The following is a 41,581-nucleotide window of genomic DNA, read 5'->3' as shown; positions in this document are numbered from 1 at the left end:
TACTATAGATTTATTTATTTTCATTTTAGCATCCTCCTTTCTTTTTCGGGGCATTCCCTTTTATTACACTTTTTGTTACACCACCAGGTATATTCATATTTCTAATATCCTGACCTAAATCGCCAGGATTACGTCCTTTAAAATTCACAATAACTGCATTATAGGAACCAGTAGTCTTTGGTAATTTTAACCCTCCCTTTTCTGCAGCACCTATTGCAAAGTCACTACAATTATAATTATTTAAGTCATATGTTTTAGAGTAATCATTAATATAATTAATAATACTTGATAATTTGTCTGCATCAATTCCTATAGAAATACTTACATGGTATAATGTATTACTATTGTCATGTAATTCGCTTTTTTGAGAAGAAATCAGTGATGCATTAGGACTATCAGGGTAAAATCCAATAAGTCTTTGTATTGTACCTTGCTGAATGCCTATAAAGGTATGCCCAACACTATTCGCTCCAATTTTATCTCTGGTGTTTTCGTTTGGTTGTTGAACATACACAGTCAAAACAGCAGGTTTCGTTTTGTCAAAACATTTGGTTTCTTCTTTAGGATCAATTTTTTCTCCTTCTATCTCAATGACTAGTATGGTTGCTTGTGTTCCTCCTCCACTACTTGCTCCACTGCCACCACGAGGAGAGGTATAACCACCAGGAGTTGTTCCGCCAATGATAGGAGAACGAGGCGCAAAAACTGCTTTTGGACTTGGATCAGATTTTGGTTTTGGTTTTACGATAATCACTTCATTTAACTTTATTCCCGGGAGCAAATCAATAACAATTGTTCTTAATTGAATTGGGTTACCGCCACCAGGACTATCATTGCAACTACCGTCAAAACAAGGATTAAGAGAGGGCGCTTTGTAAGTAGCCTTATCTTCTCTGTCCAACACTTCCACAATCCCGTCTTCCACAGCGTAATTGTTCTTAAATTGGGCTGCTTTTACAAAACCTTTCTTGAGATCCCAGACGCTGATATATCCGTTAAAATTTCCGCCCTCCATAGACTGGTCCTCTTGTGGAGCCGCTTTGTCGGGATAGATTTCAACCACTGAGGCCTTATAACTGCCATCGGGTAATTTATAGAGGTACAAGCACTGTTGCCAGATTTCTGACTGGTTTATTTTTAATTCTTTTATCGGGACCACAATCGTTTCAGTCCCGTCTTCAGCTTGTTTCACGATCGCCCCGGACCACTCGTAATTGAGATTCTGGAGGTAAACATAATTATCACCTTTTCCTTCATATTCTTTAAACCATTCTTTGGCAGAAGACACTGTTGTGCTCCCCGCAGCTACCACTTCGTCATCCTGCTGGCATCCTGTAAAAAATGCAGCAATCAGCACAGCCGTAATTACAGCTGCTGCTGTCTTAAAATTTTCTTTCATCCTGTAATTCTTTTAGGTTATTATTTTTTTTGATCTTTACTGAACAAAAAACACCCTGTTAAGCTGCTGCAGCTAAGGCTTAAAAAGATGTTCTTTTTATAAAGTAAAACAATATTTTTGTAGTCCGGAAAACCGATTTATAACTGTAGGGTTTCAATTGATATTTGTAGTTAAATAATACGATAAGACCTCAATCCGGATAGAATTTTAATAAAAAAAGTGCCAAACTGTTTTCTGTGCCTTACCTTTTTTTCCGATCCGCGAATTGTTTTAATACTTTAGAAATGCTTTCAGAAAGTAAAGTATTTTTATACAAGCTGTTTTGCTTCTTTTTTTTTAAAGTTGCACAAAATTAAAATGAAAATAATTTTCATGAGACTTTCTTTCGCACCACTTTTTTGCTCTTATGGACTGATTTACATAAATAAGATACTCTGAATAAAGTTTCAAAAAAAATGCGCAAAAGTCTATACCAGACCTTTGCGCATTCTAAAAAACATCTATTTTTAAAGCTTTATCCCTAACCTAATTTTATAAAAGCCTAAGCTTTATAAAGCATACTCGCAGCTCCCAATAAAGCAGCTGCTTCGTTATCTGTAGAAACATAAACCGTTACTTCACTTGCGGCTTCTTTAATTTTTTTATTGAAAACAGGCAGAAAAAATTCACTTGCGTTGGCAATTTTTCCTCCAATAATAAAACGATCTGCACCAAATTTTTCCAGCCACGGAATTACAATTTCGGCCAAATCCGCACCCATTTCTTCAAATACTTTTATAGCAATTGTATCCCCTTCTACAGCAAGGTTGTAAAGTTCCAGTCCGTTAGCAAGAGTTGTTCCGCTCAAAGCCTTAAAATGTGATAAAAGACCTCTCGCTGAAACATAATCTTCTGCTATGCTGTTTTTATAGGGAAGGTTGTAAATTTCTCCATCTGGCGGTACGCTACTTCCCGAAGTAACCGAAACTCCTTTATCGATAAAACAGGCACCCAATCCGGTACCCAAAGTGATTGCCATTACTTTCCGGGACAAATTCTCTTTTTCTTTAAAAACTTCGCCTTTGCCAAAACAAACGGCATCATTTTCAAAAAGTACCGAAAAATCGTTGGAAAGCTTCAGGTGCTCCAAAAGTAAATCCCGAATATTCAATCCATAAAAATGTTCGTACTTAGACTGGTCTTTGATCCAGCAAATACCCTTTTGATAGTCAAACGGACCGGGCATGCATACCGCCAAACCTGTCGTTGCTGTAACTTTAGAATTTTCTACGGCCGTAGCAATCGCTTTTTTCCAGATAGTCATTACCTGATCAACCGGTAAATTAGAATCGAAAGATTCTTTGTAGATCGAGAAGTCCATAACTTTCATCTCTTTTATATTGATCACTGCCGCAGTAATGTGTGTCCCTCCTATATCTAGCCCTATGGCGTATGGTATATTCATTTTTCCTTATTTAACTTGCTTATTCTAGATATTCTTATCTTTTAAAATCTGAGGGTAGTTGATACTGGTGTGAACGATCATTTCGCCAAATAAGGTGTTGGCCCAGGCAAACCATTTTCGGGTAAACCTGGTTACATCATCTTTATGAAAGGATTCGTGCATGAATCCCGTATCCGCATTGGTTTTGATTAAATTGCTGATGCAGGCTTTTATTTCTTTTTCATCTACACTGGTAATGGCTCTCAGAACAATACTCATTGGCCAGATGGTGTCAACTCCTGTATGTGGCCCTCCGACACCTTCGCCGGCTTTTCCTTTGTAGAAAAAAGGATTGTTTTCGGAAAGTACTACTTTACGGGTATTGAGGTATAAAGGGTCATTTGGAGCAATTGCGCCTAAATACGGTAATGACAATAAAGAAGGTACATTGGCATCGTCCATCATGTGGAAACTGCCGTAGCCGTTTACTTCAAAAGCAATGATTTTTCCGAATTTCGGGTGGTCTATGATTCCGTTTTCTTTTAATCCTTTTTGTACCTGTTCTCTTAATTCTCTGGCTTTAGCGACCAGATCATTGTCTTTTAAGGCCGGTAAGGAGAATATTTCAATCAGATACCCCAATACTTCGATCGCAAACATATTACTCGGAATCAGATAGCCAAACAGCGTACTGTCATCACTGGGCCTGAAAGTCGAAACAATTAGTCCGCATGGTTTTACCGGATAACCGTAACCTCCCAGAGGCACTCCGTCTGTTGCCCAGGCAGTCTGACGCTGAAACGTATAAGGCCCTCCTTTTCCATCCAGTCTTTGCTGTTCCTTAAAAGTCTGCAATACGAGCAGCATGGCTTTTTTCCATTGTTCATCAAACAAACTGATATCTCCGGTTTCTTTCCAATAACCGTGTGCCAGTCGGACCGGGTAGCACAAACTGTCAATTTCCCATTTTCTTTCGTGTATTCCGGGCTGCATTTTGGTCAGGTCATGCTTCCATTCGCTTTCTTTGGTGAAATCTTTATAAAAGGCATTCGCATACGGATCCAGGAGTATACATTTTGCCTGACGGTTTATTACGCCTTTGACCAGTTCAGCCAATTTAGCATCTTCTTTTACAAACGGAATGTAAGGCCAGATTTGTGCTGTACTGTCACGAAGCCACATGGCATCTATATCTCCCGTAATGACATAGGTATCGGGTTTACCGTCGATAATTTCAAAATCAACTGTAGTATCCAGTGTATTGGGAAAACAGTTTTCGAACAACCAGGCTAGTTCCGGATTTGCAATTTGCTTTTTGATGCGTACAATAGCAGCTTCTACGGCCTGACTTGTAAATTTTCTTTCGGCCAGCGGAGGTCTTTTGCTTATAAAATCTTTTAAAGGAAACGGAAAAGTATCCGAATTAAAACCGAAAGCATTGCTTTGAATGGCCAATAGTCCTGCTGAAAAAATGCCTGTGTTTTTTATAAATTTTCTACGTGATTGCATAAAAGTTTATTTTGAAGTTGAATAAGAATACGGATACGCTTCTGCTGCTGTACCTCTTTGTAAATTAGGGGAACTGGTCATATCAAAATTTAATTCGCCACCTTCTAACACATCAAAATGATTGATGTAATTTTTGTTGTGCTTCGAATTATTCCATTTTAATTCATTGACATATCTGTTGGTTTCTGAATTATCGGGAGCATTGATAATGAGCTGTTTTCCGTTTTCCAACTGTAGGATTGTTTTCTTAAATAAGGGCGCGCCCAGCACATATTCATCGGTTGCGGGACAAACGGGATAGAATCCCATGGCCGAGAAAATATACCAGGCCGAAGTTTGACCGTTGTCTTCATCACCGCAATATCCGTCCGGAGTTGGTTTGTACAGACGGTTCATTACTTCTCTTGACCAGTATTGCGTTTTCCAGGGTTCACCTGCGTAATTGTATAAATAAATCATGTGCTGAATCGGCTGATTGCCGTGTGCATATTGTCCCATGTTCATGATTTGCATTTCGCGGATTTCATGAATAACGGATCCATAATAACTATCATCAAAAACCGGAGGTGTGGTGAATACAGCATCTAATTTGGCTGTGAAGGCCTTTTCGCCTCCCATGAGATCAATTAACCCGTGAACATCATGAAAAACACTCCAGCTGTAATGCCAGCTGTTACCTTCGGTAAAAGCATCTCCCCATTTAAACGGATTAAAATTGGCCGGAAAACTTCCGTTTTTGTTCCTTCCGCTCATGAGTCCGATAGCCGGATTGTACAGGTTTTTGTAGTTCATCATTCGTTTTTCGAACAGCTTGATTTCTTTATTGGGACGGTTCAGTGCTTTGGCTAATTTCCAGATCGTAAAATCATCATAAGCATATTCTAAGGTTCGTGCGGCATTTTCGTTTATACCTGCATCATAAGGAACATAGCCTAAGGTATTGTAATAATTCACTCCTTTTCGGCCCACCGCATCCATAGGTCCCTCGGTATTGGCACCATGCAGCAGGGCTTCGTATAAGGTATTGATATCATAACCTCTTAATCCTTTCATATAGGCATCTGAAACTACGGAAGCTGAATTATTGCCGACCATGACATTTCTAAAGCCGGGACTGGACCATTCCGGTAAAAAACCGCCTTCTTTGTAATCATTTACCAATCCTTCCTGCATTTCTTTGTTGATCGAAGGATAGACCAAATTCAATAAAGGGTATAAAGCACGGAAAGTATCCCAAAAACCGGTTCCTGCAAACATATAGCCTGGAAGCACTTTTCCGTTGTACGGGCTATAATGCACTATTTTTCCTTCTGCATCTATTTCGTATTGCTTTTGCGGAAAACAAACTGTGCGGTACAAACAGGAATAAAAGGTTTTTAACTGCTCTTCATTTGTATCTTCTACCGTTATTTTTCCTAAAACTTTGTTCCACTCTTTTTTGGATTCTGCTACGGTTTCGTCAAAAGTAGCCGCTCCCAATTCGTTCTTTAAATTTAATTCTGCCTGCGCTGCACTGATAAAAGAAGAAGCTACTTTTATGTTTACTTTTTCTCCTTTTTTGGTTTTAAAACCCACTACTGCCCCTACGTGAGTGCCGGTGAATTCTAATTTATCTTTTTCTAAAGTCTTTTCATTCCAGGTCGAATGGGTCAAAAATGGCTTATCGAACTGCAATACAAAATAGTTTTTGAAATTCTCCGGAACTCCTCCGCTATTGCGTGTGGTATAGCCAATAATTTTATTTTCGGACGGAATAATTTTGATATAAGATCCTTTATTGAAGGCATCAATTACAATAGAAGATTTTTCATTATCCGGAAATGTAATCTGAAAATGTGCCGCTCTTTCTGTGGTGGTAATTTCTGTTGTCACATCATAATCTGCAAGATAAACGCTGTAAAAATACGGTTTTGAAACCTCTGCTTTATGGCTGAACCAGCTGGCACGATCGTCTTCTGTAAAAGCGAGTTTACCCGTAACCGGCATAATCGAAAACTGACCGTAATCGTTCATCCACGGTGACGGCTGATGGGTTTGTTTGAATCCCCTGATTTTTTCTGCGGTATAGGTATACGCCCATCCGTCGCCCATTTTTCCGGTTTGCGGTGTCCAGAAATTCATTCCCCAGGGCCTGCAAATTGCCGGGTAGGTATTTCCGTTCGAAAGATTGGGCAGCGATTGTGTTCCCATAAGCGGATTTACATATTCTACCGGATCTAAAGTTTTAACCTGCGCGTTTAGAAAAACACAATATTGTAGTAATGCTAAAAAAATTAAACTCTTTATTTTCATGTTTTATTAATTATGAGTTGTGTGTTATGAGTTGTTAGTTGTTAGTTGTTAGTTGTTAGTTGTTAGTTGTTAGTTGTGAAATGTGAAATGTAAACTGTGACTGAAAACTGTAACTGTGACTAAAAACTGAGACTGAAAACTCCCTAAAGCGGCCTGTCTTCCTTCTTCACTCCAAAAGTCAAAGAAGGTTTGCTGCCCATATACAACTTCAATTCTCCTCCTTTTGCAATCATCTCGTGTGTGATATAGGATTTTGTATAGGGTTTGCCGTTGTATTCTGCTTTTTGAATATAGATATTTGTTTTACTGTTATCGATTGCTTTCACTGTAAAAGAAATCCCTTCTTTATGATGGATTACGGCCGTATTGACTAACGGACTTCCCAAAACATAAATTCCATTTGCCGGATTAACCGAATAGAATCCCATGGAAGAGAGCACATACCAGGCAGACATTTGCCCTAAGTCCTCATTACCACACAATCCGTCGGGTTTTGTGGTGTAAAATTTATCATCGATTTCACGAATTAGTTTTGCTGTTTTCCAGGGCTGTCCGGCGTACGCATATAAGTATGGAATATGGTGATTGGGCTCATTTCCTTGTGCATATTGTCCGATCAGGCCACTGATATCAGGGGAAACTTCTTCGCCTTCTACTTTGTCGGTTATCAGGAAAAGGGAATCCAATTTGGCTAAAAACGTATCCTCGCTTCCAAATAGATCAATTAATCCATAGGGATCCTGAGGTACGAGCCAGGTGTACTGCCAGGCATTTCCTTCTACATAATCATCTTTACGGTGCGCCGAAGAAAGCGGGTTGAAAGGTGTTCTCCATTTTCCATCAGTTAACTTACCTCGCATAAAAGTGGTTTCTTTATCGAAATAGAGCTTATATAAATTCGCTCTTTTGGTAAAATAAACATAATCTTCCGTTTTGTTTAAGGCTTTTGCCATTTGGGCCACGCAGTAATCATCGATGGCGTATTCCAGGGCATTTCCAACGGATTCGAGCATTTTATCAGCCGGAATGTAGGCTAATTGCTGAACATAATCCATTCCGTCGCGGGTCTGCATGGCTGTTTTTCGGATCGCTTCGTAGGCAAGTGTCGTGTCGTAATCTCTGTATCCTTTGAGGTAGGCATCTGCAATAACTGCAATGGAATGATTTCCATTCATGGTATTGGTCTCGTTCCCCATCAAATGCCAGACCGGTAATCTGCCTTGTTGCTGGTAAATCGCCAGAAATGATTTGACAATATCGTTAATTTTATCGGGTTGTGTAATGGTGTACAAAGGATGTAAACCTCTGTAGGTATCCCAAAGTGAAAAAGTGGTATAATTGGTAAAATCAGCTTTCTCATAGACCTTTTTGTCGGTTCCTCTGTAATCTCCGTTAGCATCGTTAAAAATGGAAGGCGCAAACATCGTATGATACAAGGAAGTATAAAAAACCTTCATTGTTTTGTCGTCTGCTTTTATCTGAATTTTGTTGAGTTCTTTATTCCATTTTGACCTGGCTTCTTTTACGGTTTGATCAAAATCCCAACCCGGAATTTCTGCTTTTATGTTGGCAGCGGCATTTTCGGAACTAACAGGAGAGATTCCGACTTTTACCAGAACATGTTTGTTTTTTAAAGCTTTAAAATCTAAAACGGCTTTCATTCTGACACCTTCTCCTTCACTGCGTTTTAGAGGGGCAATACTGTCATATAAGGCAATAGCGGCAATGGGTTCTGAGAATTCCATCGTAAAATAAATGCGCTGATCAGTTGCCCAGCCTGCCGAATACCGATAACCGGCAATTGTCGTTTCGTTTATTTTTTTTATGAATGTTTTTACGGGTTTGTCCCATCCTATTCCATCAGCAAGGTCTAGTAAAACATGAGCATCATTCGCAGAATCGAAAGTGTATTTATGAAAACCGACTCTTTCACTTGCTGTTAATTCGGCTTTGATTTTATACTTGTCTAACACAACGCTGTAGTAACCGGGCTGGCTTATTTCGTTTTGATGTGAAAAGTAAGAGCCGTAACCGTTTGCCATATCTTCTTTAGTTCCTTTGGTAAGGGCCACTTTTCCGGATACGGGCAGTAAAAGGATATCGTTTAAATCCCCGATTCCCGTACCGCTCAAATGGGTATGTGTAAAACCTAAAATAGTGTTGCTGGCATAATTATACCCGCTGCACCAGTCCCAGCCTTCAAAAACATTTACAGGCCCAAGCTGTACCGCTCCGAAAGGAACATTAGCGCCCACAAATACATGACCATGACCCGCAGATCCGATAAATGGATTTACATATTGGGTGTAATCTACACTTTTCTGTTTTGCTTTCTTTTCCTGTGAAATTACCGGACTGGCCAAAAACAGGTTTAAAGCTAAAATTCCGCTAAAGGCTATTTTGTTATATTTTGTAAACATATTTTAATTTTTAATTGACTTGTTTGGATCGGTCACGGATGACGCGGGTTGAACGGGTTTTACACGGATTATTTTTCTTTGAACATAAAAAAATTAACCGCAAAGGTCGCAAGGTGTTACGCTAAGATCGCAAAGTTATTTTCTTTGAACCTCTGTCCCTTTGAACCTTTGCCCCTTTGCCCCTCTGAACCTTAGTACCTAAGCAACTTAGAACCTCAGTACCTCTTAAGAACCTCATATAGCGAATAAACTCTAACCTCCGGCTTTGTTAATTTTCCTTCAAAAGAAATTATCTTTTCTTCTCCTGCTTTTAAATCGATATAATTATCACTCCATTTTCCGGTATATCCTTTTATCGAAATATAAACATATTTTGCAGGTTTTAAGGCCTTTAAAATTACTTTATTTCCTTTTAACTTCCAGCTTATTTCCGGATCTTCCAATTGTAAATCCTTTGGACGGGTTAGATCCATTTCTGGCGTTATATCGTCTCTGTAAGCTTCCCGCATGGCATACCAGGCGGCTTTGGGCTGTCGGTTGTCGTAATCGGTGACACTCCAGCTGGCTACGGGCCAGCAATCGTTAAGCTGCCAGACCAAGGTTCCCATAGTATAGGGCGCTTTGGAACGATGAATACCTATTATGTTTTTAAGGGCGTAATATTGTAAACACTGTGTCAGGTACGTATAATCCTCCAGGTTCATCTTTTTTATTTTTACGGAGTCTATAAAATACCGGTTTAAATAGGATTCTAATTTCAAAAAACCTTTACCTGCTTTCTGATGGGCCTGCAAAACATCAGAGTACAAATACCGGTCTTCCGGCAAGGTAAATTTTTCGATAGACGAATAATTGGGAAGAGACTGCATTCCGTATTCGCTCACGAAACGTCCGGTTTTTTTCTGCGTCACTTCTATGTCTTCCAGTCCCCACCACGTTCCCCAGTAATGACTGTCTCCTTGTTTGACACTTTCTTTTTGAGACCAGTGAAACAAAGGCGAAGAACTAATATAGGGGCGCTTGCCATCAACTTCATTGACCCATTTTGGAATACTGTCCTGAAATAAACGCACATAATCCTTCCACAATCGGGTGGAATCCTGTTTTGACATTTTCATGCTTTTTTGCCAGCCCCAGTTTTTAAAGGCTTCGTCGGCTTCGTTATTGCCACACCATAAAACAATACTCGGATGATGGCGTAGTCGTTTCACCTGATATTTGACTTCTTCCCTAACGTTTTCAAAAAAAGCTTTGTCTCCGGGAACCATCGTACCGGCAAACATAAAGTCCTGCCAGACATTGATTCCGTATTTATCGCATAAATCATAAAAATAATCCTCTTCATAAATTCCGCCGCCCCAGACGCGAAGCATATTCATATTGGCGTCTTTTGCCAAAGCAATTACCTTTTCGTATTCTTTTTTGGTCACTCTGGACAGAAAAGCGTCGGAAGGAATATAGTTTGCTCCTTTCATGTATACAGGTTTGCCGTCAATCTTAAAATAAAAGGATCTGCCCAGACTGTCCGGTTGCTGTACCAATTCTATCTTACGGTTCAGCACATAAGGCTGTTCTGTCTCTTTTGTATCGTAGGCTTCTAATCTGGGGGTTTTCCAAATTCCGCAGGTGGTAAATTTTGGCCCCCAGTCCCATCCGAAATGATATTGTGCTTTGCGGACATAAGCCCTTGGGTTATCCGGAATGACAAAAGGCAGGTCTTTTTTGGCCAGTGAATCGACCACATTTTGAGCGGACTGAAATACGATAACCAAATCATTGTTGCCTGATTTTAGTATTTTTTTGACATCTGCCCGCCATTGACGAAACATATTGTCTGTTTTTAAAATCTGCTGCTTATTGAGATAAACTGTGGCATAAGTATCCAGTCCGTCAAAAACCAATTCTGTGTTTTTCTTTTTTAGCGTTGCCGCCGATACCTGAAAAGTGGTTTTATATTCCCAGTTTTTACGTTCGATCCATGCTAATTTCTTTTCATTGTCTCTGTAAAACGGATCCGGAATTGCTTTGTTGCGTAATAAATCGGTATGTATTTCTCCGGGAACGGCAGCTGGAAACCATTTTTGTGTTTTCTCTTCACGGTAATTCCAGCCCTTCTTCAAATCTATACGCTGTGCAATCGCTACAGAGGAAAGATTTACAAGACCAAAACAGATTAACGTAAAAAAGTTTTTTTTATAATTCATTTTACTTAGTATAAAATAGGAATGCCTAAGTTTTAATTTTTTAAAAAAGCCAATGTATTTTAATTCCTGGCAGTAGAAGAAGGAATAAAGCGCTACACCATTATTCCTTCTCTTTAGGTTACGTGTTTACGAATAACTAACAAAATATTCAGAAATCATTTCCTTTTACTGCGCATAATTCTATGGGAATGTCTGCCTCAATTTAGTATTTATCAGTTTCTTTTACATCTGACTTTGTCATAAAATTAAAAAGCGAACTTCTATTGTTTGATTTATTTATATCAAATTGAAAAAATCCCTTCTTTTTCAGCAAAAGCTATTTTTAGCTGTTGCGAAAAAAAAGACATTATAATCTTCTAGTAAACCAATACAATGCGGGTTCTTTTTGATCCTTATTAACAGAAAGATTAAAAATAAGCCGGGTAACAGGAGATTACCCGACTTATTTTAACTAACCAACCAAATTAATTATTTTACAATTTGTCCCACCAGATTCTGGTTGTCATCAAATCTAATCCCTGACGCTGTATTGCCGCTTTGTAATTGGCTTCGTTGGTGATCAACTCGGACTGATCGTAAATCAATCTTCTGGGAATAGTTCCTTTGGTTTCTCCCGTAGGATCATTCACCGGAACTAATACCGGATAACCTGTTCTTCTGTATTCAGAAAAAGCTTCAAAACCATTAAACAGCAATACAATCCATTTTTGAGTTATAATTTGTTCTATTTTCTGAGCCTCTGTTCCGGCCGATTTAAACGGATAAGTAGTAATATATGTGTTGTATTCCGCTGTAGTCACTGCAGGCACTTTGTCTCCGAAAATAGTCAGCACTTCCATCGCTGCTTTAACGCCATCTTCATAATGTTTCTGCGCTGTTCCGCCAACATTCCATCCTCTCACTACTGCTTCCGCCAGTATAAATTCTATTTCAGCGTAAGACATGATTAAAGTTGGGGCATCTAAACGCAATACCGTAGAAGTATTTGGGTCTGAGAAAAGCTTTTTGTCTCCTCCCGGAAATTCTTTGGCATCATTTGGTAAACCCTGCTGGCTTGCCGGATTGTTGTTTCCTGTTGCTTCCAGTTTGGCATAGATTCTTAAACGCGGATCGTTGGTGTTTTTCAATAAATCGATAAAAGTTTTACTGAATTTAATATTCGATTCCCCACCATTCAGGTCATTTCTAACCCATGAAGAGGTAATCGGATTTGTTTTCACTCCTGCAGGACCTGCATCATGTTTTAGTACAAGACTGTCATCATTGGATGTAAAAACTCCTTTTGCAACTGCTTTTTCCACATACTCTTTTGCTTTCGCAGGGTTTACTTTAGACAAACGCATTGCTACTCTCAACATTAGGGAGTTGGCCAGTTTTTTCCATCTTGTAACATCACTCTGATAATACAAATCGGCATTTCCGACAAAAGCTTTGTTGGCATCTAATGCTGTTCCGGCTTCATCCAGTTCTTTTAAAAGGTCATTGTAAATCGCTTCCTGTGTATCATATTTTGGGGCAAAAATATTTCCGTTATATCCTTTTCCGGCTTCGAAATAAGGAACTTCACCATACGTATCTGTCAGCTTCTGAAACAGAAATACTTTCATAATTCTAAGGGCCTGAACCATATTAGAATTTTCCGGTGCGTCCGGTGTTACCGATAATAACTGAAAAATCTGATTCAGTCCTTTCCCGTATGTTTCTCCAAACAAAGCACCTGAATATTCTGAAGAATAGGTGTATTTTGATCCGCCGCCTAAGGAAGCGAAGTGCTGTACATATTGCGCGGCGTAAATATTATTTCCTCTTGTATTCGAAAAATCCTGTCCGTCCACATAGATTTCAGCAAGCGTAAACATCGATTTTAAAGCCGGATCTGTTAAGGCATTTGGGTTTGTATTCAGTTCCTCAAACCCTTTATCGCAGGAGGCCAATGTCAGCACCCCAACCATTGCGGCACAAAATATTTTTATATATTTATTTTTCATCTTTTTTACTATTAGAATTTAACATTAAGCGTTACACCGTAGTTTCTGGTCAATGGCATAGAGGCTCTTTCCATACCCTGAGCATTGCTATTAGAGTAGTTTGATTCCGGATCAATGTTTGGAACTTTGTCATAAATCGTCCATAAATTATGAGCTGAAAAAGCTAAACTAATAGATTGAAATGGTGTTTTCTGGATATAGGTTTTTGGGAAATTGTAGCTAAAAGAAATTGCTCTTAACTTCACAAAATCAGCATCGTATACGAAGTTTGAGGTTACGTCACTGTAACTTCTCCAGTAGTTATAAGCAGAAACTGTTTGATTTACAGGATTTCCGTTCACATCAGTACCGCTTACTGCTACTCCGCCTTCACGACCCGGAAGTGTAATTTCAGATAATCCGTAACGGGTTCCTAACTGGTTGGTTGCCGAATAGATTTCACCTCCGAATTTAGCATCTACAAAAACGGAAAGCGTGAAATTTTTATAAGAGAAATCATTTGAAAGTCCCATTGAAGTTGGTGCAACACCTTGTCCTGCAATAATTAAATTTCCTCTCAGGAATCTTCCGTTGGTATCTAATACGATATTTCCGTTTGCATCTCTTAAATAATCGTAGGCTTTAATTACGCCGAAAGGCTGTCCTTTTTCTAAAACTACAGAAGCTCTTGCGTCTCTGTTTCCTTCTAGTGATTTGGTATTGATTTTATCAGAAAGGCTAAGTACTTCACTTTGATTGTAAGCGAAATTATAACCTACACTCCAGGAAAAACTTGGTGTTTTTACTGCTTTTACATTGACTGCAAATTCAACCCCTTTGTTCAGGATTTCCCCCACATTGATTTTAGTGGTTCTGTAACCTGAAGCCTGAGAAATATCAGCATCTGCAATATCTTTAGTTGTTTTCTTGCTGTAAAAAGTCAAATCTGTACTTAATCGGTTATTGAAAAATGTATTTTCAAAACCAAACTCGATGGTACTTACATTATAAGGCCTTAAATTTCTATTGTTAACGGTATCCCCATTTACACCTAAAATAGGCTGTCCCTGTGAATCTGTCTGCCCGTCCGGTGTGGTATACGTCAGCATTAAAGCATACGCTTCCTGCAATCCGCCTCCTACGTTACCCCATCCTGCCCTGATCTTACCATAAGACATCCACTCCGGTAATTTAATCACTTCAGAATAAATAAAACTGGTACTTACCGATGGATAAAAAATGCTGTTGTCTTTAGGATCTAAAGTAGAAAACCAGTCTTCACGACCTGTTAAACTTAAAAATAAGAAATCTTTATAGGCTAAATCAGCAGAATAAAAAAGAGAGTTTACTTCGCGTTCCGAAAATAATTTCTCTGTTTTGTCCGGTTGTGTATTTCCATAGAAATATTTGAACGGCACAATAAAATTATTTCCTTTCATTTTAATACCATTATATCGGTTATCCTGGCGGTTTGCTCCGATAAAAGCATCCAGTGAAAGATTTTTAGCGATATCACTTTTGTATCCTAAGTAACCCGAAGCATTAAATTCAGAACGGTTCTCAATTCTGTCTTCAATAGATCCTCCAATATTGTAATTGATTCCGGTTGGTTCAATCTCTGTATATTCATAATTAATATCATCAATACCCAGCACCGCTTTTGCGTAGATCTTATCTGTAATGTTATAGGTAACTTTTGCAGAACCTATAAAACGTTTTCTAAGATCCGTGTTTAACGTCTGATCTGTTGCAAAGTACGGATTTGTATGGTATACATTTGCTCCCAGATAATCTTCTTCTCCACCATTGGCATCGTACGGATTGCGTAACCATCTGATGTCGGTACCCGGCGTCATAAAAGTAGTCGGGAAAGAAGGATTTCGCGGAGAGTCATTCAGGTAAGGTCTGTTTTTACTTTTTTCCGAGATATATTGTGCGTTACTCTCAATACTGATCTTTTTGTTTGGAGTTGCGTTCAAACTCAGTGTAATGTTATTTCTTCCGAAATTTGTTCCCGGCAAAATAGACTCATCTTTTGTATTTCCGAAAGACAATCTGAAGTTTGTCGTTTCATTTCCGCCCGAAATTGCCAAAGTATTACTGAAAGAATGCCCTGTTCTGTAGAAATTTTCAACGTTATCTTTTCCATATGCTTTGTAAGGCTTTGTCGTTCCGTCTAAGGCAATCGAATTTGTTCCGTCGTATTTATCTCCCCATGCAAAATAGTACGAATCCCTTAATTCCTGTAAATTCGTAAATCTTGTTGGAACTCCGTTAGCATCCGGTGCTCCTGCACCATACTGATCCTGCCAGTGCAAAAGGCTTGCCGGTGTATTAAAAGTAGAGTTGGTACTAAAATCTACTCCGATTCCTGTTCCGTTTTTACCTTTTTTGGTGGTGATTAAGATCACACCATTTGATCCTCTGTACCCGTAAAGAGCTGAGGCGGCACTACCTTTTAATACTGACATTGAGGCAATATCATCGGGATTGAAAGAAGACATACCGTCACCTTTATCGGCTCCTCCGTACATTCCTGCATTTCCCTGTTGGGTGTTATCAATCGGAATACCGTCTACCACATACAAAGGCTGGTTTAGTCCTGAAGCTGAAGTGGCTCCACGAATTACCACACGGCTTGAACCGGACGGTCCTGTCACCGGTGCAGAAACGTTAACCCCTGCTATTTTACCCTGAAGGGCATTTCCTAAGTTAATTTCTTTGTTCTTTGTCAGGTCATCTCCTTTCAGTTCTCCAACTGCGTAACCTAAACTTTTTCTTTGTTTCTTAACTCCAAATGAAGTTACGACAACATCTTTTAATTCCTGTGCATTTTCTGTTAATACCACTGAAACTCTGTTTTCAGTTGCCTGAAGCACCACTGATTTTGATACAAAACCTATAGAAGTTACATTTAACGTAACCTTTCCTTCCGGAACATTCATCTTAAATCGACCTTCGGCGTCTGTAATTGCGCTAAATGGTTTTCCCTGAACCTCGATTGATGCAGCAACAATTCCCTTGTTCTCTGCATCTGCCACTATGCCTGTTATTAATCGGTTTTGTGCAACAGCTCCTAAGCTGCTAAACAATACCATTCCTAACACTGCTAAAATTCGTTTCATAAGCAATTTTTTTTTGGTTTATTTGTTTTGATTTGTGTTTGTTTTTAATCTGTTTGTTTTAATATTAATAAAAATTCGAACTCAGTTTCAATAAAAAAAAGTAGTTATATAATGATAAAAAAATATCATTTTATAGGTTTTTACTACATAAAAAATAGTTTCCAAAATCAGTTATCCGGCAGCTTAAGCTGTTTTGTTTACTAAAACGATTTAGTAAAATGGGTAAAAAAAACCGCGTTTAATTGATTTTTTATTTTTTTTAATTTTGAAACAGGCAATGCATCTAAACCGATTCCCTGACAATCAATGTGCCTTTCTTAAGCACTTTTTCGATTTTGAAAGCTTCAAAATCTGTCATCTGACTCATTAGTAACTGAATAGATTTAATGGCAATATCTTCTATAGGCTGTGCAATCACGGAAATTGTTGGTGTATGCAATTTGAAACTGTCATGATCATCAAAGCTGATTACCGAAATATCTTCCGGTATTTTGTACCCCATACTTCTAAAAGCCTGTAAACCTGCCAATCCCATATAATTGGCTAAAAATAAAACAGCATCAATTCCCGGATTCGCTTTAAAAAAACCTATTAGTGAATCAATCCTGCTTTGCTCATTTGCATGATAATCCAGATAAAGCGCCAGTGATTTATCATAAATGCCTCCTTCTTTTAAGGCATCTGTATATCCTTTCTCTCTCAGTTTCATCTGAATCATTTGAGATTTATTATTGACTACCGCTATATTTTTGCATCCTTTCTCCATTAAAAACTTAGTAGCCGAATAGGAACCTTCGTAGTTATCCATCACTACATGGCTTACTTTCTGATGTGCAAAATAACGGTCAATCAAAACTACGGGTCTTTGCAATTTTAACAGAAGATCAATAGTTTTTTCTAAATTTTTAGTGGGCGTGATAATAAACCCTTCTACGTTGGCCTGCAAAAGACTGTGAACCAATTCTTCAGAACGTGCATCATCATCTCCTGTACTGCAATAGAAAACCCTGTAATCAATATTTTTGGCTTCGTCTTCTATTACTCTTGCTAAATCTGCAAAGAACTGGTTGGAGATATCTTCTACGATAAGACCGATAGATCTCGTTTTTCCGGTTCTCAGACTACTGGCAATCATACTTGGCCGGTAATGAAGCTTTTCAGCCACTTCCTTTACCTTTTTTATGACAGCCGGGCTAATTGCCATCTTTTCCCCTTTCCCGTTAATCACAAAAGAAACTGTAGATATCGAAACTTGGGCCTCGGTAGCAATATCTTTAATCGTGATTCTTTTCATTAAGTGGTTATGGTATTAAATGGATAATTAATAGTTGAACAAATATATATAAAAGTGATTTACAAAATCGTTTTAGTAAAATATTTTTTCAATAAATCATTATTTTAATGCTAATTTAAAACATAATACTCAGTAATTATGATATTTTAACCCATAATCATCATTTTTATTTTTAAGGAAAATTCACCGTATTAAAGCCTGTTTTTCAGCTGAAATACCAATAAAATAAAAAATAGTCATCCTGACTATATAATTTATTGATAGATTAGTGAAATCATTTTTAAATTTATTGCACGTGATGATTTGTACTATTTAAAATTTGCACATAACTTCTTACTTAAAAACGTTTTTGTTACTTCAATACAATCTTTTAATCATAAAAAAAGACGATCAAAGACCGTCTTTTTTTTATGCATTGCGAAAATTTATCACAAATGTTTCTTTCCTGATTTTCTAAATTATACTTTTCTCTTTTGACTTTGCCAGTTGATTTACTCTCCACATCAGCAGTACCGAACAGCTTGTAATAACGGCAATAACATATCCCAGGACATCATAATTTTCCAAAGGAGAAGTTTTGGTTTGCTGATGCACGATGAAACCCGCACATACCGCTGCAATGCCGCCCGCGATTTGCTGTAATGAAGAAGTTATCGACATATAAGCACCACGATCTTTCATTTCGGGAATAGCTGTATTCAGGGTTGTAGCAGGAATCATACGACTCATAATCCCCATGAACAATACCATATTGATTGCTACCACTTCCCATAATGGAATAGGATTAAGATTGGTATAAATTAAAATCATAATTACCGAAATCAGTGATCCAACGGCAAAGAGCCTAAATTTATTGACTTTGTCACTTAACTTCCCCACCAAAGGCATTATAAACAGCACCGAAAGTCCCGTAAAGAAAAATACCATTGGTAATTGAAGCTGACTGATGTGAATATTATTGACCAGAAAAGCACTTCCGAAAGGCTGTAGCATAAAACCACCTACAGAAAGAAATGCAATTGCCGCAAAGCCAATTTGATAGTTTTTATTATTCAGCGTATGCCAAAGGTGTTGAAAAGGGTTCTTGTCGGATTGCAGTTCCAAATGTTTTGTTACGGGTTGCAGCTGCGTAATAATAGCAATCAGAATCAATATTCCTAAAACCGCAATCATAATAAAAGCAGCATGCCATCCCCAGTTATTGGCACAATACAATCCCAGTGGAATTCCTAAAATCTGGCTTGTTGCGTAGGCCATTTGTATCGATCCCATCACTCGTCCTCTTTGCTGAATTACAAATAAATCCGTTACAATAGCAAGTGAAACCGACCCGATAACACCGCCAAAAAGGCCAGTAAAAATCCTTGCAAAAAGCAGCATCTGGTAATTCGAAGCAAATGCACAAAAAAGAGTACCAATAATAAATCCGGTATAAAAGAAAATGAGCAGTTTTTTCCTGTCGAATTTATCAGCAAAACCTGCTGCAAGTAATCCTGAAATTCCGGCGCTAAAAGCATAAGCGGAAACGGTAAATCCAAATTTGGCCGTCGTCATGTCCAGTGTTTTCATTAAGATATCACCCAAAGGGGAAATTATGACAAAATCGAGTATCACTGTAAATTGCAAAAGCGCCAGAATAGTAATAATAATGATCTGTTTTAAAGAAAAAGCAGTAGCTACTGCAGTATTTTTTTCCATTTTAATCGTTTATTTTTAAATCAGTTCCTGGCATTTATGGCCAAATTCACGGATAAGAGTAATAATTTGCTTTGGCTGAAGCGTTTCTGAAACGATACGTAATACACAATCAATATCGTCATGATCAATGCTCCATTGTTGTATATCCTTGTGATCGTTCAGCTTTTGATACATCGGGCAGCCGGTATCTATTTTTCCAATATTTGTTTTAAATACGTGTATTGTGTTTAAATCTGTCTCCATATCTTTTCATGGTTTTAAAGCTTTTATGGTTGCCTGAAAAGCTTCTTTCATTATTTTATCGGTAAGAACAAACGGTTTCCCTCCCATACTCTTACCATCGGTATGAAAGTTTAATAAAGTATACAATGGCCCGTAAGCAACGGCCCAAAAAGCTTCAAATGTCATTGGCGAAATTTCCTTTTTATGCAGAGCGTTATCGATAAACTGTTTCATAATCATCCTGAAATCCGAAAATTTGGTGGTAGAATTCAATATTATTTCTCCATGAGGAGAGTGTTTGATAATTTCAAAAAAAGCGACTTGCTTCGGATATTTCATGGTAAAGCCAGCCCTGTTTACCCATTGTATCCATAATCCTTCTTCAAATGACATTTCAGGCGAGAAATTTTTAATGGTACTTGAAAAAAACTCAAGAGCGACGGTTGCCCCTATTTTTTGGATTAAATCATCTTTGTCTTTATAATAAATGTATAATGTCCCAACCGAAATATTACATGCTTTGGCAAGTTTATTCATACTGAAACCCTGAAATCCATCCTGTACGATTTGATCTATTGCGTTGGCAATAACCAGATTTTCTTTATCAATATCTCTTACTCTCATGACATCTTTTTAGCAAAGATAGAATAATAAATGAATGAACATTCTTTTATTTATTATTTTTTTTGAAAAGGGAATATTAATTTTTTTTTAAGTGAATTTTGTAAAAACAATATCCAGATTTAAAGTACGTTTTAGTGTTTATTAACTTTTAAATAAGGCAGAAAAAGCCGACTTATCAGTATTTAACAAATTTTCTACTTTAATCTGTAGTACTTATATTATAATTTCGTTTATTTGCCCGCAAATTAAAATTAAACACTCCTTATTTAACCCTTAACTGACAGACATAGCCCAAACAACATAAAAAGAAAAGTCCCCCTTTTTTAACATTCAAATTTAACAACAATGAAACCTACTCTTTTCAAAAGCCTGTGCTCCCTAGGCTTGTTATTCTTAACCGTTATTCTGCAGACCAGTTGCAGTGATACTGATTCAGGCAATTATACCGCCAACTATTTACCTCAGATTGATGCAACAAAACTTTCGGCAGCAAACCATCCGATGACCCTGTTTGAAGACGATGAAGATCCAGCCAGAATGTATGATAAAAAAGACCGCTGGTTTCGTGTCAATCAGCCCGTACAGGTCATCCAAAAAGGAAAAGACTCTGTACAGCTATCTCTTTACTCGCCGGTTGGTCTTAAGGATGTAAAAATCTATGCGAAATTACCCAACTACGACAAACGTTTTGTACTATACCACTTTACCCAGATTCCGGCTTTTCACCGGTCAGTCCATCAGATTCCATTGGTTTCTGAAAAAAATGATTATCAATTGGAAGACGGAAAAACAGTCACCATAGATAAAATAGAGGGTTTTTCGTCCGGCGGAATCGAATTTTCAGTAGAATCCTCCGATCCTTTATTTGCGAAATTCAAGAAAATCAAATCTTCGCAATTGGTTCAGTTTCATGACGGCTATCATATTGAAGAATATGGCAAATACCTGCCTATGAATCCTGTATTGGCGAAAGAAGCCATTACAATGATTATCAATTATTCCTACGCTTTAAGCCATCCTATTTATTATCAGACACATAATAATTTTGACCTTTATAAAAAAGAACAGGCCGCTGCTGCCGGAACTGCTGTAATAGGAGCCACAGACTGGCATGGTAATACTGCGGATGCCAATGGCCAGTATGATTATTTTACAAAAGCCGAGATTGAAAAACGATACTGGGACTATGTGGACGGAAGAACGCTTTACATGGCCATGGTAGGCGGTGATGCTGCCTGGGGAGGCGGACCACTGGCTTCTCAGTATGAATCTAATTATGTAAGCGGACACTGGAGAGGGGAAATGTCACTCTGGTCACATGAATACTCCCATCATACGGGGTATAACCACGACAGTAATTTTGCCAATAGCGGTGAAGGCGGCGGACAACAGGAAATGCTGACGCAGTTTTATAAATATTTGATTTACATCAACGACCTTCCTTTTATTGATCCGGATATTTTAAAAACGTACAGCAAAACAAAATATCTAACCGGAACTTATAGCAAACCGGTTTTTAAAATTGATCCGAAAAACACATTTTTAGTAAAATACAAAGGAGAAGGAAAATGGAATTAAAAAGACTTTACACACTGCCTAAAGTACTTTTGGTACTACTTCTGATACTTACAGGCTGCAACGATAATGATGATGCAAATAATGCCACAGACGATAAATATTACTATTATCCCACAGATGAAGCATCCATAACCGCTGCACAAATTGGAGACGGGAAAGGTACGCTTGACCCGAGAGGAATAACCATTGCCAATGATAAATTATATGTCTGCAGTGGAAATGTCCTTGAAATTTTTGATGCCAAAACGTTGAAACATCTAAAATCTGTAACGGCCTTTTCTAAAGGGGCAACTAACATCGATTTTACCAATCTTTCTTCTGTTTGCGTAGATAATAAAAGAATCTATCTCGGAAGTGTCGATTCGCGCCTTTTTGTATTAGATGAAACGACCAATTTAGGAATCAGTACTGTGGGTAACGGGCAATGGTGGAATACTTTTGTACACGTTTTTGGTGTTGCGGTAAAAGACGGGTTGGTTTTCGTTAAGGAAAAAAATACGACTATTAAAGTTTTTGAAACCTCCCAAATTACGGAAACCAGTAAATGGGACCTGGCCCCGATTGCCAAATTAAATACCTTAAACGGATATGATGAATTTTATTCCCTGCAGGTCGACGGTGGAAATCTGGTGGTTGCGGGACGAAATGCCAAAGCCTATCTGTATTATGATATCGCTTCGATTCGTGCCAATGCTGCGGCTTCACTCACCACTCCAATTGATCCAGTAACCAAACCGTTTCCAGATGCTAAACCTCTTGCTGTTTCGATTAACAGCGACTGGGCCATCACTTCTGAAAATGTGGGTGCTGTCAATTTTTTACGATTCTATCCGAAAGAAGAGTTTTTGAACAAAACCTACGCTGCCAGGATTAATGCGAATGACATAATGGGCGAAAACCCTTTTGGAACTATTCTGGGTATTGCGCAATTAGAAGACCGTATCTTCGTCGCTGATAATACCAATAAAAAAATACGGTTATTAAGGCTGAAGAAAGCCGCGATTAGCGAACAAAAATAAAGATAAAAGCTGCTTCCTGAATAATCCCGGAAGCAGCTTTTTTACTTTAAAAGACATTTTCAAAAACAAAATTGACGTTTTAAAAATGACACAAATATTTTTTTAGAATAAAGTATCCGGATCAGTCAGACTGGATAATTTTTCTTTTAAACCGGAACTTAGCAGTGTCAGTCCAAATTGGTAGGAAGCATTCATCCAGCCAAATCCTTCTTCTGTTATGTAGTTAAATTCGGTTCCGACATTTCCGTACTCGGCAAAAATTTTATGTGAACTGATAGACAAATCAAATTTCTCCGGAATCGTTCCGTTGTAATCCACCGCATTTCGGGTAATAAGCCACAACCAGCGATAAATCATTTCCTGTGCTTCGTCCTGAAAATTATAATTTAACAAGCCTTTCCACAATAGTATCTGATGCGGCGCCCAGCCAAACGGATAATCCCATTGTCTGGTTGGTGCATGTTCACTAACAGCTGCGATAGACGATGGAGTACTTCCGGCAATTCCGCCTTTCATTTTAAATTTGGACAATGTTTTTTGAACCAAAATAGCGGCTTGCTCCTCCGTACAGATTTTTGCCCATAACGGATAAAATGTTGTGGCGGCCTCAAAATAATGCTGTTCTTCGAGTTCAAAATTATAATCGAGATAAAGACCGTTGGCTTCGTTCCAGCACAATTTGTTGATTTTTTCCTTTCTTTCCGCTGCTTTTTTATGCCAGTAATCACTGGAATACACCGTGTTTTCATTGTACTGAAACTGGTCATTAAAAACCGTTTCAATCAGAAAAGCAATATCGGTTTCATATTTATAAAGCAGGCTGTTGATCGCCACTGTATTCAAATCGGCACAAATACCTACCAATCTGTTTGTTGTATCGTGGCCGCTTTCGCGCATGCTTCTGTCATGTGTAAAATAATGATCCAGATCAGCATCCAGAATTTCTCTTTCGAGGTATTTTTTCTCAAATTCCCGGGTTGATAGCCCATATTTTGGCGCATATTTTTCCAGTATATCATCAAAATGTCCTTCTTCTACCTCAAACGGAAGCCCGATTCCTTCGGCCCTGTAGCGGTTTAACCCATTCGGAGTAAGTCTTTTCCCCTGCTCCATCCAAACGGTGTTGTACTCTTTTATAGCCGTTTTCAAATGTCTTTCAATCCATTCTTTTTCAGGATTTGCCTTTTCGATAATATCAACAATCAATGAGGTATATAACGGAGGCTGAGTGCGGGTCAGGTAATAACTTCGATTGGCATTCAGGATTTTTCCATAATGGTCAATCTGGTATTTAAAGTTTTCTGCCATGCCAAGCGCCAGATCCCTTTTATCATCTATTAAAAGTCCCATTGTAATGAAATAACTGTCCCAGCCGTACATTTCATTAAACCTTCCGCCCGGAACTACAAAAGGAACTCCACTGGTTTCACTGTTTTTGGTTTGAAGGGCCAATGCCAGAATTCCCGGTTTTTTATTCAGGGATAAAACATATTCCGGTGAAATGTCTTCCGGTAACTGCACCACTTTTAAAGCAGGGTTTTCAGCTTCTAAATTTTTAAAATAGTTAAAAGCGAAAGAATCTCCGACCGGAACATACAGATAGGAGATTGCATTTACTATTTTGTCGTCTTCCAGGATCTTTTTTATTCCCGCGGCATCAATCGTTCTGGTCAATCCTTTCCAGTATAGATCTTTTATTTTTCTCGAAATTCTTTCTACCGGATCTTCCGTTATATCTTCTAAACTAATTTCGGCAAACTCAGTGTTATTTTTTTTGGACAAGGCCAATTCCTGTAATAAGTTAGAAAGCTGGTACGTTCCTTCAACAGCCATCGGGTTTCCTTTATCATCTTCGAGCAAAAAGCGTTTTGGCCCTTTGTCATCAATGGTGATCTTCTTGTCGCCATCAGTATCTTCCTGAGCCAGTAACTGACTAAGGGTTTGATTGATATGTAATTTAAATTTCATTTTTTGCGGTAATTTTTTTAAGAATAAAAAAGGAGATCAGCAATAAAGACATCGGAATTAAAGTGAAATAAAATGCTTTTTCCGGGCCTTCATTTTTAAACAGCCAGCCTGTGATTCTTGAACCCAATGTCCCTCCAAGAGCTGAAAAAATAACGATTAATCCTGTCATCGAACTTTGAAGATTTTTCGGCAGGGAGCTTAATACTATTGAATTCAGTAAGGGATAAATGGGCGCTATAAACAATCCGATTAACGGAAATGCAAATCCAATAAGCGGAATATCGGAAAGGGAATCAATATTTTTCACTTCAAGTCCAACCACATTCGGAAGTACAAAATATACAATCAGCATGGCAGCGATTACACAAACGCTGAGTACCCAGATCCAGTTGACTTTTTTGGTTATTATTCCTGCTACAAGCCGGCCCACTGCCAGTGAAATTGCCAGAATGCTGGCCATCATAATGCTAATGTTTTCGGGTAAATGCAGCACTTTGGTATTAAAGGTGGGCAGCCAGGAAAGAATCCCCTGCTCGATCATGACGAATAAAAAAACACTGATAACGAAAATAACCGTAAGCATCTTAGCGATCAATTTAAACATCTGAAGAAAATCATCTTTAAAATTGGCGCCGGCGGTTGCTGTAATGGTTTCAAATTTTGTAAAAAACAGAAACAGGAAGGACAATAGCGATAGCCCAGCCAAAAACCAGTATACATTTAACCACGAATCCGGATGGGTTTCATCATTAAAAGCCGGAAATAAAAAATAAGCCAGGGCAATTCCAATCATAAAAACACCTTCAATACTGCTCATAAGGGCATTGTGTTCCTTTTGGTTTTCGGTAACGGTACCAATTAAGGAATACACAGAAACTTTTATTAAAGCAAAAGAGACACCGACAGTTGCAAATAAGAGTTTGGCACTGTCAAACGAATTTCCGAAATACATGGTAATGCAGGCCAAAGTTACAAGGGCAAGACCTGTCAGCATTGCTTTTTTGTAGCCAATGCGGGGCAGAAAAGACGCTATAAAAAAAGAGACAATCGCAATAGGCATATCCTTAAAGGCTTCCAGGATACTGGCCTGTACTTCATCGACTCCGTAATTTTTCTGTGATTTCAAAATTACAATGCCTACACTATTCAATAAAATGGCAAAGACAAAATAATTAAGATAAAGCGCTATTTTAATTCCGAGGTTTTTCATTAAGGGATGGATTTGTTTTATAAAGAAAGATCCCTTTATAAAAGAAGGATTACGTAAAGTTACAAAAATACCAAATGCTGTTTTGGCAACAGCATTTGGCAAACTATCAATTAACTAACTCAAATTAAAAATTAACGGCTACCGAAAATCTAAAAGCACGTCCTAAAATAGGTCTTGCCATAAACACATCGCTTGCTGCCGATGTGGTTTGTCTAGGGTCGCCTTCCGTTAGACCAATCTCATTGAATAAATTCGATGCGTCTACTGCAAAACGAAGGTTATTGTACGTATAATTTAAACCTGCTCCCACTTCTTTGTAAGCCGGTAAAACCTGTTTGTTATCCTGATTGGTAAACTTTTTATCATAATACGAGAATTGTACGTACGCTGTAAAATCTTTGGTGATATTTACTTCAGGTCTCAGGTTACAGAAAAATTTAGGAATTCTTCGTGCGGTATTTCCATTAAAATCAAAAGTAGAACCGTCCGCATTAGAACCGGTGAAATTATCGTATTCCGGTTTTTGAACGGTGAAGGTAAAATTCAGGTTTACGATTTCATATCTTGCATTCGTCTCTACTTCAAGACCAATATTGTTTACATCGGCAAATTTATTTTCAGAACTTCCGTCTGATAAGATATCCGTAAAAGCAACATTTTTCAGATTCATGTGAAATACGTTGGCATTCACAGAGAAGAACGAACCGGAATATTTGTACCCTAATTCCAACTGATTCACTTTTGTATTTTCAAGCTTGCTTAAATCAGCTGCGTTGTCATAAAACGATTCTTCAATCGGAGATCTGAAACCATGGCTGTAACGAACGTAAGAAGCCATATTATCATTGAATTTGTAATTTGCAGCACCTGTATAAGACAATTCGCTTACATCATATCTCCAATAGGTATAAGGGTTTCCTTTTACGGTGGTAACCGCATCATCGGCAGTATTGTTATCCAGCACTCCCAAATTCTCTGCAAAAAAACGGGCATTGTCCCTGTATCCGGAATACTTGTCTTTATTGTATCGTACCCCGGCATTAAAAGTCAGATTTTCGGTTGCTTTAATTTCAGCATCCGCATAAATATCATTCAGTACGCCTTTCGTTTGTGCATCTCTTTCCAGCCAGGTGATTCTTTCCACTCCGTTCCAGGTATGGTTTACTCCCGTAGTTTTGTCTTCTACATTTAACAATCTCGGATTGTCTGAAACGCCAACCAGATACGAATTCCAGTTCCAGTATTGGTTTGATTTCCAGTTCGAATAATAATATCCGGCGGTCAGTTTTACAGGATCTAAATCAAAAGCAAAAGAGAAATTATTCGCGAAATTGTTCATTTTTTTATGAATGTACCAATGATCGGCTCTCATGATTAATGCGTTTGGATCAACAGCTGCTCCATTGTCTACATACGTAAAATTCAGATTGGATGCAGTTGTATTCTGAACTCCTGTGGCATAGGCATCTTGTGTCCACGGACCTCCATTTGGAAAAATGGCATTATAATTCAAATCGATAGCCGTTTGTTTAAAGGCATTTTTAAAAGTTACTTTATCCGATATTTTCTTTTTGAATTCCGCTCCGACAGAGTTGATTACCGGATGTGAACCATCTTCTAAATCGGCACTAAAAGTTCCGCCGCCATACTGAGGCACGTTCAGATGACTGAAATTCACAGAAGTCAAAGTTCCATAATTTGGATTAAAACCATCGATACCTTCGATTTTTCCGTTATTGCTTTTTAATGGAATGGGCAGGTAAAAAGTATTTCTGTCGTCAAGGTGCTTGAAGTTCACTCTTAAATAATCGCCATCGTCAAATTTATAGGTTAGGTTTCCTTTGATCTGACCTCCTTTATTGGCTGTAAATCCGGTATTTCTCACTCCATTATCGGCTCTGTAAAAACCACCGATATTAAAAAATAATTTGTCCTGAATTAAAGCCCCAGACAGATTAAGATCGGTTCTGAACATTCCGTAATCTGAGGTAGAAAACTTTGCTTTTCCCTGAAAATCATTTTGCCCTGTTTTAGAAATAAAATTGATGATTCCACCAGGCGCATTGTTGGCAAAAATTGAGGCAGATCCTCCACGAACCGCTTCCATTTTACTCACCGTTTCATCCAGTCTGTAAAAAGTATCCGCGTTGGCAAATTGCAAAGCACCATCTTCAAAAACAGGCAATCCGTCTTCCTGGATTTGTACATATTCATACGCTCCGGCAGATGGAATTCCCCTTGCAAAAAGGTTGTTTCCGATTTCACCTCCTGAGGCTTCCACCACAAATCCGGGAATGGTCTGAAGTAAAGCTGCCGTACTTGCCGGAGCCCTGTCTTCAATGGCTTTCGCTCCCATCGAAGTAATCGCCACACTCGATTCGAGCTTCGATCTGGGACTGGATGAACCCGTTACCACTACTTCTTTTAAGTTTTGCGATTCTGTTTCTAAAAACAAATTTTCAACTACTGCTTCTCCTTCTTTTACAGTAACTTTTTTCGTGAAGCTTTTATAGCCGACATTTGTTGCTGAAATCGTATATGTTCCGGCAGCAACATTCGAAAACAAATAGGTTCCGTTTACGTCGGTAGTCACAGTCTGATCGGCTCCTGTTAAGGATACATTGGCTCCGGGCACAGTCTGTCCGCTTTCGTCGAACACTTTTCCGGAAATAGTATTTTTCTCCTGTGCAAACAAGTGGTTTGGTACAGAAATTAGGCACAACATTAAAAATAGTCGGCCTGCATACGAGTTGATGAGTTTCATTTTTTTTGGTTTGGTTAGTAAAATTTATACTTGTTAGTGTAAACTTACTAACTAATTAAAACCTGACTACGAAATTACAATCGAAAACGTTTTCGAAAACACCTAAAACGTTTTCGAAAATTATTTTTTTTAGAAAAACTGGTTTAATTTAACCGCGAAGTACGCAATGACGATTGTTTAGAATACACAAGGCTTCCCATTTTTGAAAAATCTTTACTAATATTGCCTTTCATAATTTTCACATCGAACTCTCGTAATTTTTAGTATATTTATTTCATGAATGATACAAAATTAATTGATATCGCCGAGGCATTGGGAATTTCTGTCACTACGGTTTCAAAAGCTTTAAAAGGGTATACTGATATTAGTAAAACTACCCGTGCAAAAGTGATTGAAATGGCCGATAAGATGAATTATATGCCAAACTCTGTTGCGGTAAACCTCAGAACCAATGAAACCAAAACGATTGGGGTTATTATTCCTGCAACGGTGCATCACTTTTTTTCCAGCGTCCTGAACGGCATTCTGGAAGAGGCGGAGAAAAGAGGCTATCTGGTTATTATCCTTCAGTCCAGTGAAAAATATGAACTGGAAAAAAAACAGGTTGCCCTGTTGTTGCAAAAAAGAGTGGATGGTATTTTGATGTCACTCTCTAATGAAACTGATGATTTTTTTCACATCAACGAAGCCATCCGAAAAAATACGCCGGTGGTTTTATTTGATAAAATTGCCAAACGTGTCGATTGTTCCAAAGTAGTTATCAATGACATGAAAGCTGCCTATGATGCCGTAACGTATTTAATAGAAAAAGGATTCAAAAAAATTGCGCATTTTCGTGGTTCTTATGTTCCCCAGAATTCTATTGACCGTTTTTTAGGCTATAAAAAAGCACTTGAAGACCATAACATAAAGTACGATCCTTCTTTGGTCTATGTTTGTGATCACAATACGGATTTTGAAGACGGTTACGAAAATGCCGAAAAATTAATGGCCGATCACAAGGATGTGGATGCTGTTTTTGCCGTTACGGATCTGGTGGCCATCGGAATTATTAAATATTTTAATGACAAAAAAATAAAAACTCCCGAACAGGTTGCCGTTTTTGGATTCAGCAATTGGTTTATGAGCACCGTAATTTCCCCAAAACTAACCACAATCGATCAGCCCGGCTACGATATCGGATATCGTGCAGCCTCCATTTTAATTGATGAAATCGCCCAGATAAAAGAACACATTCCGGTGGTTCATCAGATTGTGGAATTGCCGACTCATATTATTGAAAGGGAATCTACGATGAGGTTATAAAAAAACCCGAAATTATACATTAATTTCTTTTCTTTCGATAGTAATCTCCCACTCCATTACCCTTAAAGTTTTTTGATTTAAAAAGATTGTCCACTATCCGAATTATTTCTAAAATGGCGCAAAGTCAAATACATTTGCGCAGTGTCGATGAAGACTTCGCGGAGCTGGGATTGGAACCACAACATATAAACCACAATAAGGATGAAAAAAATAATTCTATTGATAGGATTCTTGATAATATTTACTTCTTGTAGTAAAAATATTTACGGAAAATATAATACTAGTTATTCAAGAGATAAGAGCGCATTTTTTCAAATAACTTTAAATTCTGACAATACTGTTGAAAAGACAGAAATACATACGATAAGTATTTTTGCTAAAGGGCATTATATATTAAAAGAAAAACAAGTAATTTGTTTTTTGGATGCAACAAAAAATAACTTTCCTCCAGATACCCTTACATTTAAAATAAAAGGAAACAAACTTTATTTTGTAAAAAAGGGAATTGTTAATACAAAATTTTATTTAAAGAAAGAATAAACAAAATCGGTAGTGTATCAGATTAGGTGTTTTTACATATTAGCAATTTAACTGCCTGAAAGAGAATAAAAATTTGTAATTTTTGAATAGTAAATGCATAAAAAATGGATTTCAATCCAACGGAAACCAAAGATATAAATGCTGTGTGTGTCAAAAGCGACAACAGTTTGACTATGGTTATAATGCATACAAAAGTAATATCAATCAAAATATAATTTTGTTCCCCTTGCTGGCGCGAGCGTCTCGCTCGTGAACGCAAAGTGAATCGACAAAGCATAAAAACAAAGAACTCGCAGTGATGCGAGTTTTTTTATGTTTCACTCGCTAGTGCGAATATCTAGTTCGTAATCACAAAGTATTTCTTAGATTAGCTACAAAATGTAATAATGAGTATAAAATACAAATTTGGCAAGAAGCTACGGTGATAATGACCAAAATGTTTTAGAAATTGACATAAATTGATGTTGATTGCGTTCACGAGCGAGACGCTCGCGCTAGCGGGGGATTACACCAGTGACAAAATCGGTTTAGGAATTACTAAAGGAGCTGTTTTTTCTCCACATCAGGAAATAAATCTAGCTATAAGATATTCAATTGGTAAAGGATTTACATCAGATGGAAAAGGCAACTTTACTTGTCAAGGATGGACTGAAGCACTAAGAAGATTTGGTCCTGGTTCTAAAGATAAAGAATACCAAAATAAAATTAATACTATGGAACAGAATAGCAGAGAACCTAAACCAACAGACTATTAAATTATGAAACAACTAACAATTTTGCTTTTTCTTTTAAACTTTGCATTTAATAATTTATATTGCCAAGAAGTCTTCGCACACCAACAACAGCGGCATAAGTTTAATAAATATTTAATTACTAATAACCTCATAAATAAAGTTAGTAAGAAAAAATTTGAAAAAGGATATGAATACGAAGGAAAGTATCTGGGGCAGTTTATAACAAAAAATGACAAGAAGTTTTATATTATTAATTCATCTTATGTTAATTTGCAAAGTTTACACAGTGATAATCAAATTTTTGTATATAATGCAAAAAAAGAATTCGTAGGATATTATAATGTTGCAACTGATTATCAATTACCCATAAAACTAGTAAAAAACATTCTGTTTTTTAAATTAGATAATTGTATTAATAAAGTAAAATTAAAAAACGGTCTTCCTAAATTAATTTGTACAGGCTGTAATAATGAAGTTGATTGTATTGAATTACAATAATGGGTAATGTTGGTAATGCTAGTGTTACAGATTAGGTGTTTTTATAATTTAACCACCCCGCTTGCAGAGAAATCTCGTAGTTTTAGTTCATATACTTACGCTCTTAATAATCCTGTTTATTTTATTGACCCCGCTCTCCTAAGTGTTCCTCATGAAAAGCTACGAACGTCCCGTGACTTCCCACCCGCAATGATAAACCACAAAGAGAATAAAATAGCAAACCTCATCAGTACATGGTGGGGTTTTTATGTTTTTAGAATTTACTAAAAAATATCCAACCCTCGAGAGGCTTCTCCTGAAAGCTGCGTAAATATTATAAGACTATCGTTTTTTGACAAGATTTGTTTGCAAGAGAAATAAGTAACAAATATTTGCCAGCGTAGATAATTACTTCGCACAACTAGTACTACTCAAAAAATATTTTCTACCCCAATTATTTTTAATTGTAATCTTTTTATTACATTTGTTTTTATTTAAAGTAAGGATATAAAAAATCTCCCTCGCAAAACAAAAATTAAAATGACGTCTAAAAAATTGTGTTGAAAAACTTTTGTTGTAATACAAATTCAACAAATAATTCACAACAGACGTGTTGAAAAACTTATGTTGATTAAAAAATACAACAAGTAATTTACAACAGAATGTTGTAAGCGAGAATAGCAATTAATTTTAAACAGTACTAAAATACAACAACCATAAACTGAGTAATGAAAAGGGAGAAAAAAACAGGAGACCTATTGGGGTTTCAGCAGGAAGAAATAGCCACACTATTGGGTGTAAAGCCAGGCCTTTGGTCGATGTATGTATTAGGGAAACGTCTTCTGCCGTCGGCAGCCCAACTGAGACTCGTTAAAATGGAGGTTTTTGTAGAACAGCAAAAAATAAAGAGAGAAAATAATCCTTCTCCTATACAGCAGCCGGAATTAAACGAAATGGAGTACTGGGAGGACCAGTTGAACCTAAACAAAATCAACCAATATAGGATCACCGCTAAACTCAAAAAGTGTCAGGAAAAATACGAATGTGCCCGCAACGGTTTCGAACTTACTGATTTTCTGGAAGACGAAGTAGAAAAAGAAATCAAAGACAAAGTTTTACCGCACCTAAAAGACAGAACAAAAGATGTTATGCAGAAAAACAGTCCTCACCAACAGAAGCAATACGAATTTAAACTTCAACTGCTGCAATACGAGGAAAAGTGCCTGAAAAAGAAACTATCGGCTCTGTAAGAAAGTTTTCAGTCGCGGTTTTCAGTCGCAGTTTACATTATCAAATTATCTAATTATCTAATTACCAAATTATCTAATTTTTTTATTCATTATTATTATCTTTGAACTATGAGCACAGCAACCAAACCCAGACACATTGGCCGAAATATAAGCCGAATCAGAGAACTTCGTGGTATGAAACAAGAAGTACTTGGAGAAGCTATTGGAACAAGTCAGAAATATATTTCCGTTATTGAATCCAGCGAAACTGTTGATCCCGCAAAACTGAAAGAAATTGCAAAAGCACTTGGTGTTACGGTAGAAGCTATTGAAAACTTTTCGGAAGAATCTGTTTTTAGTTATTTCAATAACTTTTATGATAACAGTACTGCTGGATCTGGATCATTTAACAATCATCCATCTCATTGCACCTTCAATCCTCTTGAAAAAGTCGTAGAACTTTTCGAACGTTTGGTTCAGGCTGAAAAGGATAAGGTGGAGTATTTAGAAAAATTGATGAAAAGGAAATAATATTCTTAAGTAGAGGATTTCTTATATACAAAATGCACAATTTGACTTTGTGCATTTTTTTTTATTCTTACAAATGACGCAAAAGTCAGACACATTTATCAGAGTTGATGAAGACTTGGGTAAGCTGATATAACTGAGTTCAAATAAGAAAAGATGTTTATCGACGGTAACAAAAAGAGATAATGAAAACAAAATATAAAATAACATTCCTAATATTATCTATTATAATTATTGGACTAATAATATTTAATAAAACTTCTAATGATAAAAAAGTTTATGTTTTAAAAGAATATAGCAAAACAGGAAAACTACTAAAAACACACGAATACATTCTTAGCAATGGTGATACAATTTTGGAGGGGAAATTTATAAATTATAATGAAAAGGGAATTAAAATAGCAGAAGGAAAATTTATAAATAATGAACCAAGCGGAGTATGTTCTTACTATGATAATAACGGTAAAATTGAGTCTGTATATTATAGAAAAAATACTAAAGTAAATTTAGAATGTATTTATTACGACAAAAAAGGTTTAATCAACAAATATATTATGTGTGACAGCCTTGGAAAAACCGCCTTTATTATAAGATTTGGAGACAAAGTAGTAAAGATGTATGATGGTTATTCAATTTGGCCAGTAGCTCAATATAAACTAATAAATAAAAGACAGATTGGGATTAAAACTGAAGATATCTTAAAGATAGGAGATACTATAAGATATAGTTATTTAGTAGCCAACATACCAAATGCAAAAAGAAGTTTTAGAATAGAAAATAGCATTGGTGATAACCCGAAAGTTAAGAGAATTATTAAAAGTAAATTACCAACAGAAATTATTGCTGAAGAAGTTTTAAACAATAAAGGCATTAATAGAATAAAAATAATAGCTCAATATACTTTTGATGATAAAGTAACACCAGTTCTTAATAAAGAAGTTTCTTTTGATGTTAATGTCAATTAAATAATTCGCTAGTATTCAGAGGTGTCATAAATGATCTAATTATAAAGAGCAAATCTGTTTTAAGAAATAAAAAAACTTCCACTCAATTCCTCCTAAAATTTTTCGATTTAAAAACTTTTCCCTTATCCGTAATCATTAAACAACTATACTCCGGATATTTATGGATTAACTGAAGTCCGGCCTCTTTTCCGAGAACAATCAATGAAGTACTGAAACCATTTGCCATTTCCGCACTTGGTCCGAAGACGGTGACGCTCACCAGTCCGGTTGCGGGATAACCCGTGATGGGGTTTATGATATGGGAATATCTTTTACCGTTTAATTCTACAAACTTTTCATAATTACCGGAGGTGGTAACGGCTTCTCTTTTCAGGGAAAATATTTTGACGAATTTATCTGTATCAAATGGATTCGTAATGCCGATAGTCCATTCTTTTCCGTTGGGTTGTTTTCCCCAAGTGGTTAAGTCTCCGGAAGCGTTCACAATGCCGGCTTTTACGCCTTTGGCTTCCATCACTTCGCGGGCTTTATCGGCTGCGTAGCCTTTTCCGATGGATCCAAAACCAATTTTCATTCCGGGTAGTTTCAGAAATATCGTCGACTGAATACTGTCTAAGACTATGTTTTGATATCCTACTTTTTCTACTGATTTTTTGATCTGCTCCGGTGTCGGTATTTTGGTCATAGAGCCGTCATATTTCCATACTTTTTCCAATGCGGCAAAGCTAATATCGAACGCCCCGTTTGTGATCTTAGAAATGGCAATTGCTCTCTTGGTCAGATCAAAAACTTCCGGGTCTACTTTTACGGCGCGAATACCCGCATTTTGATTGACCTCTGAAACCTGAGAATCCGATTTCCAGTCCGAAATAAGGTTTTCTATGCGTATAATTTCTGCAATGGTTTCTTTTATTAGGGTTTCAGCCGTTAGTGAATCTTCTGCCACAATAGTAATATCAAAACGGCTTCCCATCAGCAATGTGGTTCTTTTTCGCAGCACTTGTCCTGTGCAGGCAAAACTGTACAGGAACAGGCAAATTGGAACTATATTTAGTATTCTCTTTAACATAATTTCAAGCTTAATAACAATCTGCCAGTACTTGTTTTTTTGTTTTATAAAACGCCAGATCGTTTCCGGTTTTTTCAATGCAAATGGTGTCCAGCACTTTTTCTACATCCTGCTGCATTGCAAGTGAACCGCAAATCATAATTGTTCCGCCCTTTTGTAATAAAGCAGCAAAGAAAACAGCGTCTCTTTGAATCAAATCCATCACATAACATTGATTTTGTTCGCGTGAAAAGGCAAAGTGAAAATCTTTCAGGTATTGCTTGCTGATGTGATCGTTTGCGAATTCTCTGTATGCAGAAACCGATTCCGTTTCGTTTCGGAAACCACAATACAAATGACAGGCTGTTTTAGTTTTATTCTGCTCAATCATTCCCAGAAAGGGTGCAATTCCGGTTCCATTTGAAATCAGAGCCACTCCCATGCTCTTTTTAGGAAAATGAAATCCTTCATTATGCATAACGCGCGCTCTGATAACAGAACCGGGTTTAAGATCGTATAAATAACCGGATCCAAGACCGTGTGGATGCAGCTTTACCACTAAACTGATATTCCCTTTGCTCTTGCCTATCGAATACAAACGGTCTCTCCCGTCTCCCGCCGGATAAACGGCAAGCAGGTCGCCCGAGGTAAATTTAGTCCGCATTCCGGCACGCAGGGTGATCCTAAAGGTATGATCGGTTTCTGAAATCGCTGTTTTTTCCAAAACAATCATCTTCTCCACTCCTCTTGGCTTTTGTGCATAGGTTGCCGGTGTCACAGCTAAAGGAATGTCTGTTTTTTGGCTCCATTTTTTTACCCATTCTACAAATTGTTTCGGTGACTTATCATCAACCGTGTGGAGTTCGAGAAAATGGTTACTCCATGATTTCTGAGCTAACAACTCTTCTGTTTTTTTCGCAAAACCACAAAAATCAGGATATGATTTAGACCCGAAACCAACAACGCTTACTGCAACTTTTTGTTCCTGTGGATATTGATCCACCAGTGCTAAAAATTTACCGCCATTGGAAGGTGCATCCCCTAGCCCGTGTGTTGACGTAAAAATGATAAGATGTTCTGCTTTTGGAAATTGGGTATAGTCATTTAAACCACCCAGATAAGATGAAAAACCTTTGTGCAGCAATTGTGTGTGAATCGCATTTGCAAAACGCAAAGTACTTCCGTTTTCTGAACCGGCCAGTATAATGAAGCGACTGTCTTTTGCTGTATGTTTGTTTTTTATTCTGGTTTCCCTGCGACGCAACGTCATGGCAAAACCCGAATAAATAAAAAACAGAATGTTCAGAGCTGCAATGGCCAGAACAACAGCCCAGATCGCATTAGCGCGTCCGGTATGAAGATCAAGGCTCAGATTTTCAAGCAATACCGTCACCGGATAACGGACTTCGCTTACAATTTGCCCTGTAAACTGATTGATCTTCAGTTCCCGATCGGTAAGTTTCAGTATAAAAAACTCTTCCGGATCTTCGGTATCAAAAGGAAATTCTATTTTCTGGACCTCAGAAAGTTTTATCTTTTTGAAGATCTCAAAATCGGCACTATTTTGTTTTTTGGCAGTTTTAGTATCGAATGAACTTTCTTTATCATTGATTTTGGTCTCCGGAAAAAGTTTAAATCTTTGCATGGAAAGATAGGTACCCGAAAGCGCCATTATCAAAATCGGAATAAGCATCAGCCTTCCTAAGATGACATGGTAATATTGTGCAAAATTGTCTTTAATGATTTTCGAGAAAAAACGTCGTAATCCCTTTTGTCTCTGTAATACCAATGCGGTACCGGAAATGGCAATCAGAAAAAGCAAAAAAGCATTCACCCCAATAAAAAGCCTTCCGGTTTCGTGCAAAAACAGCGAACGATGAAGTGAAGTGACCCATTGGATAAAAGCACTTTTCTTTTCAGTCTTCCCTACTACTGTGCCAGTTGTCGGATTTATATAAGCGTTAACATCGTTACCCTCTTCATCAAGCCCTTTTAAGGTAGTAAACTGATTGTGGTCTACACTGATTTCGCTCACTTCGAGATAATTCTTACTCAAAGCCGGAACAACATCTGCAATGTAGAGATTCTCAAAATTATCAACACGATAAGGCGGTATTTTCTCCCCTATCGCATCGGCAGCAAGTACCACTCCGGTAACGGATGCCAGAACAAGAAAGAGTGAAGAAAATACCGCCAGCGTTAGGTGTGCATATCTCCAGACGGATAATGTCATATGCCTTATATATTGCTAAGTTTTACATATCGTATGTACCCTTTTCCTTCTGCTTTTTCGGTAATGCCGGCTGTTGTCAAAGGTATTTCGGCATCTCCTACATAATATTTCTGATCTTCAACAGCAGTTTCAAAACGTATTTTATAGCCTTTATTAATTTTTGAGTTTTCGATCTCGAATACCGTTACGCTGCGGTCTCCACCCGTAACCGAAGCTCCTGTTTTAGCACTTACATCCGGTTTTTTAGTATTGAATTTATTCCATTCCTTCAAACTTTTATACCACTTTTTATCGTCGCCCATTACATACAGGGTTTTTTCATATTCTCCTTTAGCATCAATAAGAGATACTGCCACATAAGCACCTTCCCCAACATAATTCGCCATTTGCAAAAGGCATTTGTATTTCGTGGTTTGTGCTGAAGCCTGAAATGAGAAAAGGCCTGCAATTACTGCCATCAGACAGATTTTAGATAATGATTTCATTTGGTATTTATTTTAAAAAATCAACAGATATATTATTCTTTTTCAATAATTCGTTTTCTTGTGCCAGACTGTAAGCCGTTTCATCGAATTCGGTTTTAATGTCTTTTTTAGCTCCGATTGACAACAGATACTTCAAAATCGTATCGTCTTTTGCAATCATCGCTGCTTTGTGTAATGCCGTTAATCCTTCTTTGTTTTTGGCATTCACATCTATATTCAGTCCGTCGAGTTTTTTCAACAAGGCGATATTATTTTTAGCTGCAGCAGTATAATATAAGGTACTTCCGTCTTTTTGCTGCGCTGCAAAGTTAATCCCTTTACTCTTTAATAAGTTCAGTTTCTCATCGAAATCATCTTTTTGTGCTCCGCCTTTTGAACCTCTGTACGATTCAATCAGATAATAGGCGAGATTGTTTCCTGCAGTGTCGGTAACATTGATATCTGCTCCTTTGCTTAAAAGTAATGCCACAACTTCTGAAGTACTTCTTTTTACTGCTGCAGTTAATGCCGATTCTCCTTTAGTATTTACAGTATTGATATTTTTTACTTTTACCAGCAAAGTTTGTATCAGTTCAATGTCTTTTCCTTCTGAAGCAATAATTAAAGGGGTGTTTCCTTCTTTATCAGCCTGATTAATATCTACTCCTTTATCTATAAAATACTTTACAATTTCAGACTGTTTTTCTTTTCGTGCCAGAATGTGAATCACCGTCTGGCCATTTGAAGAGGTGGCTGTGGGTTTAAGTTTAAGATCCTCTACTAAATATTTAAATTCTTCGATTGGGTTTGCACTTCTGCGCATTCCCTGAGCAGCTGTTATTAGGGCATAATCCGTATACTTCACTCCTTTTCCTGCCAGAGTTTTTAATAATTCAATATTTCCGGATTTTGCGGCATAATCAAATGCGGTATGCCCATTCTTATCGACATCTTTTAGCGATAATCCTTTCGATACCAAATAATTCGAAATGGAAAGGTCTTTATCAGAAGGAATAGCAAGCAATAATAAATTGACTCCGTCATCGTATTTCTTTTTCGGATCAACTCCTGCTTTAAAAAAGGCTTCAAATGTTGCGGGAGTTGTTGTTCCGGTACCGGCAGCAAATACAAGCGGTGTAGTACCATGACTGTCTTCGAAATTAACATCGGAACCTTTAGCAATAAGATATTCTACTAATTCTGTATTTCCTTTGTAAGCCGCCCAATGCAGGTAGATACGATTGTCGTGCGTCAGCTTTGTTATTTCGTTCCCCGGAAGTGTCAGTAAATATTTGATATCCTCAATTGGTGCACTGTTATTAATGGCCAAAACAACCGGATCAAAGGCATTTGCGTTTAATTCTGCAGGATTATTTCCTTTTTCTATTTCCGATTTTAAAGTGGCTAAATCCGGAGCGGCTTTCCAGAAATTCTGGTCTAAAAGTTTATTTTCCTGAGCGTTAAGCTGTAGTGTTGCTGCAAGCAGTGCAGTAAAGAGTATTTTTTTCATAATGTATACAATCAACGAGTTCCTAATCTGTTTAACGAACTTTCCACTGTGGGATTTCAAGGGCGAAAGTTAGGTCTTATTTAGAATATTTCAAAATAAGGATTAAGAAATATGTTTTTATTTTTTATATAAAATTTTTACTAAATACAACAGATTGATTTTCATATTTATATACTTATTGATTTCAATCTAATAATTAAAAAATCATCTTTATTACTTGCTGAAAAACGACTGGCTCAGTTAAATGCCATCCACTATAGCAACTTACATGCAATTCTTAATAGTCGAAAAATACCATATTGCAAAAAACAAAAAAGCTCCTATTCACTCGGAACAGAAGCTTTTTAAAACAAATTAATTTCGATTTAGTCAGTATTACAATTTTTATTTTTTATCGGATAATCCGCGGGTTAACCAGCCTCTTTTATTAGCCGTTACAATGGCATACGGAGTAATCCAAAATAAACTGAACGTGTAAAAGATGCTGTAGGAATAGGCCCAGAATGACTCTGCCAGATTGTACCTTTTGGCATAGAAAATAACCGGAAAAGTAGAAACAATCAGAATACCCAGTAAGGTTGAACTTAAAAATAATAACGGATGTGTCGCTATAAAAATCAACATGAAGATCAGGAACGGATACGCTAAAATGATTTTTAAAGACTGGTTGATAAACAAAAGTCTTGCCCCAAACTTAGATTCTTTTCTAAAATCTTTAAAAACATATTGTGCCATCATCAGGTTCTCACGAACATTACTTCTGCTCCATCTGATAAACATTTTGTATAAGCCTGTGTATTCTTCCGGAACATTGGTCAGTACATAGGCGTTTTTCTGGAATAACACATGAAGTCCCTGTTTCAGGATCATATTGGTCATGGCACGATCTTCTCCGATATCAGAAGGCTGTCCCATAAACGTTTGGTTGATCCACTCCGGAAGACAGTTTAGTACGGCATCCCTGCGGTAGGCTGCTGCCGCTCCCGGCGTACAAAGTACAGATCCTAACCTACTTTCGGCAGAGCGCATGAATTCAAAACTCATTACAAAACTTACGTTTAACATTTTAGGAAGTAATGCTTTTTTATTGTTCAATATCTGAACATTTCCTGCCACTGCACCACATTTTTCGTTTACGACGAAAGGGCTCACCAGATTTCTCAAAGTATCCTTTTTTACAATCGAATCACTATCTACGGTTACAAAAATTTCTCCGGTACCCAGTTCAAATCCACGGTAAAGGGCGTGACGTTTACCACCATTTTCAGGTTGTTGGAAAATAGTCAGACGATCGCCTAATTTTATTTTGGCCTGCTGCATCCAGTACCAGGTATCGTCTTTACTTCCATCATCAATGGCAAGAATCTGTAATTTTTGTTCCGGAAAGTCACTCTCTGCGAGACTTAATAAAGTATCCCAAACCAGTTTACCTTCATTGTAAGCCGGCACTATCACCGTACAGGTTGGCAGCAAATCATCGGTAACCGATTCAATTGGTTTGTAACGCAAATAAAGGAATAAATTATAGACAAACACACCGCTTTGAAAAACGAACAAAGCAATGGCTAAAATCAGGAAAGGAAATCCCCAGGAAGAATTGATTCTTTCGATGTGAAACTGATCAAAGTCAGGCTGGAACTGATACACCATATATGCTCCTGTCAGCATTAGGGCAAAAGTACTTATCAGTACTATTAATCCCAATGGGCTTGACGTTTTTTCTTTGGTTTTGCTTGTTACTGCTGTTGGACTGTTAATACGAAAAATGGAGCTGCTTATAGAATGTCCGTTAATGTTTGTATTGTCGTTTGTAGTATAAAATTGGTCTGAAA

At 37.4% G+C, this 41,581-nt stretch carries 29 protein-coding genes (1 of these 29 only partly in view); 9 read left to right on the top strand and 20 right to left on the bottom strand.

Annotated elements, in window-relative coordinates; genetic code table 11:
- Positions 1–25: 25 nt before the first annotated feature.
- The 12 genes from GJU43_RS07240 to GJU43_RS07185 all read right to left on the bottom strand — a co-directional run bounded on the left by GJU43_RS07240 (position 26) and on the right by GJU43_RS07185 (position 20,177).
- Complete coding sequence (locus GJU43_RS07240) at positions 26–1,399, bottom strand: hypothetical protein (RefSeq protein ID WP_154340119.1); 1,374 nt, start codon at positions 1,397–1,399, stop codon at positions 26–28.
- 541 nt (positions 1,400–1,940) lie between these two features.
- Positions 1,941–2,843, bottom strand: a complete 903-nt coding sequence (locus GJU43_RS07235) for an ROK family protein (protein WP_154340118.1) — start codon at positions 2,841–2,843, stop codon at positions 1,941–1,943.
- Between the two features lie 24 nt (positions 2,844–2,867).
- Positions 2,868–4,331 carry a glycoside hydrolase family 125 protein gene (locus GJU43_RS07230; protein WP_154340117.1) on the bottom strand — a complete coding sequence of 488 codons (1,464 nt, stop codon included), beginning with the start codon at positions 4,329–4,331 and terminating at the stop codon, positions 2,868–2,870.
- 6 nt (positions 4,332–4,337) lie between these two features.
- Entirely contained in the window at positions 4,338–6,623 is a 2,286-nt protein-coding gene (locus GJU43_RS07225; RefSeq protein ID WP_154340116.1) for a GH92 family glycosyl hydrolase, read from the bottom strand.
- 143 nt (positions 6,624–6,766) lie between these two features.
- Positions 6,767–9,043 carry a GH92 family glycosyl hydrolase gene (locus GJU43_RS07220; protein WP_154340115.1) on the bottom strand — a complete coding sequence of 759 codons (2,277 nt, stop codon included), beginning with the start codon at positions 9,041–9,043 and terminating at the stop codon, positions 6,767–6,769.
- 215 nt (positions 9,044–9,258) lie between these two features.
- Positions 9,259–11,247 (bottom strand): glycoside hydrolase family 2 protein, encoded by a 1,989-nt coding sequence (locus GJU43_RS07215; protein WP_154340114.1) that lies wholly within the window; start codon positions 11,245–11,247, stop codon positions 9,259–9,261.
- 473 nt (positions 11,248–11,720) lie between these two features.
- Positions 11,721–13,235 carry a SusD/RagB family nutrient-binding outer membrane lipoprotein gene (locus GJU43_RS07210; protein ID WP_154340113.1) on the bottom strand — a complete coding sequence of 505 codons (1,515 nt, stop codon included), beginning with the start codon at positions 13,233–13,235 and terminating at the stop codon, positions 11,721–11,723.
- 11 nt (positions 13,236–13,246) lie between these two features.
- Positions 13,247–16,339, bottom strand: coding sequence for a SusC/RagA family TonB-linked outer membrane protein (locus tag GJU43_RS07205; RefSeq protein WP_154340112.1), 3,093 nt, complete (start codon positions 16,337–16,339; stop codon positions 13,247–13,249).
- 283 nt (positions 16,340–16,622) lie between these two features.
- Positions 16,623–17,633, bottom strand: coding sequence for a LacI family DNA-binding transcriptional regulator (locus GJU43_RS07200; RefSeq protein ID WP_154340111.1), 1,011 nt, complete (start codon positions 17,631–17,633; stop codon positions 16,623–16,625).
- Between the two features lie 453 nt (positions 17,634–18,086).
- The gene (locus GJU43_RS07195) at positions 18,087–19,331 is read right to left on the bottom strand and encodes an MFS transporter (protein WP_154340110.1); all 1,245 of its coding nucleotides are present in this window, start codon (positions 19,329–19,331) and stop codon (positions 18,087–18,089) included.
- 15 nt (positions 19,332–19,346) lie between these two features.
- Positions 19,347–19,574: a hypothetical protein gene (locus GJU43_RS07190; RefSeq protein WP_154340109.1), complete on the bottom strand. Its 228-nt coding sequence runs from the start codon at positions 19,572–19,574 to the stop codon at positions 19,347–19,349.
- Positions 19,575–19,580: 6 nt separating this feature from the next.
- On the bottom strand, positions 19,581–20,177 hold the full coding sequence (locus tag GJU43_RS07185) for a TetR/AcrR family transcriptional regulator (RefSeq protein WP_154340108.1): 597 nt from the start codon (positions 20,175–20,177) through the stop codon (positions 19,581–19,583).
- Between the two features lie 345 nt (positions 20,178–20,522).
- Between GJU43_RS07185 and GJU43_RS07180 the strand changes: the two genes are divergently transcribed.
- Positions 20,523–21,755, top strand: coding sequence for a hypothetical protein (locus tag GJU43_RS07180; RefSeq protein ID WP_154340107.1), 1,233 nt, complete (start codon positions 20,523–20,525; stop codon positions 21,753–21,755).
- Entirely contained in the window at positions 21,746–22,774 is a 1,029-nt protein-coding gene (locus tag GJU43_RS07175) for a hypothetical protein (RefSeq protein WP_154340106.1), read from the top strand. Before GJU43_RS07180 ends, GJU43_RS07175 begins: the two co-directional genes overlap by 10 nt.
- Positions 22,775–22,876: 102 nt before the next feature.
- Here GJU43_RS07175 and GJU43_RS07170 read toward each other — a convergent pair whose 3' ends face one another.
- The 3 genes from GJU43_RS07170 to GJU43_RS07160 all read right to left on the bottom strand — a co-directional run bounded on the left by GJU43_RS07170 (position 22,877) and on the right by GJU43_RS07160 (position 28,716).
- Entirely contained in the window at positions 22,877–24,742 is a 1,866-nt protein-coding gene (locus tag GJU43_RS07170) for a trehalase family glycosidase (RefSeq protein WP_154340105.1), read from the bottom strand.
- Entirely contained in the window at positions 24,732–25,952 is a 1,221-nt protein-coding gene (locus GJU43_RS07165) for a sugar MFS transporter (RefSeq protein ID WP_154340104.1), read from the bottom strand. Before GJU43_RS07165 ends, GJU43_RS07170 begins: the two co-directional genes overlap by 11 nt.
- A gap of 124 nt (positions 25,953–26,076) precedes the next feature.
- Positions 26,077–28,716 (bottom strand): TonB-dependent receptor, encoded by a 2,640-nt coding sequence (locus tag GJU43_RS07160; RefSeq protein ID WP_154340103.1) that lies wholly within the window; start codon positions 28,714–28,716, stop codon positions 26,077–26,079.
- A 276-nt stretch (positions 28,717–28,992) separates the two neighbouring features.
- On the opposite strand from GJU43_RS07160, the gene GJU43_RS07155 reads away from it, so the two are divergent.
- The 7 genes from GJU43_RS07155 (at position 28,993) to GJU43_RS07125 (ending at position 34,494) form a co-directional block, all read left to right on the top strand.
- A complete protein-coding gene (locus tag GJU43_RS07155; protein WP_154340102.1) occupies positions 28,993–30,021 on the top strand; it encodes a LacI family DNA-binding transcriptional regulator in 1,029 nt (342 codons plus the stop codon).
- Between the two features lie 201 nt (positions 30,022–30,222).
- Positions 30,223–30,561, top strand: a complete 339-nt coding sequence (locus tag GJU43_RS07150; protein WP_154340101.1) for a hypothetical protein — start codon at positions 30,223–30,225, stop codon at positions 30,559–30,561.
- A 461-nt stretch (positions 30,562–31,022) separates the two neighbouring features.
- Positions 31,023–31,316, top strand: coding sequence for a hypothetical protein (locus tag GJU43_RS07145; protein WP_154340100.1), 294 nt, complete (start codon positions 31,023–31,025; stop codon positions 31,314–31,316).
- Between the two features lie 3 nt (positions 31,317–31,319).
- Positions 31,320–31,793, top strand: a complete 474-nt coding sequence (locus GJU43_RS07140; protein ID WP_154340099.1) for a hypothetical protein — start codon at positions 31,320–31,322, stop codon at positions 31,791–31,793.
- Between the two features lie 707 nt (positions 31,794–32,500).
- Positions 32,501–33,022: a hypothetical protein gene (locus GJU43_RS07135; RefSeq protein WP_154340098.1), complete on the top strand. Its 522-nt coding sequence runs from the start codon at positions 32,501–32,503 to the stop codon at positions 33,020–33,022.
- 108 nt (positions 33,023–33,130) lie between these two features.
- Positions 33,131–33,532, top strand: a complete 402-nt coding sequence (locus GJU43_RS07130) for a helix-turn-helix domain-containing protein (protein ID WP_154340097.1) — start codon at positions 33,131–33,133, stop codon at positions 33,530–33,532.
- Between the two features lie 182 nt (positions 33,533–33,714).
- Positions 33,715–34,494 (top strand): hypothetical protein, encoded by a 780-nt coding sequence (locus GJU43_RS07125; protein WP_154340096.1) that lies wholly within the window; start codon positions 33,715–33,717, stop codon positions 34,492–34,494.
- An 82-nt stretch (positions 34,495–34,576) separates the two neighbouring features.
- Here the strand turns inward: GJU43_RS07125 and GJU43_RS07120 are convergent, their stop codons facing one another.
- The 5 genes from GJU43_RS07120 to GJU43_RS07100 form a co-directional block, all read right to left on the bottom strand.
- Positions 34,577–35,563: an FAD:protein FMN transferase gene (locus GJU43_RS07120; RefSeq protein ID WP_154340095.1), complete on the bottom strand. Its 987-nt coding sequence runs from the start codon at positions 35,561–35,563 to the stop codon at positions 34,577–34,579.
- 10 nt (positions 35,564–35,573) lie between these two features.
- Positions 35,574–37,775, bottom strand: a complete 2,202-nt coding sequence (locus GJU43_RS07115; RefSeq protein WP_154340094.1) for a PepSY domain-containing protein — start codon at positions 37,773–37,775, stop codon at positions 35,574–35,576.
- Positions 37,776–37,780: 5 nt separating this feature from the next.
- Positions 37,781–38,260 carry a DUF2271 domain-containing protein gene (locus GJU43_RS07110; RefSeq protein WP_154340093.1) on the bottom strand — a complete coding sequence of 160 codons (480 nt, stop codon included), beginning with the start codon at positions 38,258–38,260 and terminating at the stop codon, positions 37,781–37,783.
- Positions 38,261–38,267: 7 nt separating this feature from the next.
- On the bottom strand, positions 38,268–39,749 hold the full coding sequence (locus GJU43_RS07105; protein ID WP_154340092.1) for an ankyrin repeat domain-containing protein: 1,482 nt from the start codon (positions 39,747–39,749) through the stop codon (positions 38,268–38,270).
- Between the two features lie 384 nt (positions 39,750–40,133).
- On the bottom strand, positions 40,134–41,581 hold the 3' portion of the coding sequence (locus GJU43_RS07100; protein WP_154340091.1) for a glycosyltransferase family 2 protein. It continues 19 nt past the right edge of the window; the window shows 1,448 of its 1,467 coding nt (coding positions 20–1,467); its start codon lies off the right edge, out of view; the stop codon is at positions 40,134–40,136.

It is taken from the genome of Flavobacterium sp. LC2016-23 (assembly GCF_009674775.1).
Lineage (GTDB): Bacteria > Bacteroidota > Bacteroidia > Flavobacteriales > Flavobacteriaceae > Flavobacterium.
Note: the sequence above shows the minus strand (reverse complement) of the source record. Positions and strands in the feature narration are given on the sequence as shown.

Excerpts from the sequence above, each read along its gene's own strand:
- GJU43_RS07215 (WP_154340114.1), bottom strand. The coding sequence starts at position 11,247 with ATGAATTATAAAAAAAACTTTTTTACGTTAATCTGTTTTGGTCTTGTA.
- GJU43_RS07135 (WP_154340098.1), top strand. The coding sequence starts at position 32,501 with ATGAAAAGGGAGAAAAAAACAGGAGACCTATTGGGGTTTCAGCAGGAA.
- GJU43_RS07195 (WP_154340110.1), bottom strand. The coding sequence starts at position 19,331 with ATGGAAAAAAATACTGCAGTAGCTACTGCTTTTTCTTTAAAACAGATC.
- GJU43_RS07225 (WP_154340116.1), bottom strand. The coding sequence starts at position 6,623 with ATGAAAATAAAGAGTTTAATTTTTTTAGCATTACTACAATATTGTGTT.
- GJU43_RS07165 (WP_154340104.1), bottom strand. The coding sequence starts at position 25,952 with ATGAAAAACCTCGGAATTAAAATAGCGCTTTATCTTAATTATTTTGTC.
- GJU43_RS07150 (WP_154340101.1), top strand. The coding sequence starts at position 30,223 with ATGAAAAAAATAATTCTATTGATAGGATTCTTGATAATATTTACTTCT.
- GJU43_RS07120 (WP_154340095.1), bottom strand. The coding sequence starts at position 35,563 with ATGTTAAAGAGAATACTAAATATAGTTCCAATTTGCCTGTTCCTGTAC.
- GJU43_RS07125 (WP_154340096.1), top strand. The coding sequence starts at position 33,715 with ATGAAAACAAAATATAAAATAACATTCCTAATATTATCTATTATAATT.
- GJU43_RS07175 (WP_154340106.1), top strand. The coding sequence starts at position 21,746 with ATGGAATTAAAAAGACTTTACACACTGCCTAAAGTACTTTTGGTACTA.
- GJU43_RS07230 (WP_154340117.1), bottom strand. The coding sequence starts at position 4,331 with ATGCAATCACGTAGAAAATTTATAAAAAACACAGGCATTTTTTCAGCA.
- GJU43_RS07220 (WP_154340115.1), bottom strand. The coding sequence starts at position 9,043 with ATGTTTACAAAATATAACAAAATAGCCTTTAGCGGAATTTTAGCTTTA.
- GJU43_RS07190 (WP_154340109.1), bottom strand. The coding sequence starts at position 19,574 with ATGGAGACAGATTTAAACACAATACACGTATTTAAAACAAATATTGGA.
- GJU43_RS07160 (WP_154340103.1), bottom strand. The coding sequence starts at position 28,716 with ATGAAACTCATCAACTCGTATGCAGGCCGACTATTTTTAATGTTGTGC.
- GJU43_RS07140 (WP_154340099.1), top strand. The coding sequence starts at position 31,320 with ATGAAACAACTAACAATTTTGCTTTTTCTTTTAAACTTTGCATTTAAT.
- GJU43_RS07155 (WP_154340102.1), top strand. The coding sequence starts at position 28,993 with ATGAATGATACAAAATTAATTGATATCGCCGAGGCATTGGGAATTTCT.
- GJU43_RS07115 (WP_154340094.1), bottom strand. The coding sequence starts at position 37,775 with ATGACATTATCCGTCTGGAGATATGCACACCTAACGCTGGCGGTATTT.
- GJU43_RS07180 (WP_154340107.1), top strand. The coding sequence starts at position 20,523 with ATGAAACCTACTCTTTTCAAAAGCCTGTGCTCCCTAGGCTTGTTATTC.
- GJU43_RS07210 (WP_154340113.1), bottom strand. The coding sequence starts at position 13,235 with ATGAAAAATAAATATATAAAAATATTTTGTGCCGCAATGGTTGGGGTG.
- GJU43_RS07170 (WP_154340105.1), bottom strand. The coding sequence starts at position 24,742 with ATGAAATTTAAATTACATATCAATCAAACCCTTAGTCAGTTACTGGCT.
- GJU43_RS07240 (WP_154340119.1), bottom strand. The coding sequence starts at position 1,399 with ATGAAAGAAAATTTTAAGACAGCAGCAGCTGTAATTACGGCTGTGCTG.
- GJU43_RS07205 (WP_154340112.1), bottom strand. The coding sequence starts at position 16,339 with ATGAAACGAATTTTAGCAGTGTTAGGAATGGTATTGTTTAGCAGCTTA.
- GJU43_RS07130 (WP_154340097.1), top strand. The coding sequence starts at position 33,131 with ATGAGCACAGCAACCAAACCCAGACACATTGGCCGAAATATAAGCCGA.
- GJU43_RS07235 (WP_154340118.1), bottom strand. The coding sequence starts at position 2,843 with ATGAATATACCATACGCCATAGGGCTAGATATAGGAGGGACACACATT.
- GJU43_RS07200 (WP_154340111.1), bottom strand. The coding sequence starts at position 17,633 with ATGAAAAGAATCACGATTAAAGATATTGCTACCGAGGCCCAAGTTTCG.
- GJU43_RS07105 (WP_154340092.1), bottom strand. The coding sequence starts at position 39,749 with ATGAAAAAAATACTCTTTACTGCACTGCTTGCAGCAACACTACAGCTT.
- GJU43_RS07185 (WP_154340108.1), bottom strand. The coding sequence starts at position 20,177 with ATGAGAGTAAGAGATATTGATAAAGAAAATCTGGTTATTGCCAACGCA.
- GJU43_RS07110 (WP_154340093.1), bottom strand. The coding sequence starts at position 38,260 with ATGAAATCATTATCTAAAATCTGTCTGATGGCAGTAATTGCAGGCCTT.
- GJU43_RS07145 (WP_154340100.1), top strand. The coding sequence starts at position 31,023 with ATGTTGATTGCGTTCACGAGCGAGACGCTCGCGCTAGCGGGGGATTAC.